The organism is Streptomyces sp. NBC_00354, from assembly GCF_036106915.1.
GTDB lineage: Bacteria > Actinomycetota > Actinomycetes > Streptomycetales > Streptomycetaceae > Streptomyces.
In genome coordinates this window covers 4,514,181-4,569,655 of the sequence record NZ_CP107983.1, presented here as the reverse complement: position 1 = coordinate 4,569,655, position 55,475 = coordinate 4,514,181, and the positions used below count along the sequence as shown (strand labels likewise).

At 71.0% G+C, this 55,475-nt stretch carries 54 protein-coding genes, 6 tRNA genes, 1 other RNA gene and 1 pseudogene (1 of these 62 only partly in view); 35 read left to right on the top strand and 27 right to left on the bottom strand.

Features of this window, described 5'->3' with window-relative positions:
- Positions 1-3,881, top strand: partial view of an ATP-dependent RNA helicase HrpA gene (hrpA, locus tag OHT74_RS20825; RefSeq protein WP_328621027.1) — the 3' portion only. The gene continues 64 nt to the left of window position 1, outside the view; only the last 3,881 of its 3,945 coding nucleotides appear in the window; the start codon falls outside the window, past its left edge; the stop codon is at positions 3,879-3,881.
- A gap of 69 nt (positions 3,882-3,950) precedes the next feature.
- Positions 3,951-4,024, top strand: a tRNA-Asp gene (locus OHT74_RS20820).
- Positions 4,025-4,569: 545 nt separating this feature from the next.
- Here OHT74_RS20820 and bldC read toward each other — a convergent pair.
- Together bldC and OHT74_RS20810 are read right to left on the bottom strand one after the other, a co-directional pair.
- Positions 4,570-4,776, bottom strand: a complete 207-nt coding sequence (gene bldC / locus OHT74_RS20815; RefSeq protein WP_003949541.1) for a developmental transcriptional regulator BldC — start codon at positions 4,774-4,776, stop codon at positions 4,570-4,572.
- Between the two features lie 558 nt (positions 4,777-5,334).
- On the bottom strand, positions 5,335-6,189 hold the full coding sequence (locus OHT74_RS20810) for a hypothetical protein (protein WP_266665881.1): 855 nt from the start codon (positions 6,187-6,189) through the stop codon (positions 5,335-5,337).
- Between the two features lie 193 nt (positions 6,190-6,382).
- Between OHT74_RS20810 and OHT74_RS20805 the strand changes: the two genes are divergently transcribed.
- Together OHT74_RS20805 and OHT74_RS20800 are read left to right on the top strand one after the other, a co-directional pair.
- Positions 6,383-7,510 (top strand): Leu/Phe/Val dehydrogenase, encoded by a 1,128-nt coding sequence (locus tag OHT74_RS20805; protein ID WP_266665880.1) that lies wholly within the window; start codon positions 6,383-6,385, stop codon positions 7,508-7,510.
- Positions 7,511-7,790: 280 nt separating this feature from the next.
- Positions 7,791-8,057, top strand: coding sequence for a DUF3073 domain-containing protein (locus OHT74_RS20800; protein WP_030292353.1), 267 nt, complete (start codon positions 7,791-7,793; stop codon positions 8,055-8,057).
- A 141-nt stretch (positions 8,058-8,198) separates the two neighbouring features.
- Here the strand turns inward: OHT74_RS20800 and purM are convergent, their stop codons facing one another.
- Positions 8,199-9,269: a phosphoribosylformylglycinamidine cyclo-ligase gene (gene purM / locus OHT74_RS20795; RefSeq protein ID WP_266665879.1), complete on the bottom strand. Its 1,071-nt coding sequence runs from the start codon at positions 9,267-9,269 to the stop codon at positions 8,199-8,201.
- A 104-nt stretch (positions 9,270-9,373) separates the two neighbouring features.
- Positions 9,374-10,891 (bottom strand): amidophosphoribosyltransferase, encoded by a 1,518-nt coding sequence (purF, locus tag OHT74_RS20790; RefSeq protein ID WP_266665878.1) that lies wholly within the window; start codon positions 10,889-10,891, stop codon positions 9,374-9,376.
- 148 nt (positions 10,892-11,039) lie between these two features.
- Between purF and OHT74_RS42155 the strand changes: the two genes are divergently transcribed.
- Both OHT74_RS42155 and OHT74_RS20785 read left to right on the top strand, forming a co-directional pair.
- On the top strand, positions 11,040-11,135 hold the full coding sequence (locus tag OHT74_RS42155; RefSeq protein ID WP_350325720.1) for a putative leader peptide: 96 nt from the start codon (positions 11,040-11,042) through the stop codon (positions 11,133-11,135).
- A gap of 115 nt (positions 11,136-11,250) precedes the next feature.
- Positions 11,251-12,672 carry a sulfatase family protein gene (locus tag OHT74_RS20785; protein WP_328621026.1) on the top strand — a complete coding sequence of 474 codons (1,422 nt, stop codon included), beginning with the start codon at positions 11,251-11,253 and terminating at the stop codon, positions 12,670-12,672.
- 52 nt (positions 12,673-12,724) lie between these two features.
- On the opposite strand, the gene OHT74_RS20780 is transcribed toward OHT74_RS20785, so the two are convergent.
- The 6 genes from OHT74_RS20780 to purS form a co-directional block, all read right to left on the bottom strand.
- The gene (locus tag OHT74_RS20780) at positions 12,725-13,531 is read right to left on the bottom strand and encodes an META domain-containing protein (protein ID WP_328621025.1); all 807 of its coding nucleotides are present in this window, start codon (positions 13,529-13,531) and stop codon (positions 12,725-12,727) included.
- Between the two features lie 38 nt (positions 13,532-13,569).
- Positions 13,570-14,352 (bottom strand): maleylpyruvate isomerase family mycothiol-dependent enzyme, encoded by a 783-nt coding sequence (locus OHT74_RS20775; protein WP_266665875.1) that lies wholly within the window; start codon positions 14,350-14,352, stop codon positions 13,570-13,572.
- Positions 14,333-15,505: a hypothetical protein gene (locus OHT74_RS20770; RefSeq protein WP_328621024.1), complete on the bottom strand. Its 1,173-nt coding sequence runs from the start codon at positions 15,503-15,505 to the stop codon at positions 14,333-14,335. Before OHT74_RS20770 ends, OHT74_RS20775 begins: the two co-directional genes overlap by 20 nt.
- A gap of 86 nt (positions 15,506-15,591) precedes the next feature.
- Positions 15,592-17,841, bottom strand: a complete 2,250-nt coding sequence (gene purL / locus OHT74_RS20765; RefSeq protein ID WP_266995602.1) for a phosphoribosylformylglycinamidine synthase subunit PurL — start codon at positions 17,839-17,841, stop codon at positions 15,592-15,594.
- A complete protein-coding gene (purQ, locus tag OHT74_RS20760) occupies positions 17,838-18,518 on the bottom strand; it encodes a phosphoribosylformylglycinamidine synthase subunit PurQ (RefSeq protein WP_328621023.1) in 681 nt (226 codons plus the stop codon). Before purQ ends, purL begins: the two co-directional genes overlap by 4 nt.
- Before the next feature lie 2 nt (positions 18,519-18,520).
- Positions 18,521-18,772 (bottom strand): phosphoribosylformylglycinamidine synthase subunit PurS, encoded by a 252-nt coding sequence (purS, locus tag OHT74_RS20755; RefSeq protein ID WP_266665871.1) that lies wholly within the window; start codon positions 18,770-18,772, stop codon positions 18,521-18,523.
- 346 nt (positions 18,773-19,118) lie between these two features.
- Here purS and OHT74_RS20750 point away from each other — a divergent pair, with 346 nt between their 5' ends.
- The 6 genes from OHT74_RS20750 (at position 19,119) to OHT74_RS20725 (ending at position 21,922) form a co-directional block, all read left to right on the top strand.
- Positions 19,119-19,436, top strand: coding sequence for a histone-like nucleoid-structuring protein Lsr2 (locus OHT74_RS20750; RefSeq protein WP_266665870.1), 318 nt, complete (start codon positions 19,119-19,121; stop codon positions 19,434-19,436).
- Positions 19,437-19,567: 131 nt separating this feature from the next.
- Positions 19,568-19,639: transfer RNA gene (locus OHT74_RS20745), tRNA-Gly, on the top strand.
- 80 nt (positions 19,640-19,719) lie between these two features.
- Positions 19,720-19,792, top strand: a tRNA-Gly gene (locus OHT74_RS20740).
- A 183-nt stretch (positions 19,793-19,975) separates the two neighbouring features.
- Positions 19,976-21,214: a sensor histidine kinase gene (locus OHT74_RS20735; protein WP_328621022.1), complete on the top strand. Its 1,239-nt coding sequence runs from the start codon at positions 19,976-19,978 to the stop codon at positions 21,212-21,214.
- Positions 21,211-21,822, top strand: a complete 612-nt coding sequence (locus tag OHT74_RS20730; RefSeq protein ID WP_328621021.1) for a response regulator transcription factor — start codon at positions 21,211-21,213, stop codon at positions 21,820-21,822. Before OHT74_RS20735 ends, OHT74_RS20730 begins: the two co-directional genes overlap by 4 nt.
- Positions 21,823-21,846: 24 nt before the next feature.
- Positions 21,847-21,922, top strand: a tRNA-Gly gene (locus OHT74_RS20725).
- Positions 21,923-22,031: 109 nt separating this feature from the next.
- On the opposite strand, the gene OHT74_RS20720 is transcribed toward OHT74_RS20725, so the two are convergent.
- From OHT74_RS20720 to ffs, 6 genes are all read right to left on the bottom strand, one after another.
- Positions 22,032-22,934: a phosphoribosylaminoimidazolesuccinocarboxamide synthase gene (locus OHT74_RS20720; RefSeq protein ID WP_266665868.1), complete on the bottom strand. Its 903-nt coding sequence runs from the start codon at positions 22,932-22,934 to the stop codon at positions 22,032-22,034.
- An 81-nt stretch (positions 22,935-23,015) separates the two neighbouring features.
- Complete coding sequence (locus OHT74_RS20715) at positions 23,016-24,494, bottom strand: N,N-dimethylformamidase beta subunit family domain-containing protein (protein ID WP_266665867.1); 1,479 nt, start codon at positions 24,492-24,494, stop codon at positions 23,016-23,018.
- Between the two features lie 220 nt (positions 24,495-24,714).
- Positions 24,715-26,319, bottom strand: a complete 1,605-nt coding sequence (locus tag OHT74_RS20710; RefSeq protein ID WP_328621020.1) for a hypothetical protein — start codon at positions 26,317-26,319, stop codon at positions 24,715-24,717.
- Positions 26,320-26,607: 288 nt separating this feature from the next.
- Positions 26,608-27,861, bottom strand: a complete 1,254-nt coding sequence (gene purD, locus OHT74_RS20705) for a phosphoribosylamine--glycine ligase (RefSeq protein ID WP_266665865.1) — start codon at positions 27,859-27,861, stop codon at positions 26,608-26,610.
- 60 nt (positions 27,862-27,921) lie between these two features.
- Positions 27,922-30,174 (bottom strand): DNA polymerase III subunit gamma and tau, encoded by a 2,253-nt coding sequence (locus OHT74_RS20700; RefSeq protein WP_328621019.1) that lies wholly within the window; start codon positions 30,172-30,174, stop codon positions 27,922-27,924.
- Positions 30,175-30,240: 66 nt separating this feature from the next.
- Positions 30,241-30,339, bottom strand: an RNA gene (gene ffs, locus OHT74_RS20695) — signal recognition particle sRNA small type.
- Between the two features lie 131 nt (positions 30,340-30,470).
- On the opposite strand from ffs, the gene OHT74_RS20690 reads away from it, so the two are divergent.
- The 3 genes from OHT74_RS20690 (at position 30,471) to OHT74_RS20680 (ending at position 31,558) form a co-directional block, all read left to right on the top strand.
- Positions 30,471-30,558: transfer RNA gene (locus OHT74_RS20690), tRNA-Ser, on the top strand.
- 365 nt (positions 30,559-30,923) lie between these two features.
- Positions 30,924-31,139, top strand: coding sequence for a type II toxin-antitoxin system VapB family antitoxin (locus tag OHT74_RS20685; protein WP_183066302.1), 216 nt, complete (start codon positions 30,924-30,926; stop codon positions 31,137-31,139).
- The gene (locus OHT74_RS20680) at positions 31,136-31,558 is read left to right on the top strand and encodes a PIN domain nuclease (protein WP_266665863.1); all 423 of its coding nucleotides are present in this window, start codon (positions 31,136-31,138) and stop codon (positions 31,556-31,558) included. Before OHT74_RS20685 ends, OHT74_RS20680 begins: the two co-directional genes overlap by 4 nt.
- A gap of 87 nt (positions 31,559-31,645) precedes the next feature.
- On the opposite strand, the gene OHT74_RS20675 is transcribed toward OHT74_RS20680, so the two are convergent.
- The gene (locus tag OHT74_RS20675; protein WP_328621018.1) at positions 31,646-32,158 is read right to left on the bottom strand and encodes a PadR family transcriptional regulator; all 513 of its coding nucleotides are present in this window, start codon (positions 32,156-32,158) and stop codon (positions 31,646-31,648) included.
- 91 nt (positions 32,159-32,249) lie between these two features.
- On the opposite strand from OHT74_RS20675, the gene OHT74_RS20670 reads away from it, so the two are divergent.
- Both OHT74_RS20670 and OHT74_RS20665 read left to right on the top strand, forming a co-directional pair.
- Complete coding sequence (locus OHT74_RS20670; RefSeq protein ID WP_266995626.1) at positions 32,250-32,804, top strand: hypothetical protein; 555 nt, start codon at positions 32,250-32,252, stop codon at positions 32,802-32,804.
- 32 nt (positions 32,805-32,836) lie between these two features.
- Positions 32,837-33,241 (top strand): TOBE domain-containing protein, encoded by a 405-nt coding sequence (locus tag OHT74_RS20665; protein ID WP_266665860.1) that lies wholly within the window; start codon positions 32,837-32,839, stop codon positions 33,239-33,241.
- Positions 33,242-33,260: 19 nt separating this feature from the next.
- On the opposite strand, the gene OHT74_RS20660 is transcribed toward OHT74_RS20665, so the two are convergent.
- Together OHT74_RS20660 and OHT74_RS20655 are read right to left on the bottom strand one after the other, a co-directional pair.
- Complete coding sequence (locus OHT74_RS20660; RefSeq protein ID WP_328623353.1) at positions 33,261-33,446, bottom strand: PucR family transcriptional regulator; 186 nt, start codon at positions 33,444-33,446, stop codon at positions 33,261-33,263.
- 988 nt (positions 33,447-34,434) lie between these two features.
- A pseudogene (locus OHT74_RS20655) lies at positions 34,435-34,737 on the bottom strand (PucR family transcriptional regulator ligand-binding domain-containing protein); the annotation flags it as partial.
- Between the two features lie 265 nt (positions 34,738-35,002).
- On the opposite strand from OHT74_RS20655, the gene OHT74_RS20650 reads away from it, so the two are divergent.
- The 3 genes from OHT74_RS20650 to OHT74_RS20640 all read left to right on the top strand — a co-directional run bounded on the left by OHT74_RS20650 (position 35,003) and on the right by OHT74_RS20640 (position 39,146).
- Complete coding sequence (locus tag OHT74_RS20650) at positions 35,003-35,830, top strand: FAD binding domain-containing protein (protein WP_328621017.1); 828 nt, start codon at positions 35,003-35,005, stop codon at positions 35,828-35,830.
- A complete protein-coding gene (locus OHT74_RS20645; RefSeq protein WP_328621016.1) occupies positions 35,827-38,619 on the top strand; it encodes a molybdopterin-dependent oxidoreductase in 2,793 nt (930 codons plus the stop codon). The genes OHT74_RS20650 and OHT74_RS20645 overlap by 4 nt, the downstream gene beginning before the upstream one ends.
- Positions 38,620-38,699: 80 nt before the next feature.
- Positions 38,700-39,146 (top strand): molybdopterin-dependent oxidoreductase, encoded by a 447-nt coding sequence (locus OHT74_RS20640; RefSeq protein WP_266665857.1) that lies wholly within the window; start codon positions 38,700-38,702, stop codon positions 39,144-39,146.
- Between the two features lie 20 nt (positions 39,147-39,166).
- Here OHT74_RS20640 and OHT74_RS20635 read toward each other — a convergent pair whose 3' ends face one another.
- Positions 39,167-39,586, bottom strand: coding sequence for a TOBE domain-containing protein (locus tag OHT74_RS20635; protein ID WP_266627800.1), 420 nt, complete (start codon positions 39,584-39,586; stop codon positions 39,167-39,169).
- Between the two features lie 151 nt (positions 39,587-39,737).
- Entirely contained in the window at positions 39,738-39,947 is a 210-nt protein-coding gene (locus tag OHT74_RS20630) for a DUF1059 domain-containing protein (RefSeq protein ID WP_443047450.1), read from the bottom strand.
- A gap of 235 nt (positions 39,948-40,182) precedes the next feature.
- Between OHT74_RS20630 and OHT74_RS20625 the strand changes: the two genes are divergently transcribed.
- Entirely contained in the window at positions 40,183-40,611 is a 429-nt protein-coding gene (locus OHT74_RS20625; RefSeq protein WP_328621015.1) for a hypothetical protein, read from the top strand.
- Here OHT74_RS20625 and OHT74_RS20620 read toward each other — a convergent pair.
- A complete protein-coding gene (locus tag OHT74_RS20620) occupies positions 40,598-40,849 on the bottom strand; it encodes a DUF397 domain-containing protein (RefSeq protein WP_328621014.1) in 252 nt (83 codons plus the stop codon). The genes OHT74_RS20625 and OHT74_RS20620 overlap by 14 nt on opposite strands.
- The gene (locus OHT74_RS20615) at positions 40,846-41,703 is read right to left on the bottom strand and encodes a Scr1 family TA system antitoxin-like transcriptional regulator (RefSeq protein ID WP_328621013.1); all 858 of its coding nucleotides are present in this window, start codon (positions 41,701-41,703) and stop codon (positions 40,846-40,848) included. The genes OHT74_RS20620 and OHT74_RS20615 overlap by 4 nt, the downstream gene beginning before the upstream one ends.
- 356 nt (positions 41,704-42,059) lie before the next feature.
- Here OHT74_RS20615 and OHT74_RS20610 point away from each other — a divergent pair, with 356 nt between their 5' ends.
- Positions 42,060-43,004: a helix-turn-helix domain-containing protein gene (locus tag OHT74_RS20610; RefSeq protein ID WP_328621012.1), complete on the top strand. Its 945-nt coding sequence runs from the start codon at positions 42,060-42,062 to the stop codon at positions 43,002-43,004.
- Positions 43,001-43,561 carry a Uma2 family endonuclease gene (locus OHT74_RS20605; protein WP_328621011.1) on the top strand — a complete coding sequence of 187 codons (561 nt, stop codon included), beginning with the start codon at positions 43,001-43,003 and terminating at the stop codon, positions 43,559-43,561. Before OHT74_RS20610 ends, OHT74_RS20605 begins: the two co-directional genes overlap by 4 nt.
- A 46-nt stretch (positions 43,562-43,607) precedes the next feature.
- On the opposite strand, the gene OHT74_RS20600 is transcribed toward OHT74_RS20605, so the two are convergent.
- Positions 43,608-44,426, bottom strand: coding sequence for a VOC family protein (locus tag OHT74_RS20600; RefSeq protein WP_328621010.1), 819 nt, complete (start codon positions 44,424-44,426; stop codon positions 43,608-43,610).
- Positions 44,427-44,546: 120 nt separating this feature from the next.
- Here OHT74_RS20600 and OHT74_RS20595 point away from each other — a divergent pair, with 120 nt between their 5' ends.
- Positions 44,547-45,143, top strand: a complete 597-nt coding sequence (locus OHT74_RS20595; RefSeq protein WP_266665849.1) for an HhH-GPD-type base excision DNA repair protein — start codon at positions 44,547-44,549, stop codon at positions 45,141-45,143.
- A 77-nt stretch (positions 45,144-45,220) separates the two neighbouring features.
- A complete protein-coding gene (locus tag OHT74_RS20590; RefSeq protein WP_199920403.1) occupies positions 45,221-45,706 on the top strand; it encodes a cupin domain-containing protein in 486 nt (161 codons plus the stop codon).
- Here the strand turns inward: OHT74_RS20590 and opcA are convergent.
- The gene (opcA, locus tag OHT74_RS20585; protein ID WP_266995647.1) at positions 45,655-46,587 is read right to left on the bottom strand and encodes a glucose-6-phosphate dehydrogenase assembly protein OpcA; all 933 of its coding nucleotides are present in this window, start codon (positions 46,585-46,587) and stop codon (positions 45,655-45,657) included. The genes OHT74_RS20590 and opcA overlap by 52 nt on opposite strands.
- 54 nt (positions 46,588-46,641) lie before the next feature.
- Positions 46,642-48,222, bottom strand: coding sequence for a helicase HerA-like domain-containing protein (locus tag OHT74_RS20580; protein WP_328621009.1), 1,581 nt, complete (start codon positions 48,220-48,222; stop codon positions 46,642-46,644).
- An 88-nt stretch (positions 48,223-48,310) separates the two neighbouring features.
- Here OHT74_RS20580 and OHT74_RS20575 point away from each other — a divergent pair, with 88 nt between their 5' ends.
- Both OHT74_RS20575 and OHT74_RS20570 read left to right on the top strand, forming a co-directional pair.
- Positions 48,311-48,610, top strand: coding sequence for a type II toxin-antitoxin system VapB family antitoxin (locus OHT74_RS20575; protein WP_030160221.1), 300 nt, complete (start codon positions 48,311-48,313; stop codon positions 48,608-48,610).
- Positions 48,611-48,784: 174 nt separating this feature from the next.
- Complete coding sequence (locus OHT74_RS20570) at positions 48,785-49,438, top strand: LytR C-terminal domain-containing protein (RefSeq protein ID WP_328621008.1); 654 nt, start codon at positions 48,785-48,787, stop codon at positions 49,436-49,438.
- Positions 49,439-49,537: 99 nt separating this feature from the next.
- Here the strand turns inward: OHT74_RS20570 and upp are convergent, their stop codons facing one another.
- Entirely contained in the window at positions 49,538-50,173 is a 636-nt protein-coding gene (gene upp, locus OHT74_RS20565) for a uracil phosphoribosyltransferase (protein ID WP_266665845.1), read from the bottom strand.
- A 218-nt stretch (positions 50,174-50,391) separates the two neighbouring features.
- Between upp and OHT74_RS20560 the strand changes: the two genes are divergently transcribed.
- The 8 genes from OHT74_RS20560 (at position 50,392) to OHT74_RS20525 (ending at position 55,446) form a co-directional block, all read left to right on the top strand.
- Positions 50,392-51,369 carry a universal stress protein gene (locus OHT74_RS20560; protein ID WP_328621007.1) on the top strand — a complete coding sequence of 326 codons (978 nt, stop codon included), beginning with the start codon at positions 50,392-50,394 and terminating at the stop codon, positions 51,367-51,369.
- Between the two features lie 117 nt (positions 51,370-51,486).
- Positions 51,487-51,681, top strand: a complete 195-nt coding sequence (locus tag OHT74_RS20555; RefSeq protein WP_266665843.1) for a hypothetical protein — start codon at positions 51,487-51,489, stop codon at positions 51,679-51,681.
- Positions 51,682-52,021: 340 nt separating this feature from the next.
- Positions 52,022-52,570 carry a tRNA adenosine deaminase-associated protein gene (locus OHT74_RS20550; RefSeq protein ID WP_266665842.1) on the top strand — a complete coding sequence of 183 codons (549 nt, stop codon included), beginning with the start codon at positions 52,022-52,024 and terminating at the stop codon, positions 52,568-52,570.
- Entirely contained in the window at positions 52,570-53,061 is a 492-nt protein-coding gene (gene tadA, locus OHT74_RS20545) for a tRNA adenosine(34) deaminase TadA (RefSeq protein WP_266665841.1), read from the top strand. Before OHT74_RS20550 ends, tadA begins: the two co-directional genes overlap by 1 nt.
- Before the next feature lie 57 nt (positions 53,062-53,118).
- Positions 53,119-53,203: transfer RNA gene (locus OHT74_RS20540), tRNA-Ser, on the top strand.
- A gap of 194 nt (positions 53,204-53,397) precedes the next feature.
- Complete coding sequence (locus OHT74_RS20535) at positions 53,398-53,682, top strand: hypothetical protein (protein WP_266665840.1); 285 nt, start codon at positions 53,398-53,400, stop codon at positions 53,680-53,682.
- A 390-nt stretch (positions 53,683-54,072) separates the two neighbouring features.
- Positions 54,073-54,234 (top strand): hypothetical protein, encoded by a 162-nt coding sequence (locus OHT74_RS20530; RefSeq protein WP_266665839.1) that lies wholly within the window; start codon positions 54,073-54,075, stop codon positions 54,232-54,234.
- A gap of 246 nt (positions 54,235-54,480) precedes the next feature.
- Positions 54,481-55,446, top strand: a complete 966-nt coding sequence (locus OHT74_RS20525) for an RNA polymerase sigma factor SigF (RefSeq protein WP_328621006.1) — start codon at positions 54,481-54,483, stop codon at positions 55,444-55,446.
- Positions 55,447-55,475: the final 29 nt, after the last annotated feature.

The window sequence follows — 55,475 nt, the reverse complement described above, 5'->3', positions numbered from 1 at the left end:
GCCTCGGCCGCCGCCTTGAAGGCGCCCGCCGCATCCGCAAGCCCGAGGCCAAGCAGGCCGTGCTCGACGAGATCGCCGCGGAGGCCGAGAAGGCCGCCGCGCGACTGGCCGGCCGTGCCTCGCGGATGCCGGAGGTCACGTATCCCGAGAACCTGCCCGTCAGCCAGAAGAAGGACGAGATCGCCGAGGCGATACGCGACCACCAGGTCGTGATCGTCGCCGGTGAGACCGGTTCCGGCAAGACCACGCAGATCCCCAAGATCTGCATGGAGCTGGGCCGCGGCGTCCGGGGCATGATCGGGCACACCCAGCCCCGCCGGATCGCCGCCCGCACCGTCGCGGAGCGCATCGCCGAGGAGCTGAAGTCCGAGATCGGCCAGACCGTCGGCTGGAAGGTCCGGTTCACCGACCAGGTGGACCAGGACGCGACCTTCGTGAAGCTGATGACCGACGGCATTCTGCTCGCCGAGATCCAGACGGACCGCGAGCTGCGCGCGTACGACACGATCATCATCGACGAGGCCCACGAGCGGTCCCTCAACATCGACTTCCTGCTGGGCTACCTCTCCCAGCTGCTGCCGAAGCGCCCCGACCTCAAGGTCGTGATCACCTCGGCGACCATCGACCCGGAGCGCTTCTCCCGCCACTTCGGCAAGGCCCCGATCGTCGAGGTCAGCGGCCGTACGTACCCGGTCGAGGTGCGCTACCGCCCGCTACTGGAGGAGGACGATGAGGACGCAGCGGAGAGCGACCGCGACCAGATCACCGCGATCTGCGAGGCCGTCGACGAGCTCCAGTCCGAGGGCCCCGGCGACGTCCTGGTCTTCCTCTCCGGCGAGCGCGAGATCCGCGACACGGCGGACGCGCTGAACAAGCGGAACCTGCGCTTCACAGAGGTGCTCCCGCTCTACGCCCGCCTCTCGCACGCCGAGCAGCACCGCGTCTTCCAGCAGCACACGGGGCGCAGGATCGTTCTCGCGACCAACGTCGCCGAGACCTCACTCACCGTCCCCGGCATCAAGTACGTGATCGACCCGGGCAACGCCCGGATCTCCCGCTACAGCCACCGCACCAAGGTCCAGCGCCTGCCCATCGAGCGGATCTCCCAGGCCAGCGCCAACCAGCGCAAGGGCCGCTGCGGCCGTACCAGCGACGGCATCTGCATCCGGCTCTACTCCGAGACCGACTTCGACGCCCGTCCCGAGTTCACGGACGCCGAGATCCTGCGCACGAACCTGGCCTCCGTCATCCTCCAGATGACCGCGGCCGGCCTCGGTGAGATCGAGAAGTTCCCCTTCATCGACCCGCCGGACCACCGCAACATCCGCGACGGCGTCCAGCTGCTCCAGGAGCTCGGGGCCCTGGACCCGTCCGAGAAGGATCCGTCGAGGCGGCTCACGCAGATGGGCCGGCAGCTCTCCCAGCTGCCCGTGGACCCGCGCCTGGCCCGCATGGTCGTCGAGGCCGACAAGAACAACTGCGTCCGCGAGGTCATGGTCATCGCGGCGGCCCTGTCCATCCAGGACCCGCGTGAGCGCCCCTCGGACAAGCAGACGCAGGCCGACCAGAACCACGCCCGCTTCAAGGACGAGACGAGCGACTTCCTCTCGTTCCTGAACATGTGGCGCTACCTCCGCGAGCAGCAGAAGGAGCGCGGCTCGTCCTCGTTCCGCCGGATGTGCAAGCAGGAGTACCTGAACTTCCTGCGGATCCGCGAGTGGCAGGACATCTACTCGCAGCTGCGTACGGTCGCCAAGGGCATGGGCATCCACGTCAACGAGGCCGACGCCCCCGAGACGAGCGTGCACATCTCGCTGCTGGCCGGCCTGCTCTCGCACATCGGCCTCAAGGACACCGACAAGAACGAGTACCTGGGCGCCCGCTCCGCCAAGTTCGCGATCTTCCCGGGCTCGGCGCTCTTCAAGAAGCAGCCGAAGTTCCTCATGTCCGCCGAGCTGGTGGAGACCTCGCGGCTGTGGGCCCGGGTCAACGCCAAGGTGGAGCCCGAGTGGGTCGAGCCGCTGGCCCAGCACCTGATCAAGCGCACCTACAGCGAGCCGCACTGGGAGAAGGACCAGGCGGCCGTCATGGCGTACGAGAAGGTCACGCTGTACGGCGTACCGATCGTCGCCCAGCGGAAGATCAACTACGGCCGGATCGACGCCGAGGTCTCGCGCGAGCTGTTCATCCGCAACGCGCTGGTCGAGGGCGACTGGCGGACCCACCACAAGTTCTACGCCGACAACCGCAAGCTCCTCACCGAGGTCGAGGAGCTCGAGAACCGGGCGCGGCGCCGCGACATCGTGGTCGACGACGAGACCCTCTTCGACTTCTACGACCAGCGGATCCCCGAGCACGTGGTCTCCGGGGCGCACTTCGACTCCTGGTGGAAGCACAAGCGGCGCGAGGAGCCCGAACTCCTCGACTTCGAGCGCGAGATGCTGCTCACGGAGAAGGCGGCCGGGGTCACCAAGGCCGACTACCCGGACTCCTGGCGACAGGGGCAGCTCACGTTCCGGGTGACCTACCAGTTCGAGCCCGGCGCGGACGCGGACGGCGTCACCGTCCACATCCCGCTCCACGTGCTGAACCAGGTCACCGACGAGGGCTTCGACTGGCAGATCCCGGGCCTGCGGGCCGAGGTCGTCACCGAGCTGATCCGGTCCCTCCCGAAGCCGATCCGCCGGCACTACGTGCCTGCGCCGAACTTCGCGACCCGCTTCCTGGACACGGCCGTGCCTCTGCAGGAGCCGCTGCCGGTCACCCTGGCGCGCGAGCTCCAGCGGATGGTCGGGGTCCCGGTCTCCGCCGAGGACTTCGACCTCTCCCGGATCCCGGACCACCTGAAGATCACCTTCCGGATCATCGACGAGCGCCGCAAGAACCTCGCCGAGGACAAGGACCTGGAGGCCCTGCGGCTGAAGCTGAAGCCGAAGGCCCGTCAGGCCCTCTCCAAGGCCGCCGCGGCCACCGCCGAGCGGGCGGGCGGGGAGTCGCTGGAGCGCACCGGTCTGACCGACTGGACGATCGGCACGCTGACCAAGGTCTTCGAGACCCGGCGGGCGGGCCAGCCGGTGAAGGCGTACCCGGCGCTGGTGGACGAGGGCACGAGCGTGTCCGTACGGCTCTTCGACACGGAGGCCGAGCAGCAGCAGGCGATGTGGCTGGGCACCCGGCGGCTCATCCTGCTGAACATCCCGGTGAACCCGGCGAAGTTCGCCTCGGACCACCTGACCAACCAGCAGAAGCTGGCCCTGTCCCGCAATCCGCACGGCTCCATCCAGGCGCTGTTCGACGACTGCGCGACCGCGGCGACCGACAAGCTGATCGCCGACCACGGCGGCCCGGCCTGGGACGAGGCGGGCTTCCGCACGCTCTACGAGGCCGTACGCGCCGACCTGGTGGACACGACCGTGCGGACGGTGGGCCAGGTACAGCAGGTGCTGGCCGCCTGGCAGGCCTGTGAGCGCCGCCTGAAGGCCGTGAACAGCCTCGCCCTGGTGGCGAACGTGCAGGACGTGAAGAGGCAGCTGGCGGCCCTCGTGCCGGCGGGCTTCGTGACGCTCACGGGCCTGCGGCGGCTTGCGGACCTGATGCGCTACCTGGTGGCCGTCGACCGGCGGCTCCAGCAGATGCCGACGGGCGCCCAGCGCGACACCACGCGCATGGAGAAGGTCCACGAGATGCAGGACGAGTACGCGTGGCTGCTGGAGCAGCTGCCGAAGGGCCGGCCGGTGCCCTCCGCGGTCACCGACATCCGCTGGATGATCGAGGAACTCCGGGTCAGCTACTTCGCGCACGCGCTCGGGACGGCGTACCCGGTCTCCGACAAGCGGATCGTGAAGGCGGTGGACGCGGCGGCCCCGGGCCCTGCCCGCTGACCGGGTTCGACTGCACCCCCTGAGCTGGGGTACAGTCTGATTCGCAGCCGCCCAACGGCCGCAAATCAAGGACCTGTGGAGCAGTTGGTTAGCTCGCCACCCTGTCAAGGTGGAGGTCGCGGGTTCAAGTCCCGTCAGGTTCGCAACACCATCAGGGCCCGTATCCCCAGGGATACGGGCCCTGATGCGTTGTCCGCACTCTGCGCCCCACCCATCGCCCCACCCGCCGCCCCTCCGTGCTCCCTTGAGAGCCCTCAGCGGCCGCCCAGGGGCCCGTCGGAGAGTCCTGGGGGTCCACCCCGGACCCGTCGGGGCATCCGCCGCGAAAATCCCCCATCCGCATGAGGCGCTCTGCGACGCACGTCCCCTTACGGGTGCATTGCGGGTTGTACAAGAGTGACAGCCTGTGACGGGAGTCACCACATGAGTTTTTGAGACTCGCACATTTATCGCACCCATACGCGTGCTCGATTTAATATGTGCAATGGCACCCACCCCGCCGGCGCCCCGCACCAGCCCGATTCTCCCCGTCCCCGGACATAAAAAAGATCGCGCTGGACCCGGCGGAGTCCAGCGCGATCGAACGCCAAGAACCTGTTGGGGCAGGTCCGAGCGTTTGAAGCCATGTGGGTTTCATCGGATTGGGGGACCCGATTCAAGCCCGGTAAAACGGGGTGTTTGCGCGACCTCAGGCCTCGCTGCGCTGCTGCGGAATTCCCGCGAGCAGTGCGCGAACCTCGGCCTCGCGGTATCGGCGGTGTCCACCCAGGGTGCGGATGGACGTGAGCTTGCCAGCCTTGGCCCAGCGGGTGACCGTCTTCGGGTCCACGCGGAACATCGTGGCAACCTCAGCCGGGGTCAGCAGCGGCTCGGCATCAGGGGTGCGAGCGGTCATGAGCGGCCTCCTCGGGAGAACCGAACCATCTCGGTTCTTTCCTCTAAATTCTGCACCTTGGCCCGCGTTGCCCGAAATGGACATACGCGGGCCGAGTCGGTTATAGGACGAACGGCTTGTCCTCGGCACTACAACTACACCATCCGTCCAGCCTCGACGGCCAAACCGATGGAATTGCCCTCCGAGGTGTTCATCAGCGGCGGAAGCCGATGGACCATCCCATAACGGACAGTCACCCCACTGTGACGATCAGTCACAGAGCGATCAGGAGTCGTCAGGACCCCCCGTAGAGTGCAATGCCGAGCATTCCGCCCTTAGTTGGGCGGAAGGAACCCTCCCCGGACTCCTTGTCCTATTTTGGCACGAGGGTAGGGGAAGGGCGCAAGGGTGTAGTTAGTGCGGTCCGTCACGCTTGGGCCAATGGCCCGTATCGGGACGTAGGTCCTGGAAATAAGACCTGAATGTGGTGATCAAGCCTCCGATCAGCCACTTGTGGCTGATCGGCCGATACGCACGGTACGCGAAGCCCTCGCTGCCGCCCTCCACGGCCGCCGCCGGTCAGTTCGCGAACAGTCTTTCCCGGACCTCCCGCCAGCGCTCCGCCAGCTCCTCGTACGCCTCCGCGGCCCCGGCCTCGTCCCCGGCCCGCAGCGCCGCGATCCCCACCGCCACGTCCCGGGCCGAGCGGTCGGCGCGCAGCCGGTCCGCCGGCAGCGCGTGCACCAGGCCCCCGTAATCCAGCTCGACCATGGAGCGCGGGTGGAACTCCTCCAGCCAGCTGCCGACCTCCACCAGCCCGTCCGCGAGCCCCCCGTACCCGTCGGCCTCCCGCAGCGTCCGCAGTCCCCGCGCGAGCCGCCGCCGGGCCTGCACCATCGGCGTCCGGTAGCGCATCAGCTCGCCCGGCAGGTACTCCCGCTCGTCGTCGGCCACCAGCACGAACCAGCGCACCGGCACCTGCCACACCGCGGTACGGATCCAGGGGCGCGCATCCGGATTCCGCTCGCGCCAGCGCTCGTACTCCTCGGCCGCCCGCCGCCTCGCCACCGGCGGGAGCGCCGCGTCCAGCACCGGGAGCGGGAACTGCTCGACCAGCTCCTGGAGCGCCAGCCAGCCGCGCAGTCTGGTCCGCCACGGGCAGACCAGCAGCACCCCGTCCACCTCCGCCGTGAACGCGTCCGCGCTCTCGTGCGCCGGCACCCCGACCACCGGGACCCGGACCAAGTCGGACAGGGAGCGGCGCAGTTCGTCCTGGGCGGTCGGGACCACCCCGCGCCGGGCGTACGAGGCCCAGTGCGTGCGCTCCGGCTCCGCGAAAGCCGTCAGGGGCTCGTAGACGCGCAGGTAGGAGGCGTACGGGACGGTCGGCGCCGAGCGCGCCGAGGGCAGCCTGGGGTCGGGGGTTTCGCTCACGCTCTCGTACTCCCCCGGACCGCCCGGCGATACTCCGCCGGGCGTCCGTCGGACCTCCAGGGCCGGCCGCCCATACTCCGGGAGTGTTTCGATCTCTGGACAGGTCGACTGCATACGCCCTGCAGGTCTTACGCTGCTCCCAGCGCGCCCTCCCCCACCCGCAGGGCGGGCGTCATTCCGCCGCATCTCTTCCATGGGAGTCACCACCGTGACCGAAATGACCGACGGCGTCCTGCACACCCTGTTCCGTTCGGAACAGGGCGGCCACGAGCAAGTCGTGCTGTGCCAGGACCGAGCCTCCGGCCTGAAGGCCGTCATCGCGATCCACTCCACCGCCCTGGGCCCGGCCCTCGGCGGTACGCGCTTCCACGCGTACGCCTCCGACGAGGAGGCCGTCATGGACGCGCTGAACCTCTCGCGCGGCATGTCCTACAAGAACGCCATGGCCGGTCTCGACCTCGGCGGCGGCAAGGCCGTGATCATCGGGGACCCGGACATCCTGAAGTCCGAGGAACTGCTGCTGGCCTACGGCCGGTTCGTGGAGTCCCTCGGCGGCCGCTACGTGACGGCGTGCGACGTCGGCACGTACGTGGCGGACATGGACATCGTGGCCCGCGAGACCCGCTGGGCGACCGGCCGCTCCCCCGAGAACGGCGGCGCCGGCGACTCCTCGGTCCTCACCGCGTTCGGTGTCTTCCAGGGCATGCGGGCCAGCGCCCAGCACCTGTGGGGCGACCCGACGCTGCGCGGCCGCAAGGTCGCCGTGGCCGGCGTCGGCAAGGTCGGCCACTACCTGGTCGAGCACCTCCTGGAGGACGGCGCCGAGGTCGTGATCACGGACGTCCGCGAGGAGTCGGTGCGCCGGATCCTCGACAAGCACCCGCAGGTCACCGCCGTGGCCGACACCAACGCCCTGATCCGCACCGAGGGTCTGGACATCTACGCCCCCTGCGCACTCGGCGGGGCGCTGAACGACGAGTCGGTACCCGCCCTGACCGCCAAGGTCGTGTGCGGCGCCGCGAACAACCAGCTCGCCCACCCGGGTGTGGAGAAGGACCTCGCGGACCGCGGGATCCTCTACGCGCCCGACTACGTGGTGAACGCGGGCGGGGTCATCCAGGTCGCCGACGAGCTGCACGGCTTCGACTTCGACCGCTGCAAGGTCAAGGCCGCGAAGATCTTCGACACCACCCTGGCCATATTTGCTCGCGCGAAGACGGACGGGATCCCGCCGGCCGCGGCGGCCGACCGGATCGCCGAGCAGCGGATGGCGGACGCCCGCGCCGCGAAGGCTGCGAAGGGCTCGGCCCCGGCTCTGTAGGGACCTGACGTGCGCCCGCCGGGGTTGCGGCGAGACGGAACTCACTGCACTTCGGCGGGTCGCCCGCCAGGAAAGGGTTAAAATCGCAGCTGACCAGCGAGGACGGGGCGCCTCATTGGTCCTGCACCGGGGCACGTCATGCGGGCGGCGTACCGTATGGCCGCGGAAGCAGGTACCGTTAAAGCCCTACGGACGGTCTCTCCACGGAGAGCCCGCTCCGAACCATGAACGCGTGTCAGACTCTGGGGCCGTCGAGCCCCGTCACCGAGGGGGTCGAGCCATGGGGCGCGGCCGGGCCAAGGCCAAGCAGACAAAGGTCGCCCGCCAGCTGAAGTACAACAGCGGCGGGACTGACCTCTCGCGTCTGGCCAATGAGCTGGGCGCATCGCCGACGGAACCGCTGCTGCCTGTCAGCGAGCCGGTCGAAGTCGATGACGATCTGGACGACGACGACCCGTACGCCAAGTACGCGGATCTGTACAACAGCGATGATGACGACGACGAGGACGAAGAGTCCGGCCCGTCGGCACAGCGCCGCGGCGCTTGACGCTCTCACGCGTCTCTTTTGCGTCTGCACCATGCAGGTGGCGGCCAGTCAGTGACTGACCCCGGCTGAGCAACACAAGAACCCGGTCCAGGGCCTCGCCCCGGACCGGGTTTCAGTGTTGGCCGTCGCCGTCGCGGCTGTTCAGCTCGCGTACGCGCCGGTCAGGGTCGCACCCTCGGTGTGTGCACCGCGGTCGAGGATCTCTCCCGCGACCCAGGCGTCCACGCCGCGGTCGGCCAGCGCGGTCAGCGCCACGTCCACCGACTCCTGCGGGACCACGGCCATCATGCCGACGCCCATGTTCAGGGTCTTCTCCAGCTCCAGCTGCTCGACCTGCCCGGCCTTGCCGACCAGGTCGAAGATCGCGCCCGGGGCCCAGGTCGAACGGTCGACCGTGGCGTGCAGGTGATCCGGGATGACCCGGGCCAGGTTCGCCGCGAGACCGCCGCCGGTGATGTGCGAGTACGCGTGGACCTCGGCCGTACGGGTGAGGGCCATGCAGTCCAGCGAGTAGATCTTGGTCGGCTCCAGGAGCTCCTCGCCGAGGGTCCGGCCGAGCTCCTCGACGTGCTGCTCGAGCGACATCTTGGCGCGGTCGAAGAGGACGTGCCGGACGAGCGAGTACCCGTTCGAGTGAAGGCCGGAGGACGCCATGGCGATGACGGCGTCACCCGTACGGATGCGATCCGCGCCGAGCAGGCGGTCGTACTCGACGACACCGGTGCCGGCGCCCGCCACGTCGAAGTCGTCCGGGCCCAGCAGACCCGGGTGCTCGGCGGTCTCGCCGCCCACCAGGGCGCAGCCGGCGAGGACACAGCCCTCGGCGATGCCCTTGACGATCGCCGCGACACGCTCCGGGTGGACCTTGCCCACGCAGATGTAGTCGGTCATGAAGAGCGGCTCGGCGCCGCAGACGACGATGTCGTCCATGACCATCGCGACGAGGTCGTGGCCGATGGTGTCGTACACGCCCAGCTGGCGGGCGATGTCCACCTTCGTGCCGACCCCGTCGGTCGCGGAGGCCAGCAGCGGGCGCTCGTAGCGCTTGAGGGCGGAGGCGTCGAAGAGGCCGGCGAAACCGCCGAGGCCGCCGAGGACCTCGGGGCGCTGCGTCTTCTTCACCCACTCCTTCATCAGCTCGACGGCGCGGTCTCCCGCTTCGATGTCCACGCCTGCGGCTGCGTAGCTGGCACCGGTGGTCTTCTCTGTCATGACAGGGAGAGCTTTCGTGTCGTTACTGCTTGTGGTGCCGGGCCCTGGGAGAAGCTTGAAAGGCAGGGCCCGGCGCAGGTGGAGCAGGGTTGCGGGCCGCGGCGCTACGGGCGGCGGAGCGCGTCGGCGGCGTCCGTGCCGCCGGCCAGCTCGGACTCCAGGAGCTGCTTGCCCAGGAGCTGCGGGTCGGGCAGCTCCATGGGGTACTCGCCGTCGAAGCAGGCACGGCAGAGGTTCGGCTTCTGGATGGTGGTCGCCTCGACCATCGCGTCGAGCGAGATGTACGAGAGCGAGTCCGCGCCGAGCGACGTGGCGATCTCGTCGACCGTCATTCCGTTGGCGATCAGCTCGGCCCGGGTGGCGAAGTCGATGCCGAAGAAGCACGGCCACTTCACCGGCGGTGAGGAGATCCGGATGTGGACCTCCGCCGCGCCGGCCTCGCGGAGCATCTTGACCAGGGCGCGCTGGGTGTTGCCGCGGACGATCGAGTCGTCGACGACCACCAGGCGCTTGCCCCGGATGACTTCCTTGAGGGGATTGAGCTTCAGGCGGATGCCGAGCTGGCGGATCGTCTGCGAGGGCTGGATGAAGGTCCGGCCCACGTAGGCGTTCTTGACCAGGCCGGAGCCGTACGGGATCCCGCTGGCCTCGGCGTATCCGACGGCGGCGGGCGTGCCCGATTCCGGCGTCGGTATCACCAGGTCGGCGTCGACCGGGGCTTCCTTGGCCAGGCGCCGGCCCATCTCGACACGCGAGAGGTAGACGTTCCGGCCGGCGATGTCGGTGTCCGGGCGCGCCAGGTAGACGTACTCGAAGACACAGCCCTTGGGCTTTGCTTCCGCGAAGCGGGAGGTGCGCAGGCCGTTCTCGTCGATCGCGATGAGCTCGCCCGGCTCGACCTCGCGGACGAAGCTGGCGCCGCAGATGTCGAGGGCGGCGGTCTCACTCGCGACCACCCAGCCGCGCTCCAGGCGGCCGAGGACCAGCGGGCGGATGCCCTGCGGGTCACGGGCGGTGTAGAGGGTTCCCTCGTCCATGAACACGAGCGAGAACGCACCCTTGACCTTCGGGAGGACCTTGGTGGCCGACTCCTCGATCGTCAGGGGCTTGCCGTCGTCGTCCGTCTGGCCGGCCAGCAGGGCGGTGACCAGGTCGGTGTCATTGGTGGCCGCCACCTGGGTGGCACGGCCGTCCTGACGGGGGAGGTCGGCGACCATCTCGGCAAGCTCGGCGGTGTTCACCAGGTTGCCGTTGTGACCCAGGGCAATGGAGCCGTGGGCGGTCGCACGGAAAGTGGGCTGAGCGTTCTCCCAGACGGAGGCTCCGGTGGTCGAGTAGCGGGCGTGACCGACCGCGATATGACCCTGGAGCGAGCCGAGAGAGGTTTCGTCGAAGACCTGGGAGACTAGGCCCATGTCCTTGAAGACGAGGATCTGGGAACCGTTGCTCACAGCGATTCCCGCGGACTCTTGTCCACGGTGCTGTAGCGCATACAGTCCGAAGTAGGTGAGCTTGGCGACCTCTTCACCCGGAGCCCAGACACCGAAGACGCCGCAAGCGTCCTGGGGGCCCTTTTCGCCGGGGAGCAGGTCGTGGTTGAGTCGTCCATCACCACGAGGCACGCTTCCGAGTGTAGGCGAGATCGACCACTGGTCCGAATTGGGGACGCCCGGGAAATGTCACAGCACAGAGGGTGACCGGACGGCTCCGTCTCGGCATTCGGATCACCTTGTTGACATCTACGAGGGCATTCGTACAGGCTCTCGGCCCATGCAGCCTCTCGGTGACCGTTCCGTCACCCTCGTCGAGCGCCGCCACGTAGACCTGGTCCGTGTCGCGAGCGCCATCTGTCGCTGTTCCGCGTAGCCGCAACTCTCCTTTTCCTTTTCTTTTTTCCGCTCCGGCCGCCCCTGCCCCGCCGTGCCGCGCGCCGTCCTGCGCGCCCGCCTGGCCGGGTGGCCGAGCCTGCCCTGGAGTACTTGTGTCTTCGTACGACAACAACCTGTCCCGGCGTGCCTTCGGCAGCGCCGTCGGCGTGACCGCGGCCGCTGCGGCCGTGGGGCTGGGCGCCGCCCCGGCCCAGGCGGCTCAGGCGGCCGCCGGGCCGCAGGAGCGGGAGTTCCGCGCCGCCCGCGGCCGGCATTCCCGGCGGCCCAACATCCTGTTCATCCTGGGCGACGACCTCGGCTGGGCCGACCTGTCCTCGTACGGCTCCCCGCACATCAAGACCCCGAACCTGGACCGGCTGGCCCGCCAGGGCGTCCGCTTCACCGATGCCTATTCCGGCTCCGCCACCTGCTCACCGACGCGGTTCAGCCTGTACACGGGCCGCTACCCGGGCCGTGTGGAGGGCGGGCTCGCCGAGCCCATCGCCGACAAGAGCGTCGGCCTGGAGCCCACCCACCCGACGCTGGCCTCGCTGCTGCGCGACGCGGGTTACGCGACCGCGCTGATCGGCAAATGGCACTGCGGCTACCTGCCCGACCACAGTCCGACCAAGTCGGGCTGGGACGAGTTCTTCGGCAACTTCGGCGGGGCCCTGGAGTACTACTCCAAGCTGGGCCTCGGCGGCGAGTACGACCTCTACGAAGGCGACGCCACCTACAAGGACCTGCGCTACTACACGCGGATCATCACCGAGCGGGCCGCCGAGTACGTCTCCCGCGACCACGGCGGCAGGCCGTGGCTGCTCAACCTCAACTTCACCACCCCGCACTGGCCGTGGATCGCCGACGGGGACACCGAGGCGAGCGCCGAGGTCGAGCGCCGGATCAAGGCGGGCGACGCCCGGGCGCTGTGGCACCAGGACGGCGGCTCCGTCGAGAAGTACCGGCAGATGGTCGAGGACCTGGACCGCTCGGTCGGCGAGGTGCTGAGGGCGCTCGAGCGCTCGGGGCAGGCGAACGACACCCTGATCGTCTTCTCCAGCGACAACGGCGGCGAGCGGTTCTCGTACAACTGGCCGCTCTCCGGCAACAAGGCCTCCCTCCAGGAGGGCGGGATCCGGGTGCCGAACATCGTGCGCTGGCCGGCCCGGATCGACGGCGGCCAGGTCAGCCGGGTCCCGGTCTTCACCCCCGACTGGACGGCGACCCTGCTGGAACTGGCCGGTACCCGGCCGCACCCGGCCTACCTGCCGGACGGGGCCAGCCTGGCCGGGTACCTGCTGCGCGGCGAGAGGATCGCCGAGCGGAACCTGTTCTGGCGGGTGCGCGGCGAGCGGGCCCTGCGGCGGGGGGACTGGAAGTACTACCGCGGCAAGACGGGCAAGGACCAGCTGTTCAACCTGGCCGGGGACATCCGCGAACAGGCCGACAAGGCGGCCCTGGAGCCGGCCCGGCTCGCGGAGCTGCGCGCGGCCTGGGAGAAGACGGACGCAGGTCTGCTGCCCTACCCGGCCTGACGTCCCGGGCGGCGGGTGCGGCGGGTCGTTCCGCTCGTTCCGCTCATTCCGCTCATTCCGCGGCCGAGGCAGCCGTCGCGGTCAGGCCCTTGCCGTCGGGCGCGGTGAGGGTGAGGGTCCGGCCCTCGATGTTCCAGGTGAGCGGGGAGGCGGCGAAGAGCTCGGTCAGCGTCCGCTCGACCTCGCCGACCGGGCCCTCGCAGGCCATCCGGGTCGTGGTCAGCGGCCCAAAGGTGAGCTGGGCGCCGTCGCCGGTGGCCTGGGCGCTGAACCGGTTGCAGCCGAGGCTGCCGCTCGCGGCGAGGTCGGCGGTCAGCAGGAACCGTGCCTTGCCCGCGGCCTCGGCGGGCAGCGGGGACACGCTGTCGCCGCTGATCAGGGACTCGACGGTCCACTCGGTGGCCGTGAGGGGGGCATCCGGGACCGGGGGCTTCGTGCTCATCGCGATCGTGCTCCCGTCAGCGGTCTTCAGCGTGAGCCGGTCGGGCCCCCGGTCGATGCTCAGCCGGCCCTTGAAGAGTTTGGCGAACTCCTTCTCGAACTCGCTGTTCGCGCAGGACGTGAGGGTCGTGGGGCCGGGGGTGACCGTCACCGCGGAGGTGCCGGCGAAGGCGACCGCCGCCTTGAAGCCGTTGCAGCCGTAGTTGCCCGTGGCCTCCTTCTCCGCGAGGTCCAGGCGGGCGCTGTCGGGCGCGTGCAGGGTGCGGCCGCCGGTGGTCAGGGACTCGACGGCCCAGGAACCCTTGGGGTCCGGAAGCACGCGGGTCCCGCCCTCCCCGCCCTGGCTGCAGGCGGTGAGGACGAGCGCGAGGGCCGATGCGACGGCCAGGCCGGTGGGGACGTTCCGATGGGTACCCATGGTCCTGGGACGGGCGGGTCCGGCGGGCGGTTCCACCCTCACCGCATCACCGGCAGCAGCGCCGCCAGGTCGGCCCGCTCTCCGCTGGCCCTGACCTGCGCGCCCTCGACCGCCGCGGCCCAGTCCGTACGCCCGGTGGCCAGCCGGATCCAGGTCAGCGGGTCCGTCTCGACCACGTTCGGCGGGGTGCCGCGGGTGTGGCGGGGCCCTTCGATGCACTGGACCACCGCGAACGGCGGGATCCGTACCTCCACCGAGGCGCCCGGGGCCCTGAGCGCGAGGGCGTCGGCGAGCAGCCGGGTGCAGGCGGCCAGGGCCTGCCGCTCGATCGGGATGTCCACCCCGGCGGCCCGGGCCAGGTCGTCGGTGTGGACGACCAGTTCCACGGTCCGGGTGACGAGGAAGTCGGCCAGGGTCATGTCCCCGACCCACAGGTCGAGCACCCGGCTGCCGGGGTTCGCGGCCAGCGCCTCGGCCATGCGGGCGCCGGCCCGCTCGTACAGCTCGGGCAGCGAGGCGCCCTCGAGGGTCTCCTTGGCCGCCTCGGCGATCTTCCCGGCGAGGGAAGCGGTGACGGAGGGCCATTCGACGGCCGTCAGTTCCGGTACGGCGGCCGGGGGCCGGGCCAGTCCGCTCGCGAGCGAGTCCGCGATCCACGCGATGTGCGCGGCGAGATCGGCGACGGTCCAGTCGCCGAGGCCGCTGGGCCGCGCGAGCTGCTCGTCGTCCAACCCCCGTACGGCGTCGGCCACATGCCCGAACTGCGCGGTGACTGCCGTACGGACCCTGGCGGCGTCGTACTTACGGATCTTGGGTGCCATGGGGGGAGTCTGCCCGATCGGTCGCCGCCGCCGCAGCCGGCTTCCACGGCTTCAGACGGTGGAGGCGGACCGGCAGCAGCGCGGCGGCGGTGAGCTCTGAGGCGATCGTGCTGCTGCCGGACAGTTCGGCGTGGACGCCGTACTCGAGCAGCACCTCGGCTCCCTCGCAGGGCACGCCGTACAGGATCGCCTCGTAGGGCTCACGGGTGTCGTCGATGCCGTGGTGCTCGGCGCGCAGCCGGCTCTCCGGCCCACCCAGCAGGATCCGGCCGCCCCGGAACCGGACGCGGTGGGTGTCCTCGAACCGGTTGCGGAAGCCGATCAGGGGCGGGGCCGTGGTCGTCCGGGCGTCCGCGACCAGCCAGGTGTACCCGGAGGCCCGACGGCGGACACCGACGCGCAGCACCGGCTGCGGTCCGTCGTGCAGCCGCCGGCTGGCGCGCCGTGCGGTGAGGCCGCGCCCGAGCAGCGGGGGCCCGGGGATGAGCAGCAGCAGGGACAGCATCTGCTGGTTGACGGCGTCGTACGGGGCCGCTGCGCTCGCCCCGAGGTCCGCCACGAGGGCCCAGGCCAGGGAGGCGACGCCGGTGCAGGTGAGCAGCCCGCCGAAGAGGATCGGCCACCGGCCCCGGTGGCGGTGGCCGTCCGGGAGGTGCGCCGGGATCGGGCTGCGGGCGTCCCCGGCCGCTTCGAGGAACAGGGCGCGCTGCCGGCGCCGGGAGCGCAGGCGCAGCACGGCCCCGGTGAACGTCCAGGCGCAGACGGCGATGACCAGCCAGCATCCGGCCCGGCCGGCGCCGGTGACGGGGGGCGGTCCGTACAACCGGACTGCCATGTCCAGGGCGATCACGGGAGCGGACACGGCGGTGGCGGCCGGCAGGTAGCGGTACCAGGCGGGGAGCGCGAGGAACAGGATCGCGGAGTGGTAGCCGACCCAGTCGGTGCCGGACGACGCAGCGGTCTCCGGATCGTCGGAGCCGACCAGGGAGAACCCGTAGAAGACCAGCGGCACCAGGAGCCAGCACACGACGGTGGGTGCGAAGACCAGGGGGACGCGTGCGTCACGCCAGCGCCGGGCCGCGTCGACCGTCCAGGGCCGGGCGCCACCTTGGGGCAGGGCCGCGTCGGGCAGGTTCTTGACCATGTCGTTCACGGCGCCAGTATGCGGAAGTGCCCTCGCAGGTCAGAAGGCCTGCGAGGGCACGGAATCACTACAACCGCCGGGCGGTGCGGGCGAGATCAGGCCAGCAGGGCCGGGATCGTCGCCTCGTGGGCGGTACGCAGTTCCGCGAGCGGGATCGTGAACTCGCCCTGGATCTCGATCTCCTCGCCGTCCACCACGCCGATGCGGGTGGCGGGCAGGCCCCGCGCACCGCACATGTCGGTGAAGCGGAGCTCCTCGCTGCGCGGGACGGCCACGATGGCCCGGCCCGCGGACTCGGAGAACAGGAAGGTGAACGCGTCCAGACCCTCCGGCACCACGACCCGCGCACCGTTGCCGCCGCGCAGGCAGGACTCGGTGAGCGCCTGGATCACGCCGCCGTCGGACAGGTCGTGCGCCGCGTCGACCATGCCGTCGCGGGACGCCGAGATCAGGATCTCGCCGAGCAGCTTCTCGCGGCCCAGGTCCACCTTGGGCGGCATGCCGCCGAGGTGGTCGTGGACGACCTGGGACCAGGCCGAGCCGCCGAACTCCTCGGCCGTGTCGCCCAGCAGGTACAGCAGCTGGCCGGCCTCCGCGAACGCCATCGGCGTACGGCGGTTGACGTCGTCGATCACGCCGAGGACCGCCACGACCGGGGTCGGGTGGATCGCGACGTCACCGGTCTGGTTGTACAGCGAGACGTTGCCGCCGGTCACCGGGGTGCCCAGCTCCAGGCAGCCGTCCGCGAGACCGCGGGTGGCCTCGGCGAACTGCCACATGACGCCCGGGTCCTCGGGGGAGCCGAAGTTCAGGCAGTCGGAGATGGCGAGCGGCTTGGCACCGGTCGCGGCGACGTTGCGGTACGCCTCCGCCAGCGCGAGCTGCGCGCCCGTGTACGGGTCGAGCTTCGCGAAGCGGCCGTTGCCGTCGGTCGCCATGGCCACGCCGAGGTTGGACTCCTCGTCGATGCGGACCATGCCGGCGTCCTCGGGCTGCGAGAGCACCGTGTTGCCCTGCACGAAGCGGTCGTACTGGTCGGTGACCCACGACTTCGAGGCCTGGTTCGGGGACGAGACCAGCGCCAGGACCTGCGCGCGGAGCTCTTCCGAGGTCTGCGGGCGGGGCAGCTTGCCCGCGTCGTCGGCCTGGAGGGCGTCCTGCCACTCGGGGCGGGCGTAGGGCCGGTTGTACACCGGGCCCTCGTGCGCGACGGTGCCCGGGGGCACGTCCACGATCTGCTCGCCGTGCCAGAAGATCTCCAGGCGCTCACCGTCGGTCACCTCACCGATGACGGTGGCGATGACGTCCCACTTCTCGCAGATCTCCATGAAGCGGTCGACGTACTGCGGCTCGACGATCGCGCACATGCGTTCCTGCGACTCGCTCATGAGGATTTCCTCGGGCGAGAGCGTCGCGTCGCGCAGCGGGACGGTGTCGAGCTCGACGCGCATGCCGCCGCTGCCGGCGGAGGCCAGCTCGGACGTGGCGCAGGAGAGCCCGGCGCCGCCGAGGTCCTGGATGCCCGCGACCAGCTTCTCCTTGAAGATCTCCAGGGTGCACTCGATGAGGAGCTTCTCCTGGAAGGGGTCGCCGACCTGGACGGCGGGGCGCTTGGTCGGCTTCGTGTCGTCGAAGGTCTCGGACGCGAGGACCGAGACGCCGCCGATGCCGTCGCCGCCCGTGCGGGCGCCGTAGAGGATGACCTTGTTGCCGGGGCCGGAGGCCTTGGCGAGGTGGATGTCCTCGTGCTTCATCACGCCGATGCAGCCGGCGTTGACCAGCGGGTTGCCCTGGTAGCAGGCGTCGAAGACGACCTCGCCGCCGATGTTCGGCAGGCCGAGGCAGTTGCCGTAGCCGCCGATGCCCGCGACCACGCCCGGCAGGACGCGCTTGGTGTCGGGGTGGTCGGCCGCACCGAAGCGCAGCGGGTCGACGACCGCGACCGGGCGGGCGCCCATGGCGAGGATGTCGCGGACGATGCCGCCGATGCCGGTGGCCGCGCCCTGGTAGGGCTCGATGTACGACGGGTGGTTGTGCGACTCGACCTTGAAGGTGACCGCGTAGCCCTGGCCGACGTCGACGACGCCGGCGTTCTCGCCGATGCCGACGAGCATGGCGTCGTTCTGGGGGACCTTCTCGCCGAACTGCTTCAGGTGGACCTTGCTGCTCTTGTACGAGCAGTGCTCGGACCACATGACGGAGTACATGGCGAGCTCGGCGCCCGTGGGGCGGCGGCCGAGGATCTCCCGGATGCGCGCGTACTCGTCCTCCTTGAGGCCGAGTTCCTTCCAGGGCTGGGAGGCGTCCGGGGTTTCGGTGGCGTTCTTGACCGTGTCGAGGCTCATGCGGAGACCAGCTTCTTCAGGACCGACGTGAAGAACGGGAGGCCGTCGGTGCGGCCCGTCCCGATCAGCGGCTCCACCGCGTGCTCGGGGTGCGGCATGAGGCCGACGACGTTGCCCGCGGCGTTGGTGATGCCGGCGATGTCGCGGAGCGACCCGTTCGGGTTCATGTCGACGTAGCGGAAGGCCACGCGGCCTTCGGCCTCGAGCTCGTCGAGCACACGCTCGTCGGCGACGTACCGGCCGTCCATGTTCTTGAGCGGTACGGAGATCTCCTGGCCGGCGGTGTAGTCGCCGGTCCACGCGGTCTCCGCGTTCTCCACCCGCAGCTTCTGGTCGCGGCAGATGAAGTGCAGGTGGTTGTTCCGGAGCATCGCCCCCGGCAGCAGGTGGGCCTCGGTGAGGATCTGGAAGCCGTTGCAGATGCCCAGGACGGGCATGCCGCCCTTGGCCTGCGCGATGATGGTCTCCATCACCGGCGAGAACCGGGAGATGGCTCCGGCGCGCAGGTAGTCCCCGTAGGAGAAGCCGCCCGCGAGGACGACCGCGTCGACCTGGTGCAGGTCCTTGTCGCGGTGCCACAGCGAGACGGGCTCGGCCCCGGCGAGGCGGACGGCGCGCAGCGAGTCACGGTCGTCGAGCGTTCCGGGGAACGTGACGACTCCGATGCGAGTGGTCACCGTCAGGCCTCGACCTTCACGGTGAAGTCTTCGATGACGGTGTTGGCGAGGAACGTTTCGGCCATCTTGTGGATGTGGTCGAGGGCGGCCTGGTCGACCGGTCCCTCCACCTCGAGCTCGAAGCGCTTCCCCTGGCGGACGTCGGCGATCCCCTCGAAGCCAAGGCGCGGCAGTGCACGCTGCACCGCCTGGCCCTGAGGGTCGAGGATCTCCGGCTTGAGCATGACGTCGACTACGACGCGTGCCACTGGCACTCCCGATGGGTGGTTGGTGCGAAGGCGGTTCCCTCAGCGTACCCGTCCGAAATTTCTACGCGGGTAGATATCCTTCGGCCGTGATCGTCCGCCCGTTTCGGCTTCACCAACGCTTCGCAAAATCCACCGGAAAACCACGTGCCCGGGATTGCGGCAGGACACGCGGAGACAATTAACTGGGCTTCGCAATGCAATGGGAATCGCGGTACAAAGGATTCCACCGGGTCGGTGACTTTTTTCGCCTCTCGACCCGGGGCGGAAAGTTGCATTGCTCCGAAACATCCACACAGGCGACATCACCGCACGTCCAACGCGTAGGTGGTGTCGCGCGAAGGGACCGATATCCGTGGCGCAGCGCGTAGTAGTCACGATCTCCGACGACATCGACGGCGGAGAAGCGGCGGAAACGGTCACGTTCGGCCTGGACGGTAAGTCGTACGAGATCGACCTCAATCTGGCCAACGCAAAGAAACTGCGGAAGAGCCTCGAGCCCTTCGTGGCCGCCGGCCGCCGCCAGGCCCGCTCCGGGAAGGCGTACAAGCACACCTCACTGGCCCCGGATCCGGCGGTCGTACGCGCCTGGGCCCGGTCCAACGACCTCGACGTGCCGCCGCGCGGCCGCATCCCGAAGCGGGTCTACGCGGCGTACAACGAGGCCCACTGAGGCCGGCGGGGCCCAGCGGGGCCCGCTAACGAGGCCCGGAGGGGGCCGATTTGCCATCCACCCCCTCCGGTCCGCTAGTGTGTGGATCACGCCGAGGGGCCAGACCGCAAGGTCAAAGCCCCGAAGGTCGTGCGGGTGTAGTTCAGTAGCAGAACATCCTCCTTCCAGGAGGAAGGCGCAGTGTGCGATCCCTGTCACCCGCTCTGCACGCTTTACCGACCACGGTTGTGGATCAGGTAGAGTGATGCACGCATCGCAGCGACATTCGTGTTGCCGCAAGCATGCGGACGTAGCTCAGTTGGTAGAGCACCACCTTGCCAAGGTGGATGTCGCGCGTTCGAGTCGCGTCGTCCGCTCAGCGTACAAAGGCCCTGATCATTGATCAGGGCCTTTGTCGTATGCCTTGCGTGCAATCGGCTTGTGCTGACAAATGTCATCGGGGGAGATGACGGCGCGCACTGATGCCGCCCGCGGGCCGCCGCGAGGCTGGAGTCGTGCACGGCCGGCGACCGCCGGAGCGTGATCGGGGGACTGGGACTGTGTCGAAGCTGACCGGATGGTGGAAGAACCGCAGCAGTGCGGGGAAGGTCGAGCTGTACACACGCTGCTCGTTCCACTTCTTCGTACTGATCGAGATCATGTCGTTCGGATTGCCCCTGGTCGGCTCGGCGGCGATGCGGACGTCCTCGCGTCCCGTGGCCGCCGCGTTCTTCCCGGCACTGTGCGCGCACTCCGTGCTGGTCGCGTTCCTCTCCTCCAGGGCACTGGACTGGCTGGTCGGGCGCCGGGCGCGGCCGGTGCGGCTCGCGGTGGCCACGGCGGTCCTGACGGCCGCCGCGTGCCTCGCCGCCCTCGTCCTGCGCAAGACCGGGCACATCGACGCATCGGCGGCCCCGTCCCTGGTGATCGGCATGAGCTGCTTCGCCACGGGATCGTTGGTGCTGTGCCTGAAGAGGGTCCGGCGCATGTGGTGCGTCGCCCCGGCCGCGACGGCCGGCACGGCCGTCGTGATGGTCGCCCTCGGCCTGCCCCCGGGCGAGGTCGCCGGCTACGCGGTCGGAGTCCTGCTGAGCGGCCTGTTCATGAGCCTGGCCTACGGGTTCTCGGGGTGGCTGCTGAACACCGTCCACGAGCTCGAGCGGGCCCGGGAGCTCCAGGCGCAGCTCGCCGTCGCCGAGGAGCGGCTGCGCTTCGGGCGGGACCTGCACGATGTGATGGGCCGCAATCTGGCGGTGATCGCGCTCAAGAGCGAGCTGGCGGTCCAGCTGGCCCGCCGCGAACGCCCGGAGGCCGTGGACCAGATGATCGAGGTCCAGCGGATCGCCCGGGAGTCGCAGCGCGAGGTACGGGACGTCGTACGCGGCTACCGCGAGGCGGATCTGACGGCGGAGCTGGAGGGTGCCCGCGGGGTGCTCAGCGCGGCCGGGATGGACTGCCGCGTCGAGATCGAGTCCGGCCGTGCGTTGCGCCCCGAGGTGCAGTCGGCGCTGGGCTGGGTGGTCCGGGAGGCCACCACGAACGTCCTGCGGCACGGGGACGCCCGCAGCTGTGTGATCCGGCTGACGGCGCCCGACGAGGGCGCCCTGACGCTGGTGGTGGAGAACGACGGCGCCCCCGAGGCGCCGGCCGGACCGCCGGGCTCCGGGCTCGCGGGGCTGCGGGAGCGGCTCGCGGTGCTGGACGGCACCTTGGAGGCGGGCCCGGTCGACGGAGGCCGGTTCCGGCTGCGGGCGCGGATACCGGGCGGACAACTGCGAGGACTGGAGGTGCGGGCATGAGCCCCGTACGCGTGCTGCTGGCCGACGACGAGCACCTGATCCGCGGCGCGCTCGCCGCGCTGCTGGCCCTGGAGGACGATCTGCTGGTCGTCGCGGAGGCGGCCTCGGGGCCGGAGGCCCTCGCGATGGCGCGCGCCCACCGGCCGGACGTGGCGGTGCTCGACCTGCAGATGCCGGGGGCGGACGGTGTGAGCGTGGCCACATCTCTGCGGGCCGAACTCCCCGACTGCAAGACCATGATCGTGACGAGCCACGGGCGGCCCGGGCACCTGAAGCGGGCCCTCGCGGCAGGGGTGCGGGCCTTCGCGCCGAAGACCGTGTCGGCGCAGCGGCTGGCCGAGCTGATCCGGACCGTGCACGCCGGAGGGCGTTATGTGGACCCGGAGTTGGCGGCCGACGCGATCAGCGCGGGGGACTCCCCGCTGACCGCACGCGAGGCCGAGGTGCTGGAACTCGCGGGGGACGGGGCGCCGGTCGCGGAGATCGCGGAGCGGGCCTCGCTGTCGCAGGGGACCGTGCGGAACTACCTGTCGTCGGCGGCCACGAAGCTCGGCGCGGAGAACCGGCACACGGCAGTGCGTCTCGCACGCGAGCGAGGTTGGGTATAGTAGTTCTCGCGTTACGGCGCACCTGCGGACATAGCTCAGTTGGTAGAGCACCACCTTGCCAAGGTGGATGTCGCGCGTTCGAGTCGCGTTGTCCGCTCCATCGAAGAAGCCCCCGGCCATCTGGCCGGGGGCTTCTTCGTGTTCCGGGCCCAAGCACAGGCCCAGGCCCGGCGTCCAGGCCCGGCGTCCCGGGCCTGGAACCGCCGGCCTCAGGCCCAGGTGAGCCCGGTGAGCCGCTCGTACGCCTCGATGTACTTGGCGCTGGTCTGTTCGACGACCTCCTGCGGGAGGGCCGGCGGCGGGAGTTCGCCCTTCCGGTCCCAGCCGGACGCCGGGGAGGACAGCCAGTTGCGGACGAACTGCTTGTCGAAGGAAGCCTGCGTGCGGCCCGGCTCCCACTGGTCGGCCGGCCAGAAGCGGGAGGAGTCCGGGGTCAGCACCTCGTCGCCGGCGACGAGGGTGCCGTCCGCGTCGAAGCCGAACTCGAACTTGGTGTCGGCCAGGATGATCCCGCGCTCGCGGGCGATGTCCCGGGCCCGGCCGTACACGGCGAGGGTGGTCTGGCGCAGCAGCGCCGCCGTCTCGGCGCCGGTGGTGCGCGCGACCTCCTCGTACGAGACGTTCTCGTCGTGCTCGCCGACCTCGGCCTTGGCGGCCGGGGTGAAGATCGGGGCGGGCAGCTCGGAGCCGTCCACGAGCCCCTCGGGGAGGGCGAGTCCGCAGACCGTACGGGTCTGCTCGTACTCGGCGAGGCCGGAGCCGGTGAGGTAGCCGCGGGCCACGCACTCGACCGGGACCATCCGCAGGTTCTTGCAGATCAGGGTGCGGCCGGCCCAGTCGGCGGGGGCGCCTTCGGGCAGCTCGGTGCCGATCACGTGGTTCGGGACGAGGTCCGCGAGCTGGTCGAACCACCAGAGGGAGAGCTGGGTCAGGACGCGGCCCTTGTCCGGGATCTCGGTGGGAAGCACCCAGTCGTACGCGGACATCCGGTCGCTGGCGACCATGACGAGGTTGCCGTCGCCGTCGCGGTAGAGGTCGCGCACCTTGCCGGTGTGGAGGTGGACGAGGCCGGGCACCTGAACCGGCTCGGGCTTTTCGACGAATCCGGACACGGGGTCTCCCTGTGGTTCTGTACGAGCGCAGCCCCATTCTCCCGTACCTGTCCGCGAACAGGGACAACGGGTCCGGGTCGGTCAGTCCCGCTTGCAGATCCGGTCGAGGAGGTTGGCGGTGGCCCGCTGGATCCGTTCGTCGACATGGCCGGGGCGGTCGAGGGCCGGAGACCAGGCGAACGTGCCGGACGCGAAGACCAGCGCGCCGCTCGGGGCCCGGTACAGGGAGGTCTCCTGGTGGCGCTTCGCGCCCTCGCTGTCGAGGTACGGGGAGTGCGCGAGCAGGATCCGGTCCTGGTGCTCGGGGAGCTGGGTGCGAGGGAAGTACCGGTCGGCCTCGCCGGCGACGAGGCCGGGGAGCTCGTCGTTCTCGGCGGCGCCGGTGGAGTCCCAGAGCCAGTGCGTGGCATTGCGCACGATCAGGGGCGCGGGCTCGGGGACCCGCCCTGCGTACTGGATGCCGAGCAGCTGCTGCTCAGGGCGGTCGATCTCGCGCCAGAGGCCGGGGCGGCCGGGGCCGCGGCGTTTTCGGCAGGTGAGCAGCCGGTCCTCGACCCCGGAGGGGGAGGGGCCCAGCTCGACCTGCCAGTACATGGTGTTGGCGGAGAGGAAGACGAGCGAGGTGCCGTGGTCGCGGGCGCGCTCGACGGTACGGCGCATGGGGCCCGACCAGTACTCGTCGTGGCCGGGGAAGACCAGGCCGCGGTAGCGGGCGGGGTCGACACGGCCGGCGTGCAGATCGCGGGTGTCGGCGTAGGCGACGTCGTAGCCGTAGCGCTCGGCCCAGCGGATGAAGTCGTAGGCGTGACCCACGTGCAGGGGCAGGCCGGCGCCGGCGTAGGGCCGGTCGAAGGAGACGGTGACGGCCGCGTCCCGCTCGCCGAGCAGCCGGCCCTCGTCGTCCCAGGCGTGGTAGAGGCTCGCGCCGGTCCGCCCGTCCTCGGGGTAGAGGTTGTAGGCCTGCCAGGTGATGTCGGGCAGCAGCAGGAGCAGATCGGCGGGGTGGTCGTCGCGGACGGTGAAGGGGATGTGGGACCGGTACCCGTCGGCGGTGGTGAGCACGGCGACGTACGCGCCGACGCTCCAGTAGGAGGGGACCTGGAGCCGCCAGGAGAGCCACCAGTGGTGGCAGGAGACGGTCCGGTCGGCGGTGAGCGGGGCCGGCTGGACGATGCCCGAGAGCCGGGGGCTGGTGGTGATCTTGGAGGCGCCGTCGCCGCCGTAGTGGCCGATGCGGTAGACGTCGACGGAGAACTGCTGGGGCGGGTCCACGGTGATGTGGAAGTCGATGGCCTCGCCGGGCGCGACGGCCCCGGTGGAGGCGAACCCCTTGATCTGCCGGTGCACGTCGTCGGCGGTCCGCGGGCCGCCGTTGCTGCGGGCGCGGGGGTTCTGGCCGGGAGCCAGGGCCGGGTCCACGTACCAGGGCACGACCTGCCCGGTGTCGTCGAAGTACAGCTCGCTGCCCCGGAACCACGGCAGCGGCCCCTGGCCGAAGGGATCGGTCACCGCGTGCGCGAGCGCCCCTGATTCCCATCGCCGGATCTGGTCCGCACCCATACCCGCTCCCCTCCCTCGCTCCCCCGAACGGTCTCTGCTTCACGCCGATGCGGCGCGGTTTCAGAACATCGAACCGCGACCGGTCCCAGCACATCACATAACGCACTCATTCCGTCACCGTTCGCCACATCCGGAGCCACGTAGTACCGGGAGCCCGGTCCCGGGCCGGGCGAACGCCACCCCGCGGCCGCGGGCGAGGGGGTGGGTGGCGCGGGCGGGGTCACACCAGGCGGACCGGCTTTTCCGGGCGGACGCCGAGGGCGGCGAGCCAGTCGCGCAGGGGTTCCGCGTCGCCGTCCTCCACCAGGGTCAGCACCCGGGGGGCCAGGTCCGCGCGGCGTTCGCCGCCGACCAGGAGGACGGGGCCGTCCAGCCAGTCCAGGCCGGGCGCGGCATCGGCGGAGTCCACGGCCGCCGCGCACACCATCGCCGTCACGTGGTCGGCGAGCAGGTCCCGCCCGCTGCGGGGCGGCTGGAGCGGGAACAGCGGCACGGCATCCGCCCCGCGCGCCACCCCGGCACCCGCACCGGCGCCCGCGGAACGTTCCTCCCCGGCCAGGTCACCGCTGAGGAGCCCGGCCAGCGCCTCCCCGGCGGCGCCTTCGCTGGCCCCGTTCGCGAGATAGCCCAGCACCCGGTCCAGCGTCGGCCCCGGCCCGGCGGGTACGGAGAGGGCGTCCAGCGCCGTATGCAGCCGGGTGGCCTCGGCGCGCCATTTGCGGTCCACGACCTCCTCCGGATACGCCGCCCAGTCCACCGGCGACCAGTCCGGACCGGCCTCGGCCGGACCGCCGTGGAAGAGCCGCGCGGCCAGCAGCGAAGTCGCCTCGTCGACCACCCCCGGCCGCTCCAGCAGATCGCACGCGGGCCGCTCGCCCAGCCTCGAGGTGAACCCCTCGGCCAGCCGGTCCCGCCGGGACAGCTCGGTCAGCGCGGAGACGACCCCTGCGTCGAGGTGCGCCGGCCAGCGGCCCATCCGCCATGCGGGCAGCGCGACCCGGGTCAGCAGCCGGTCCCAGCCCGCGTAGGCGAGGCCGACCTGCTCCTGGGCGACGATGCGCAGCCCGTAATCCACACCCTGTGCACGGTCCGAGGCTGCGGCGGCCACCCCGCGCTCCATCTCGGCGGCATCCGCCTGGCACAGCCGCAGCAGCAGCCGGGCCGGCCTGCCGATCCAGCCGAGGCCGGGCCGGCTGCCCACGTCCACGGCGGCATCGAGTCCGCGGATGAACCCACGGGCGTCGGCTATGTCCGGATGCGCGGAAGGGCCCGTACCGGCGACGACCGGCGCCAGGACCGCGCGCAGCTCGGCAACCCGCATCCACCACAGGAACGGCGAGCCGATCACCAGCACGGGAGCCGCACCCGGCTCCGACTCACGGCCGCCGGATATGCCGCCGCGGCGGTGCGCCGCATGCGCGCGGTCCTCCAGCCAGCTGTCGCAGTCCGGCGTCAGGGCTATCGCGGAGGGCGCGGGCACCTCCATCCGGTCGGCCAGATCCCGCACCAGCCGGTAGAGGTCGGGCGCGGCGGTCTCCGGCAGCGGCACCGTCGGCGTCACGGCCGGGCTCGCCCGCAGCACCACGGCGGCGAACACCCCGCCGACGAGCAGCACCAGCACCGCGACCACGCACACGACGAGAGTCACCAGGGGCCAGGGATCCCCGGCCAGCCGGCCCGTCGTCCGGGCGCTCAGCAGCACCACCGCGAGGGCGGCGGGCAGTACCCCGACGGCCATGGCCCGGCTGCGCACGCGCAGCACGGCCAGGGCCCGGGAGCGCGCGGACGGCGCGCCCACTTCCTCGATCGAACCGGTTCCGGACACGGCCGGACCTCACCCCCTCTGCCCTGCGGCGGTTTCGCTCACTCCCCCACTGTGACACCCGCCACTGACATCGCAATGCCGGTGGGCCAAGTGCCGGAATGCTTGCGCTGCACCCTAGTTGGGGACCGTTCGACAGTCAGCCGGACCGGGTGACCATCACCCGATGGAATGGCTTTGGGTAAAGGTGGGTGCGTTCGAACGCGGCCGGATGCACTCGCACGCGAACACGCGCGCGGGCCCGGGCGCACCGAGGTGCGCACCGGGCCCGCGTCGCGACTGCCCCGCTGCTCAGCGGCCTTCGGCCGCCTTGGCGGCAATGTCCGTACGGTGCTGGGAGCCGTCCAGCCGGATCCGCGCGACGGCCTTATACGCCTTCTCGCGGGCCTGTGCCAGATCGGAACCGGTCGCCGTCACCGACAGCACGCGGCCGCCCGCGCTGACGACGGCTTCGCCCTCGCGCCGGGTCCCGGCGTGCAGGACGTACGCGTCGGGACCGTCCTCGGCGGCCACCTCGGCCAGGCCCTCGATCGGGTCCCCGGTACGCGGGGTCTCCGGGTAGTTGTGGGAGGCGATGACCACAGTGACGGCCGCGTCCTCGCGCCAGCGCAGCGGCGGCTCGGCGTCCAGCGTGCCGTTCGCGGCGTTCAGCAGCACGCTCGCGAGCGGGGTGTGCAGCCGGGCCAGGACCACCTGGGTCTCGGGGTCGCCGAAGCGGGCGTTGAACTCGATGACGCGGACGCCGCGCGAGGTGATCGCGAGGCCTGCGTACAGCAGCCCGGAGAACGGAGTGCCGCGGCGGCGCAGCTCGTCCACGGTCGGCTGGAGGACGGTCTCCATGACCTCGTCGACCAGCTTCGGGTCGGCCCAGGGCAGTGGCGAGTACGCGCCCATGCCGCCGGTGTTGGGGCCCTCGTCGCCGTCGAGCGCGCGCTTGAAGTCCTGCGCGGGCTGGAGCGGCAGCACGGTGACGCCGTCGGTGATGGCGAAGAGGGAGACCTCGGGGCCGTCGAGGTACTCCTCGATGACGACGCGGTCGCAGCCGAGCGCGTGCGCGCGGGCGGCGGCCAGGTCGTCGGTGACCACGACGCCCTTGCCGGCGGCGAGGCCGTCGTCCTTGACGACGTACGGGGCGCCGAAGGCGTCGAGGGCCGCGTCCACCTCTTCGGGGGTGGTGCACACGTAGCTGCGCGCGGTCGGGACGCCGGCCGCGGCCATCACGTCCTTGGCGAACGCCTTGGAGCCCTCCAGCTGCGCCGCTTCCGCGGACGGGCCGAAGACGGGGATGCCGGCGGCGCGGACGGCGTCGGAGACGCCGGCGACCAGGGGCGCCTCCGGGCCGACGACGACCAGGCCGGCGCCGAGCTCGGTGGCGAGGCGGGCCACGGCCGCGCCGTCGAGGGCGTCGACCGGGCGCAGCTCCGCCACCTCGGCGATGCCGGCATTGCCGGGAGCGCAGTACAGCGCGTTGACGTCGGGGTCGAGGGACAGAGAGCGGCACAGGGCATGTTCGCGGGCGCCGCCGCCGATGACGAGGACCTTCACGCCATGCAGCCTAGCCCGCGTGGCGGGATGTCTTTCGTGCGGCCACCCAATGAGACGGCCCTACTCGTTCGTGTATTCCTCTATGACGGTGGCTCCGAGCTCGCGCACGATGAGGTCGTGTCCGGTCAGGGCGCTCTCGACGAGGTCGGGGTCGTCCTCCTCCGGTACGTCGTCCTCGGGCGCGACCGGCGGGGGCGCCTGCTGTACGGGAGGCTGCGGCGCGGAACCGCCCTGCTGGGGCTGCTGCTGCGGCTGGTACGGCTGCTGCGCGGCGGGAGCCTGCTGCGTCGGGGCCGCAGGCGGCGGGCTGTAGGCGGGCGCGGCCGGGGCAGAGTACGAGGACGGGGCCGGCTGGCCACCTCCCCCTCCCACCACGGCGTCGATCTTCCAGTTGACCTGGAACTGCTCGGCCAGGACGGCCTTGAGCACGTCCTCGCTGCCGCTGCTCGCGAAGTTGTCGCGGGCTCCGACGTTGGGGAAGCCGAGCTGCAGGGTCGTCCCGTCGAAGCCGGTGACCTGGGCGTTCTGGCTGAGCAGGATCCAGGTGAAGCGGCGGCGGTTCTTGACGGCCTCGAGGACGCCGGGCCACATCGCCTGGACCTGCCCGGCGCCGGCGGCCATGCCGGGCGACGGGGCGGCGGCCGGGGCGGGCGGGGGCGCCGGGGCGGCCGGAGCCGGGGCGGCGGCCGCGGGCTGGCCCGAGCCGGGCGCGGCGGCGCTGGGCCAGGCACCGGCGGCGGGGGCGGGGGCGGGGGCGGCCGGAGCCGGGGCGGAAGCAGCCGGAGCCGGGGCGGAAGCGGCGGCTCCGGGCCAGGCGCCGGGGGCACCGCCACCGGGCTGCGCGGCCCCGGGCCAGGCGCCGGGCGCGGGGGCCGAAGCGGCGGGGGCCTGCACGGGAGCGGGAGCCGGAGCGGGCGGCTGCACCGCAGCAGGGGCCGGCGCCTGGACCGGAGCCGGGGCCGGCGCGGCAGGGGCCTCCGGCTCGGGAGCCCGTACGGCGGCAGCGGCGGCCCGCGCGGCGGCGACGCCCCCGCCGGGCCCGGCCGGGGCCATGGCATGCGCCTCGGGCCCGGGCACGTAGCCCATGGCGGGCCCGCCGGCCGGGGCGGCGGCCATCCCGGGCATCCCGGGCATCCCGGCGGCGCCGGGGGTGAACCCGCTGCGCTCCAGCCGGTCGAGCCTGGCCTGGAAGGACCGTTCGTCGTCGAAGGCGGCGGGCAGCAGCACCCGGGCGCAGATCAGCTCGAGCTGGAGCCGCGGCGAGGTCGCGCCGCGCATCTCGGTGAGCCCGGTGTTGACCAGGTCGGCGGCGCGGCTCAGCTCGGCGGCCCCGAACACGGACGCCTGGGCCTGCATCCGCTCGACGACATCGGCGGGGGCGTCGATGAGCCCCTTCTCCCCGGCGTCGGGCACGGCGGCCAGGATCACCAGGTCCCGCAGCCGCTCCAGCAGGTCGGCGACGAAGCGGCGCGGGTCGTTGCCGCCCTCGACCACCCGGTCGACGACCTCGAAGGCGGCCGCCCCGTCCCCGGCGGCGAAGGCGTCGACGACGGAGTCGAGCAGCGATCCGTCGGTGTACCCGAGCAGGGAGGTGGCCATGGCATACGTCACACCGTCGTCGGCGGCGCCGGCGAGCAGCTGGTCCATGACGGACATCGAGTCACGCACGGACCCGGCGCCGGCCCGTACGACGAGCGGCAGCACGCCGTCCTCGACCTTGGCCCCCTCGCGCCCGCAGACCTCGCCGAGGTAGTCCCGCAGCGTGCCGGGCGGCACGAGCCGGAACGGATAGTGGTGCGTCCGGGACCGGATGGTCCCGATGACCTTCTCCGGCTCGGTGGTGGCAAAAATGAACTTGAGGTGCTCCGGCGGCTCCTCGACCACCTTCAGCAGGGCGTTGAAGCCCGCCGAGGTGACCATGTGGGCCTCGTCGATGATGTAGATCTTGTAGCGGCTGGAGGCGGGCCCGAAGAAGGCCTTCTCCCGCAGGTCACGGGCGTCGTCCACACCACCGTGCGAGGCGGCGTCGATCTCGATGACGTCGATCGACCCCGGCCCGTTGCGCGCCAGGTCCTGGCAGGACTGGCACACCCCGCAGGGCTCGGGAGTGGGACCCTGCTCACAGTTCAGGCACCGGGCCAGAATCCGCGCGCTGGTGGTCTTGCCACAGCCTCGGGGCCCGCTGAACAGGTACGCGTGATTGACCCGGTTGTTCCGCAGGGCCTGCATCAGGGGGACAGTGACATGCTCCTGCCCGATGACCTCGGCGAACGACTCGGGGCGGTAGCGGCGGTACAGCGCAAGGGACGACACGTCTACGAGGTTATCCGGGCCCGCCGACAAAGACGCCCCGCCGGCGGTCCTGCCGACCGTCCCGGAACGCAAAGCGCCCCCCACGCACCCGCCAGAGCCCACTTACCCTTGCTGCCTTCCGGCCCTGGGGGAGTTGGGTGAGATAGCGCCACGTGAGGGGCTGGGCCCCACCCTAGCCGATGAAAGCCCCCGGAATCGACCCGCTCCCGCCCCGGACCCCGACCGGATCCCCGCCCGGATCCCCTGCGGACGATCACGTTCGCGAGCACCCCTCAACGTCTTGTATTGTTTGCGGCGGAGGATTCGCCTAGTGGCCTAGGGCGCACGCTTGGAAAGCGTGTTGGGGGCAACCCCTCACGAGTTCGAATCTCGTATCCTCCGCCAGTGCCTCACCGGGCACTTGAAGGCCCCGACCGGGAAACCGGCCGGGGCCTTCTGCGTTCTACTGGGGCAGGGGCCCGGCGGCGATGGCGCGGCCAAGCTCGGTCTGCGCCGGCTCGCGCCGACTGTTCTGGTCAGTCACAGCTCACTCGACGCAACCCTCGCAGCGCTCCGCGCCGAGGGCCACGCCCCCGTCGCCGAAACGGCCGGGGGAACCGTACGCATCGAGAAGGTCCGGCCCCAGCGGGCGGCCAGTCCTGCTCTCCCGGATCCACAGCGTCATGCCCGGGTAGCACCCGGCGGCCCGACAGCCATGATGAACCTTGCGAGATATACTTGGTTCGACAATTGATATCCAGGAGGTGCGCATGAGTCGGACCGTCATCGATCTGGACGACGAGCTGGTCGCCGACGTGGCGAAAGCCCTGGGGACGAGCACCAAGAAGGAAACCGTCAACACCGCCCTGCGCGAGGTTCTGGAGAACCGACGCCGCGCCCTGGCGCTCACCCGGCTCCGGGCCGCGGCCGACGAGGGCGCTTTCGACCTGGAGCTGTTCGAGAACAAGAGGAACTACCGGCGGTGAACGCGGCGCAGTTCCTGATCGACACCAGCGCGCTCGCGCGCTTCATGCGCGGGGATGCGGAGCAGTACGGCTGGGACCAAGCGGCAGCCGCCGGTCTCATCGCCACCTGCCCCATCACCGAGCTGGAGTTCTTCTACAGCGCCCGGTCGGCAGCCGACCGGGCGCGCGGCATCGAGGACATACGGCTGATCTTCGGCTGGGTTCCCGTCGACGACCGCTCCTACGACCGGGCCTGGCAGGTTCAGGAAGCCCTCACCAAGCAGGGGAAGCACCGCAGCGCCGGAGCAGTGGATCTCATCGTCGCCGCAACAGCCGAGCTGCAGGGTCTCACCCTCCTGCACCGCGACCACGACTTCGAGTGCATCGCCGCCGTGACCGGGCAGCCCCTCCAGTGGTACGGCCCGGAGGCCGGCAAGTAGGACCCGTGGTTGCAGTTCTGGTTGCATCCGCCTCCGTCCGGGCCCGTTCGGACTGCGGCATCTGAGCCACTGCGCCGCGAATCATCGCTACCGGATCTGGGCGGCCGCCCACTCGGCCCACTCGCGGCGCATGGCGTTGAAGCGCAGGCCGTACTCCAGGGCGATCTTGCCGTGGACCGAGAGGGGGTCGTCGCCCCAGTCGATGGACTCGTCCAGCCGGCGCAGGGCCTCGTACTCCTGCTCGGACAGCTCCATCAGCTCGGTGAGATAGCCCCGCGCCTGCTCGGGCGTGAGCACGCCGAGGAAGAAGACCCTGAGCAGGATGTCGCTGCGGGTGTTGCGCTGCGGCTTGGTCTCGGTCAGCCAGTGACGCAGTTCGGCCAGTCCCTCGTCGGTGAGGGTGTACTCCTTGCGCCCGCGCGGACCTTCCGCCGAGACGCCGATCATCCCGGCGTCGGCGAGCTTGGACAGCTCTGTGTACATCTGGCTCTGGGTGGCGGGCCAGACGTTGGCCAGCGAGGTTTCGAAGCGCTTGAGCAGGTCGTATCCGCTGGCCGGGCGCTCTGACAGGAGTCCGAGAAGGGCGTGTCGAAGGCTCATGCCCCTCACCATACCTTCCATCCTTGACATGTCAGTAGTAGAACATCTACTTTCGACATGTCAGAACAGGAATATCAGCTGGGGGTTTCCGATGTCGTACGTACGCACCTTCCTCCCGTGGATCGTCTTCGCGGTGCTCCCGTCCGGCCAGTGGCAGTGGGCCGCGCTCGCCGGTCTCGTCGCAGCGGTGGCGGTGACCGTCCAGCAGCGCCGGGCCGGGGCCGGCTTCGACGCGCTGATCATCGAGATCGGCTCCGCGGTCTTCTTCGCGGCCCTGACGGTCATCGCGTTCGCCGACCCGCACTCGGGCGTGCACGACTACTCGGCGGCCCTCTCCTCGGCCACGCTGGCCCTCATCGCCGGGGTCTCGCTGCTCGTGGGCAAGCCCTTCACCCTGGGCATCGCCAAGCGCAGCACGCCCCGCGAGGTCTGGGGCCTGCGGCCGTTCATCCGGACCAACGTCGTCATCACCGCCGTGTGGACCGCGGCCTTCACCGTCACGGCTGCCGCCCTCGCGGCCCTCGCCCACGCCGGCCACGGCCACTCGATGTCCGCCACGCTCGTCCAGGCCGCCGGGTTCGTCGTCCCGATGCTCTTCACCGTCCGCTACGTCGCCGCCGTGCAGGCCAAGACCGGCGCTCGATGAACACCGCTGCAGGCCGCAGGTAGGGTGCGGGCGTGCCGTTGTACTCGATCGGGCAGGCTGCGGGCCTGCTGGGCGTGAGCGCCGAAACCGTCCGCCGCTGGGCCGACGGCGGGCGGCTGCCCGCCCGCCGCGCGCCCGACGGGGCGCGCGCCGTCGACGGCGTGGCGCTGGCCGCCTTCGCCAAGGAGCGGGCCGGGGTGCCGCAGCCTCAGCCGCCGGCGGGCAACGGCAAGGCCACGTCCGTACGGAACTCCTTCGCCGGGATCGTCACCGCGGTGCGGGTCGACGACGTGGCGGCCCAGGTGGAGATCCAGTCGGGCCCGCACCGGGTGGTGTCCGTGGTGACGCGGGAGTCGGTCGAGGAGCTCGGGATCGCCGTCGGGGTGAGCGTCACCGCGCGGGTGAAGTCCACCGAGGTGTACGTCGATCTGCCATGAGCCCGCGAGCCTTGCACCGTCAGCCGCAGCGCAGCGCCGCGTAGAGGTCCAGCTTGTGGTCCAGGCGGGACAGGTCGCGGCCCGTCAGGGACTCCACCCGTTCGATCCGGTAGTGCACCGTGTTCACGTGCAGGTGCAGCGCCTCCGCCGTGCGCGTCCAGGAGCAGTTGTTGGCCAGGAAGACTTCCAGGGTCTCGCGCAGCATCCCGTCCCCGAGTGCCCCGAGCGTCCGTGCCGCGTAGACCGCCCGGACCTCTTCCGGAACCCCGGACAACAGGGTGGCCAGGGTGTCCAGTTGCTCCACCGCGCGAACCGGAGTGGCCTCGTCCGTCGCCGTCAGGGCGAAGCGGGCCTGGCATCGACGCGCGTAGTCCCTCGGCTCCCGAAGCCCGCGCACCCGCGCCGAGCCTGAGGTCCGTGTCCGGGCCGCCGCACGCCTGGAGCAGCGGCCAGACCGAGCGGAGCCGGCCCGGGACGTCGACCGCCGCGTCCTGGTCTTCGTACAGGACCGCGACCGAGCGCCCCACCGCGTACGGGACGTCCTCCAGGTGGGCCAGCGCCTCGGCCAGGGCGTCGCCGTCCGTCGCCGCGAGCACCCGGTACGCGCCCCCCGCCGGGAGGCCCGTCGGGAGGCCTGCCGGGAGGCCTGCCGCGGCCAGCGCCTCCTCCAGCGCGCCCGGGTCCGCGGCCGTCCCCTCCGCGTCGAGGAGTGCGGCCAGCTCCCGGCCCGCCGCGCGCACCGTGCCGGTGCGGCGCGCCTGGCCGTCGCGGTACTGGGCGAAGATCTCGGCGATCTCGTGGAGCACGCGCGGGGGCGCCGCGTCCGCGTCCGGCATGTGCAACTGCCAGGCGTCGTACGGGGTGCTCTCGGACTCGATGCGCAGCGAGAGCCCCTCGCGTATCGCGCCGGCCCGCTGGGCCGGGATCGCGGGTGCGGAGGGGGTGCGGGCCACGGTACGGCCGCTGGCGGTCATCAGATGGCAGGCGACCTTGCCCAGGTGGGCACAGGCCCGGTCCAGCAGCTCGGCCGGTCCGGCCCCGCCTTCGAGGAGGCGGCTGAGCTCGCTGCGCACGTTCTCGGGAAGCGCGAAGAGCCGGGTCGGACGGCGGCTCAGGTCGCCCCACTGGCGCAGGTAGACCGCCTCGGTGACCGCCCGGAAGCTGGTCTGCGCGGGCACGGCCACGAGCGGTACGCGGTAGGCGCGACAGGAGGCCACCAGCTCGTCGGGGACCCGGCCGTGGGTCTCCTCGCCGGCGAGGAGGGCGGTGACCCCGGCCTCGGCGAGCGCGGAGACGAATCGATCCGCCTTGGCCAGGTCGCCGTCGGCCCACCACACCAGACCGCTGAGCACGAGTTCCCCGGGACCCAGGAAGCGGCGCGGGTCCTCCAGGTCGGTGGCGGTGACCCCGCTGACCTCCTGGCCGAGAAGGGCGTCCTCGCCCCAGAGCAGGGTGAGGCCGAGGTTGTCGGACTGAAGCAGGTCGAGGACGTGCATGGCGGGGACTCCTTGCGGTGGGTGGCAGCCCGCATCGGCCACATTCGCCAGGCGAATACGAGAAACACCATCGTAAATGCAAGGGCAAGTGCCTGGTTAGCCTCTTGGTCGATCATCCAGGGCGAACCGCCCGGAGTCCACCCGTTTCCGTGTCCGGCAACAGTCGTCCCGGCCCCGCCCCCGTTGCTTCACTGACTGGAAACGCACGGTATCCCCGGGGCAGCCGCATGTCCCCGCGTCAGGCCAGAGAGGCTGGTGGCTCACCTTGGACCTCAACACGGTGCTCGCCGTGCGCGACGCACGCCGCCGCGAACCCTGGCGCCCCGGCGACGCCTGGCTCGGCGGCGGCACCTACCTCTTCTCCGAGCCCCAGCCCCACATCCGCCGCCTGGTCGACCTCTCCCGGATGGGCTGGCCGCCCCTGTCCTGGCAGCCCGACGGCTCCCTCGACATCGCCGCCACCTGCACCATCACCGAGCTGTCCCGGTTCGGCCGGACCCTGCCGGCCACCGCCGCCCCGCTCATCGAGCAGTGCTGCCGCGCCTTCCTCGCCTCGTTCAAGATCTGGAACATGGCCACCGTCGGCGGCAACCTCTGCAACGGCCTCCCCGCCGGCCCGATGATCTCCCTCACCGCCGGACTCGACGGCACCGTCTCCCTCCGGGGTCAGGACGGCAGCACCCGCCGCATGCCCGTCGCCGACTTCATCCGCGGCGCCGGCCTCAAGGACCTGCGCGACGGCGAGCTGCTGCGCTCGGTCCGGCTGCCCGCCCGCTCGCTGGAGTGCCGTACGGCCTTCCGGCAGGCCTCGCTCTACGGGCTCGGGCGCTCCGGAGCCCTGGTCATCGGCACGTCCGACCCCCAGGACGGCTCCTTCGCCCTCACCGTCACCGCCGCCACGACCCGCCCCTTCCGCTTCTGGTTCGCGCTGCCGCCGACCGCTGCCGAGCTGCGCGAGGCGATCGACGACACCATCCGGGGCGACGAGTGGTTCGACGACATCCACGGCCTGCCCGACTGGCGGCGGCACATGGGCCTGCGCCTGGCCGAAGAGATCCGCCGCGAACTCACGCTGGAGGAGGTTTCCCGATGAGCTACGAGATCGAGATCAACGAGCAGCGTTTCGAGGACGAGCCGCGGGCCGGCCAGTGCCTGCGCACGTACCTGCGCGAGCGCGGCTGGTTCGGCGTGAAGAAGGGCTGCGACCAGGGCGACTGCGGGGCATGCACCGTCCACGTCGACGGGCAGCCGGTGCACAGCTGCCTCTACCCGGCGGTCCGCGCCGAGGGCCGCTCCGTCACCACCGTCGAGGGCCTGGCCAAGCCCGGAGGGGAGCTCCACCCGGCGCAGCAGCAGTTCCTCGACGCCCAGGGCTTCCAGTGCGGTTTCTGCACGGCCGGGTTCCTGATGACCACCTCCGCGCTCCAGGCGGAGCAGGGCACCGCCCACGACGACGGCAAGCTCGACGACCTCCCGCGCGCCTTCAAGGGCAACATCTGCCGCTGTACGGGCTACCGCGCCATCGAGGACGCGGTGCGCGGGGTGAAGCACACCGAGTCCCCCGAGGCGGGGCAGGCCGTCGGCAAGTCCCTGGGCGCCCCCGCCGGCCCCCTCGTCGTCACCGGCACCGCCCGCTACACGTTCGACGTCGAGGTGCCCGGCCTGCTCCACATGAAGCTGCTGCGCTCCCCGCACCCGCACGCCCGCATCGTCGACATCGACACCCGGGACGCCCTCCAGGTCCCGGGCGTGCACGCCGTCTTCACCCACCACGACGCCCCCGACCGGCTGTACTCGTCCGCCCGCCACGAGCACCCCACCGAGGACCCGATGGACACCCGGGTCCTGGACGACGTGGTCCGGTTCGTCGGCCAGCGCGTGGCGGCCGTAGTCGCCGACAGCGAGCAGGCCGCCGAGGAGGGCTGCCGCCGCGTGGTCGTCACGTACGAGGAGCTCCCGTACGTGATCGACCCGGAGGAGGCCATGCTGCCGGGCGCCCCCGTCATCCACCCCAAGGGCCCCGAATCGGGGATCTTCCGTGCCGAGAACAACGTGTGCGGCGAGGTCCACAACACCCTCGGCGACATGGAGAAGGGGTACGCGGAGGCGGACGTCGTCTACGAGGAGACTTATCTGACCCAGCGCGTGCAGCACGCCAGCCTGGAGACCCACGGCAGCGTCGCGTACTTCGAACCCAAGGAGGAGGGCGACGGCGAGCGCATCACCGTCCGCTCCTCCACCCAGGCGCCGTTCCTGACCCGGCGGGCGCTGTGCGCCCTCTACGACCTCGGTGAGGACGAGGTCCGCGTCGTCGCGGGCCGCGTGGGCGGCGGGTTCGGTGGCAAGCAGGAGATGCTCACCGAGGACATCGTGGTCCTCGCCGCCCTGAAGCTGCGGCGCCCGGTGAAACTCGAATTCACCCGGGCCGAGCAGTTCTACGGTGCCACCACCCGCCACCCCTTCAAGATCACCATCAAGATCGGCGCCAAGGCCGACGGCACCCTCACCGCACTGCGCATCCGCGTGCTCTCCAACACCGGCGCCTACGGCAACCACGGCCCGGCGGTGATGTTCCACAGCGTCGGCGAGTCCTTCGCCGTCTACAAGGCGCCGAACAAGGAGGTGGAGGCGTACTCGGTCTACACCAACGGCGTACCGGCCGGCGCCTTCCGCGGCTACGGTCTCGGCCAGGTCCTCTTCGCCCTCGAATCGGTGATGGACGAGCTCGCCATCCGGCTCGGCATGGACCCGCTCGTACTGCGCGAGAAGAACGTCATCGGCGCCGGCGACCCCATGGTGACCCCGATCGGCCACGAGGAGGACCTGTTCATCGCCTCGTACGGGATGAAGCAGTGCATGGACGTGGTCCGGGGGGCCATCGCCGAGGACCGCAGCCACGAGGACGTCCCCGAGGGCTGGCTCACCGGCACGGGATCGGCCGTCGCCATGATCGCGACCGGCCCGCCCGGCGGCCACTTCGCCGACGCCCGGGTCAGCCTGCTGCGCGACGGTACGTACGACATCGCGGTCGGCACGGCGGAGTTCGGCAACGGCACGACCACCGTCCACAAGCAGATCACCGCGGGCGCGCTGAACACCACGGTCGACCGGATCAGGGTCCGCCAGTCGGACACGGACGTGGTCCGCCACGACACCGGCGCCTTCGGCTCGGCCGGCACGGTGGTGGCGGGCAAGGCGGTGATGCTCGCGGCGGGCTCCCTCGCGGAGCGCCTCCGGACCTTCGCGGCCCGGCACACGGGCGTGGCCCGGCACCTGTGCAAGCTCGAGGCGGAGGCCTTCGACTGCGCGGGCCGGATCGTCACGCTCAAGGAGCTGTACGAGGCTGCGTACGACAAGGGCAAGCTCGACGAGCTCGCGGCGGACGGCCACTGGGGCGGCTCCCCCCGCTCGGTGGCCTTCAAAGCCCAGTGGTTCCGCCTCGCGGTGGACCCGGACACGGGCGAGATGAAGATCCTGCGCAGCGTGCACGCGGCGGACGCGGGCAAGGTCATGAACCCGATGCAGTGCCGCGGCCAGGTGGAGGGCGGCGTGGCCCAGGCACTGGGCGCGACGCTGTTCGAGACCGTACGGGTGGACGAGCGCGGCGAGGTGACCACGGCGGCGTTCCGCCGCTACCGGCTCCCGCAGTACGCGGACGTCCCGCGTACGGAGGTCCACTTCATGGAGACCTCGGACGCGATCGGCCCGCTGGGCGCCAAGTCAATGAGCGAGAGCCCGTTCAACCCGGTGGCCCCGGCGTTCGCGAACGCCCTGCGGGACGCGACCGGGGTGCGGTTCACGGAGATGCCGGTGACACGCGACATCGTCTGGCGGAAGGTGAACCAGAGGTTGCAGGACCTGCAAGGGCAGAATGCACGATGAAGCCACATTTGCGGGTTGTATCAAGCCATCAACCTTGCAGATGAGGTTCCGGAATGACGGGCCCCGGGCATCATCCACACATGGCCAAACTCATGCTGCACGGAGATCTGGACCACCCGGCGACGCTGAGCGTCGCGGACCTGCGGGACTGGGTACAGCACCGGGCCGCGGTCACCTTCGACTGCGCGACGAACGGTCCGCAGCACCATGTGTTCGAAGGCGCGCTGCTGCGCGACGTGGTCGCGGACGCCGGGCCGTCCTTCGACGTGCGCCGGCGCAAGGACCGAAGCCGCTTCCTGCTGGCGGTCAGCGGCGGGGACGGGCACCACAGCGTCCTGTCCTGGGCCGAGCTCGACGCGGACTTCGGCGACAGCCCGGTGCTGCTGGCCACCCGCCTCGACGGGGAGGACCTCGACGAGGCGGGCGCGCAGCTGGTGGTGCCGTCGGACCGGTGCGGGGCGCGCTACATCAGCGCGGTCACGCACGTGTGGTTCGGCGCGCTGTCGCCACCGAACCTCGGGCTGTGAGGGCAGGCTCAGGCGGTCGCTCAGGCGGTCGCGAGCGAGATCTCGGTGGACTTGATCAGCGCGACGACGGACGAGCCGGCGGCCAGGCCGAGGGCCTCGACGGCGTCCTTGGTGATGGCGGCGGTCAGCCCGCCACCGTTCACGTCCACCTTGACGGAGGCCATGGCGCCCCCGGTGGCGACGTCGGAGACGGTGCCGGCCAGCTGGTTGCGGATGCTGATGCCGTCGACGGCGGCGGTGGCCAGCGCCACCTCGGTGGCCTTGACGAGCGCCTTGACCGCGGAGCCCTCGGCGATGCCGAGGTCCTTGACGGCGTCGGCGGTGATGGCGGCGGTGATGTCCTGACCGCCCTCCAGACGGACCTTGACCGTGGCCATGGCCTCGCCGGTGGTGACGGCGGTGACGGTACCGGCGATCTGGTTGCGGATGCTCAGGCTCATGGGGTGCTCAACCTCTTGGGTAGTGGCCTCGTACGATCCGGAAGAACCGCACAAGATCGACCGTAAGCACCCCTGCCTTGCCCTGCATCCGACCCTTCGCATCCACCAGCCGGAGCCACCCGAGCGGCTCGCCTCTGCGGTTGTCGTGTGTTCAGGCGTGCTGGGGCACCTCGGGCTTCAGCATGCCGCGCAGTGCGTCGCGGAACTCCGTGGTGTCCTCTTCGCCGTGCACGGCGACGGCGTGCTGGACGGCCGCCCCCATGACTTCGTCTTCCTCACCCGTGATGGTCAGGGTGCACCCGATGTCGCTGGGGTACTCCCTGCAGTCCATGACCTTGCGCATGACGTACCTCCGTTCCACTCCCCACCATCCTCCGCCTGCCCCAGGAGCGAAAGCCGGGCCCACGGGGAAGAGGGGAGGGGAGGGGATGCGCCCAAGCCGCCAGGTACGGTCAGGGCCGGGGACCACCAGGGGGACGGGCCGGATGCGACGAATCGCGGAAAGAAAACACTCGACACGGGCATGTCGTACGGGGCGTCTCGTCACGGCTGTCTTCGCGTCGCTGCTGGCGCTGTCCGTGGGGTGTTCGAACATCATGGAGCTCCCCTACACGCCGGAGCGGATGGATCCCGACCCGGCGCGCGCGAAGACGAGGGAGGTCTCCGCCCGCCTGCTGGAGATGGCCGGGGTCAAGGGCAAGGTCACCGAGCCCCGCATAGGCATGAGCTTCATGGTCTGCGACGAATACGGCCAAGACCTGTACGCCCTACACCACCGCTGGTCGGTGGGCGGCATGACCAGTGACCAGTACGACGCCGGCATGCAGAACCTGCGGAAGGCACTGGGCGAGAACGGCTGGAAGATCAGTAAGGACAGCCCCGACGAGATCCAGGCCACGAACGAGACCGAACACTTCTTCGTGGAGGTCATCTCCCACACCGCGACGTTGGAGCCGACGCTCGACTTCTCCGTCAGCTCCCGCTGCTACCGCGCGGCCTCCCACGCCGCCGTCAACGAGGGCTGACGTCGCGCGCGTACGAGACGAAGCCGGCCCAGGCCTGGGGCGCGAGCGCCAGCTGGGGCCCGTCGAGGACCTTGGAATCCCGGACGCGAACGGCTTCTGGGTAGGCCGCCACCTCGACGCAGGAGTCACCCTCGGACCCACTGCTGTAGCTGCTCTTGACCCACGCCACTTCGACGCAGTCGTTGATGTCACTGCTACTGCTGTAGCTGCTCTTGGACCAGGCCAACTCGTGGATCATGTCTCTCCCAGCAAATGCTCGACAAAGGCCCGCGACTCCCGTGGCGGGAGAGCCTGGGCCCGGATCATTCCATACCGCAGCTCAAGGATCCGGAACCGCTTGGCGTCAGACACGGGCCGCCCGTAGAACGCGCCTTCAGAGCGCCCTACCGCCGAGCCGTCCCCGAACTTCAGCATTTCGATCCCGCCATCCATCCCTGCGTGAACCTCACAGTCCATCGGCATCACCTGAAACGCAAGGTTCCGCAACTGGACTACCTCCAGCAGGTGTTCGAGCTGCTGCCGCCACACCATTGTGCCCCCAATGCGACGGCGCAGTGTGGCCTCTTCCTGGACGAAACTGAGCGCCGGAGCCGGATCGCGGTCGAAGATCGACCGGCGTGCCATGCGTGCCGCCAGGAACCGTTCAACCTCGGCTCGCGAGTACGCCGGTTGCCGCATCTCGAACATGGCGCGCGCCCACTCCGGGGTCTGGAGCAAGCCATGAACGGCATGAACGCTGTACACGCCGATCTCGACTGCCTTCTCCTCCATTTTTGCGAGGTCTCGGACCTTCTTCGGATACCGGACCCGTACGAGGTCCTCCACCATGGCCCGGATCAGGCCGCCGGCCTTCAGCGCGTCGTCCACCTTGTCCAAGTACTCCGGCTTGGCGATCCGCTTGCCGCCCTCGACCTTGTAGATCAGGGCCTCGCCGTACTGGATCGCCGCCGCCAGGTCGCCGACCCGCATCCCCAATGCCTCGCGCCGCGCCCGCATCTGCCGGCCGAGCGCAGCGACCACCGCCGCACCCTGCTCGTCCTCGGGGTCCACGGCCCAGCTGTGTTCTTCCGTACCGTCACTGTCCACGCCCATGCGCACCCACCTCCTCAACGCGCCTTACCCGTCACTCACGTTGAGGCAGTCTCGACAGCTTTGGACAAAGTCGTGGACATGCGTGCGGGCCGCACGCGCCGCCGGGTCGCGATGGGGCGCGACCCGGCGCGTCACGACGCTTTTCTTTGGAAGAACCAAGAGAAAGAACTCCTGCCCTGCCCCTCCAGCCTCCCCGGAGCGCCGCTCACTCACACGGGTGAACCGGCCCAACTCGGCTGGATTTCAGGCGGGTTGCCTGGCATATGCTCGCCGCGACAACTCCAGACACAGGACGGCCCCCGCCGGGACTCGCAATCCCGACGAGGGCCTGACCACGAGAAGGAATCATCTTCCCGATGGCTTTCCAGCACTCTAACGCGCCCTCGCGCGCCACGTACGGCGTTCAACACGCCAACGTCCGGCAGACCCGCAATTTCACGGTCGTGAGCAACGACCTGATCCGGCACCCGCACTTGTCGATGAACGCGCGGGCTCTCGCCTCCTACATCCAGTCGGTGCCCCGTGGTACCCCGGTCGGCATCAAAGCCCTGGCCAAGGAGCTCCCGCTCGGGGAGAACTCGATCGGCAAGGCGCTGGGCGAGCTGGAGGCGTACGGGTACCTGAGGCGGCTCCAGGAGAAGCTCCCGGACGGGCGGATCGTCACCCGTACGGTCTTCTGCAACGCCCCGAAGGCCGTCACCCCCGAGCCCTCCCCGGCCCTCACGGCCCCGAAGCCAGAGCCCGAGCCGGAGCCCGAACTCGAACCCGAGCCAGAGCCCGAACCAGCACCCCGACTGGAGCCGGAGCCAAGGCCTGAACCAGCGCCCCGACCCGAGTCGGAGCCAGGGGCTGGACCGACGCCCGGCCCCGCACCGGATCCGGAGCCCGGCCCGGAGCCCCCGAAACCACATGTGGCCCTCCCGGCGCCCCGCAACCCCGACAACCCGCCCCGCCGACAGCTGGCCGAGGAACTCCTCGCGGAACTCCGCCGGGCCGACCCCCGGCTGCTCCTCGGCGCCCGGGACGTCCAACGCCTCGCAGGCGGCGTTGAGGCCTGGCTGGAACGCGGAGCCACCCACCACGCGGTGACCAGCGCCCTCACCGCGAACCTCCCGGACCGCCCCCGCAGCCCGGCGGGCCTGATCGCCCACCGCCTGGCGGCCCAGCTCCCGCCCCTCCTGGCACCACCGGCCCGCAGAGAGCCCTTCGTCGCGCCGGACCCCTTCCAGACCTGCGAGAAATGCGACCGCGCCTTCCGCGCCCCAACCCCCGGCACCTGCAAAGGCTGTGCCCCCACATGACCACCCTGCGCTACCAGGCGATGCGGGATGCCGTTCAGTCACTGGACGACACCGTTCCGGGCAAGTTCGAGATCACCAGGGAAGGCGTCGTCCACGACATGAGGGCGCCCAGCAGCCCCCACGAGCTGACGGCGGCCCGGGTCAGCCGCCGTCTGGAGAAACTCATGCCGGATGGACTGCTCGCCCACACCGGAGCCCCGGACGTCGAGGACGAGTCCCAGGGCATCCTGCGGCTGCCGGACATCATGCTGATCGCCGAAGCGGACATGGAAGGCCAGGGTTCCTTCGACCCTCGCACCCTCATCGCCGCCGTCGAGATCGTCTCCCGCTCCAACCCGGACAACGACTGGGTCGGAAAGATGCGGGACTACCCGCTGCTCGGCGTCCCCGTGTACGCGGTCTTCGACCCGCGCACCGGGACGGGCGCCGTCCTGTCGGACATCCACCAGACCCCCGCGGGGCCGCGCTACGCGACGCGCAAGGACTTCGTGTACGGCGAGGACGTCACCATCGCCGAATGGACCGTCTCCACCGAGGGCCTGCCGCTCTACGCCTAGGGCAGGCGGGGCCGCCCGGCCGGGGGCCCCGCCCGGAGGGGGACGGCTACGCGTCCGACATCTTCGGCATCTCGCCCGTCGTCTTCGACATGTCGATCACCGCGAACGCCGCGCCCTGCTGGTCCGTCAGCGCCGCGAAGCGGCCGAACGGGCTGTCCATCGGGCCGAAGTGGAGCTTGCCGCCGTGCTTCTTCGCCTTCGCCACGGCCTCGTCGCAGTCCGGGACCCCGAAGTAGACCTGGATGTACGGGGGCATGTGCGCCGGGAAGTCGTCGCCCATCTTCATCCGGCCGAGGACCGGGTTCTCCTTGCCGCCGACGCTGTAGATCTTGAAGTCCATCCCCGCCATCTCGGGGTCGTCGCCCGGCTCCATCTTCTGGGCGCCGAGCGGGAAGACCTTCGGAAGGAACCCGTCCACCTTGTCCGGGTCACGGGTGAAGAACTCCGCCCAGGCGTACGCGCCCGGCTCCCCGATCTTCTCGAACCCCTTGTGCTCGCCCGGCTGCCAGACGCCGAAGACCGCGCCGCTCGGCTCCTTCGCGATCGCCATCGTGCCGAACGTGCCGACCTGCATCGGCTCCATCATCAGCTCGCCGCCGGCCGCCTTGATCTTCTCGGCGGTGGCCGCCGCGTCGGGCGAGGCGAAGTACAGACACCACTGCGACGGCGCCTCGCCGCCCGGCATCGGCGGGACGACGGCCGCTACGGCCTTGCCGTCGGAGTAAGCCTGCGTGTAGTTGCCGTACTCGCTGGAGGCTTCACCGAAGGTCCATCCGAGCACGTCGGAGTAGAAGGTCTTGGCGCCCTCCACGTCCTTGAACATCGCGTCCACCCAGCACGGAGCGCCTTCCGGGAACTCAGCCATGATCGATCGACTCCTGTGTCGTCGTTTTGTGTGTCGCGGGTCGCGTTGTGCGCGGTTCTCACGCTAGGGCTCCGGTGCGGCGACCGCGCGGGGAACGCGGCCACGCGGGAGGCTGGATCCATGGACATCACGATGCGGCTGGCCCAGCAGCCGGAGGCCGACGCGCTCCTCGGCCGCAGCCCGCTCGCCGCGCTCGTCGGCATGCTGCTGGACCAGCAGGTGCCGATGGAGTGGGCGTTCTCGGGGCCGTACACGATCGCCACACGGATGGGGGCGGACGATCTGGACGCCCATGCCATCGCCGCCCAGGACCCCGAGGCCTTCGCCGCGCTGCTCTCCGAGAAGCCGGCCGTGCACCGCTACCCGGGGTCGATGGCGAAGCGGGTGCAGCAGTTGTGCGCGTACCTCGTGGAGCATTACGACGGGGACGCGGAGGCGATCTGGCGCGGCGTGGGCACCGGGGACGAGCTGCTGAAGCGGCTCAAGGAGCTGCCCGGGTTCGGCGAGCAGAAGGCCCAGATCTTCCTGGCCCTGCTCGGCAAGCAGCTGGGCGTGCGCCCCAAGGGCTGGCGCGAGGCGGCCGGCGGCTACGGCCGGGCGAACGTCTACCGCTCGGCGGCCGACATCACCGGGCCGGAGTCCCTGGCGAAGGTGCGGGCGCACAAGCAGGAGATGAAGGCCGCCGCCAAAGCCGCCAAGGCCGCAACGGGCGACTGACTGACCAGAATTGACCGGGAATTCCTGGCGCCAATTGGCCCCTGTCACCGGTCAAACTGCCAGGTAGATTCATGATCATGACGAACGAGAAGAACGAGATCCTGACCCGCGCCGCCACCGCCGAGACCATCACCGACGGCCCCGGCAGCGTGATCACCCTGCTCACCGACACCGCCGAGCTCACCTGCAACACCGCCACCTTCGACGAGGGCGCGGCCGGCGCCCCCGTCCACTTCCACACCAAGGCGACCGAGTTCTTCCACGTCACCGCCGGCCGGCTCGACGTACTCGTCGGCGACGAGGTCAAGACCCTCACCGCCGGGGACTTCCTGTCCGTCCCGGCGGGCGTGAAGCACGCCTTCGCGCCCTCCCCGGGGCACACGGCGAGCGTGTTCGTCGGCTTCACGCCCGGCATGGGCCGCTTCGACTACTACCGGCTCCTCGGCCGGGTCCGCGCGGGCGAGGCCACCGTCCAGGACATCATCGACAGCCAGCCCACATACGACAACCACTACGCGGAGAGCGACGCCTGGGCCGGCCGCCTGCGCAGCGCCGACGCGTAGACCTCGTCCGCGTCGAGGCGCCGCAGCTCCTCCGCGATCAGCTCGGCCTTGCTGCGGATCTTCAGGGCCACCTTGCGGTCGGGGCTGCCCGGCAGGATCAGCGTGGCCAGCGCCCCGTCGGGGCGGTTCACCGTGATCTCCCCCGCCGTGCTGTCCAGGCGGACCCGTGTGATCACCGGTCCGTCCGTGGTGACCCGCTCCACCGGCACCCCCAGCCGGTCCTCGAGCCAGCGGGCCAGCAGCTCGGCGCTCGGGTTGTCGGCCTCGCTCTCCACCGCCCCGCCCGTCACCGGCAGCGGCTTCTGGTCCATCGCGGCGGCCAGCAGCGCCCGCCACGGCGTCAGCCGGGTCCACGCGAGATCGGTGTCCCCCGGGGCGTACGAGGCACCCCGCCGGTCCAGTACCGCGACCGGGTCGGCGGCGGCCTCCGCGTCGGTGATCCGGCGCTGCGCCAGCGCGCCCAGCGGGTCCCGCGCCGGGTCGGCGGGGGCATCGCCCGGCCACCACGCCACCACCGGCGCGTCCGGCACCAGCAGCGGCAGGACCACCGAACCCGCCTGCTCGGTGAGTGCCCCGTGCAGGCGCAGCAGCACGATCTCCCCGGTCCCGGCGTCCGAGCCGACCCGCAGCTCGGCGTCCAGCCGGGTCTGGCGCAGCTTCTGCGGGCCGCGCGAGGTACGCTTGATCACCGCGATGATGCGGCACGGGTGTTCGCGCGAGGCCTCCGAGGCCGCGCGGACGGCGTCGTACGCGTTCTCCTCGTCGGTGGCTATGACGAGCGTCAGCACCAGGCCCATCGTGGGGCTGCCGATGGCCCGGCGGGCCTCGAGCAGGGCCCGGTCGATCTTGCTGGACGTGGTGTCGGTGAGTTCGGTCCGCATGGGGCGAAGTCTGTCAGCGACGACACCCCCGGCGGCACCCCGGCGGCGGATCCGTCACTTGCGCCGCTTCGCCGTCCCGAAGATCGACCGTGAGATCTCCCGCCCCAGCTGGGTCCCGATCGAGCGGGCCAGTGAGCGGAACAGCCCGCTCCCCGCCACCTGCTGGGCCAGCGAGGGATCCGGCTTCGGTGCACTGCGCGCCGACTTCGCGGCCTCCTTGGCCTGCTTCTCGGCCTCCGCCCCGGCCGCGGCCGCCTCCGCCGCCGCCTCGGCCGCAGCCTGCTCGGCGCTGATCTTCTCGTACGCCGACTCGCGGTCGACCGGCTCCGCGTAACGCGCGTGGAGGGGCGAGGACTTCACCGCCGCGTCCAGGGCCGCCGCGTCGATCGGGCCCATCAGCGACTGCGGGGCGCGCAGCCGGGTCGCCGCCACCGGGGTCGGGGCGCCCTTCTCGCTGAGTACGGTGATCACCGCCTCGCCCGTCCCGAGCTGGGTCAGCAGCTCCTCCAGGTCGTACGGGGAGTTGGGGAAGGTCTTCACGGTGGCCTTCAGCGCCTTCGCGTCGTCCGGGGTGAAGGCGCGCAGCGCGTGCTGGACCCGGTTGCCGAGCTGCGCGAGGACGTCCGACGGCACGTCCTTGGGGGTCTGCGTCACGAAGAAGATGCCGATGCCCTTCGAGCGGATCAGCCGCACGGTCTGGGTGATGGACTCCAGGAAGGCCTTGGAGGCGCCGCTGAACAGCAGGTGCGCCTCGTCGAAGAAGAAGACGAGCTTGGGCCGTTCCAGGTCGCCGACTTCGGGCAGATCCGTATAGAGGTCGGCCAGCAGCCACATCAGGAACGTGGAGAAGAGCTGCGGCTTGTCCTGGACCGCCGGGAGTTCCAGTACGGAGACCAGCCCGCGCCCGTCGGCGGCCGTCCGCAGGAATTCGCCGGTGTCGAATTCCGGCTCGCCGAAGAACTCCGCGGCGCCCTGCTGCTCGAACGCGGTCAGGGCGCGCAGGATGACCCCGGCCGTCACCGTGGACAGCCCGCCGATGCCCTTGAGCTCGGCTTTCCCCTGGTCGGAGACGAGGAAGGCGACGACGGCCCGCAGGTCCTTGAGGTCGATCAGCTCCAGTCCCTTGGCGTCGGCGTAGTGGAAGATCAGGCCGAGCGACTGCTCCTGGGTCTGGTTGAGCTGGAGCACCTTCGACATCAGCACCGGGCCGAAACTCGTCACGGTGGCCCGGAGCGGAATGCCGGGCCCGATCCCGCCGAGCGAATAGAACTCGCTGGGGAATCCGGTGGCCTCCCACTCCTGGGCGACTTCCTTCGCCCGTTCCGCGACTTTCTCGTTGGCCGTGCCGGGGGCCGAAATCCCGGAGACGTCCCCCTTGATGTCGGCGAGGAACACCGGGACGCCGCCCGCCGACAGCTGCTCGGCGATGAGTTGCAGGGTCTTCGTCTTGCCGGTGCCCGTGGCGCCCGCGACCAGGCCGTGGCGGTTGAGCATCGACAGCGGGATGCGGATCTGCCGGTCCGGCAGGCAGGTGCCGTCCCAGAGCAGGGCACCCAGTTCGAGCGCGGGTCCGGTGAGGGCGTACCCGGCGGCGATCTGGTCGGCCGGGGACGCGTGGTCGGTGCTCTCGCTCATACATCACTCCCGAAATAGCCCTGTCTGCCACTTTTGCACCGGCATAGCGAGGCTGCGCCCGCAGGCACCGGCCCGGTAGGCTTTCCGTGTGATCTTCAAGCGCATCGGAAACGGGCGGCCGTACCCCGACCACGGCAGGGAAACCACCCGGCAGTGGGCGGATGTCGCCCCGCGCCCGGTCCGGCTCGACCAGTTGGTGACGACCAAGGGACAGCTGGACCTCGAGACGCTGCTGGCCGAGGACTCGACGTTCTACGGGGACCTCTTCGCCCACGTCGTGAAGTGGCAGGGCGACCTGTACCTGGAGGACGGTCTGCACCGCGCCGTGCGCGCGGCCCTGCAGCAGCGCCAGGTGCTGCACGCCCGCGTCCTCGAAATGGACTACTAGGCCGGGAGCGCCCGGGACACGCCGCCCGGGACACGCCGCCGGGGCCGGGCCTGCCGGGGCGAGGCCCGAGGGCTGCACGTTCCGGTTCGCGCAAATTGCGCCTTTCGGGTCGGTCTTGCCCTATCAACAGATCATTTGGTGGGCATCGGCAGCGGGCGGTATTACGCTGCGCCCATGAGCATGCTCACTCCCCCCGGCATGGGCGGAAAGTACCGCGTCACGGGAGCGGCTTACCCCCGCATGAGCCGACCCCGGCGGCGCCGGCGGATCGTCCTCACCGTGCTCGGAGCAGTCCTCGGTCTCGCCCTGCTGGGCTACGGAACCCTGCAGCTCATGAACGTGTTCCGCGGCGGGAGCGGCAAGTCCGTCGCGGCGGGCAAGGACTGCGCGACCCCGAAGCCCAGGGCCGGCGCCGCGGCGGCCGCCAGCCCCGCGGCCGCCAAGCCGGCCGTACCGCTGCCCCAGCCCGGCCAGATCACGGTCAACGTCTACAACGCGACCCCGCGCGCGGGGCTCGCCAAGGCGGTCGCCGACGAGCTGAAGAAACGCGGCTTCACCGTCGCCAACGTCGGCAACGCCCCTGCCGACTTCGACAAGAAGGTCCCCGGAACGGGGATACTGCTCGGCTCGCCCAAGACCGACAAGGCGGCCTTCTCCGTACTGGGCACGCAGCTCGAGGGCGATACGCAGCAGACCGATGCCCGCGAGGGCGCCGACATCGACCTGATCCTCGGCGACGCCTTCAAGGAGCTCAGCCCGAAGGAGACGGCGGACAAGGAGCTGTACCTGCTGGCCAACCCCCAGCCCGCGCCCGCCAAGACCTGCTGACCCGCTGACCCCCGACGCGAACAGCCGGCCGCCGAGAAGGCGGCCGGCTGTCGGCGGTACGGGTACGGGTACGGGACCCGTCGGCGGTCGGTCCGGGTCCTACTCGGCCGAGCCGTACATGCGGTCGCCCGCGTCGCCCAGGCCCGGCACGATGTAGCCGTGCTCGTTGAGCCGCTCGTCCACCGCGGCCGTCACGACCGTCACCGGCGTGCCCGCGAGGTCGCGCTCCATGACCTCGACGCCCTCGGGCGCGGCCAGCAGCACCACGGCGGTGACGTCGTCGGCGCCGCGCTTGATCAGTTCCTGGATCGCCGCGACGAGCGTGCCGCCGGTGGCGAGCATCGGGTCGACGACGTAGACCTGCCGCCCGGAGAGGTCCTCCGGCATGCGCGTCGCGTACGTGGAGGCCTCCAGGGTCTCCTCGTTGCGGACCATGCCCATGAAGCCCACCTCGGCCGTCGGCAGCAGCCGCATCATGCCGTCCAGCATGCCGAGACCGGCGCGCAGGATCGGCACGACGAGCGGGCGCGGGTGCGAGAGCTTCACGCCGGTGGTCGGGCCGACCGGCGTGATGATGTCGGCCTGCTCGGTGCGCACGTCGCGGGTGGCCTCGTACGCGAGGAGGGTCACCAGCTCGTCGGCGAGCCGACGGAAGGTGGGGGAGTCGGTGCGCTTGTCGCGCAGGGTGGTCAGTTTGTGCGCCACCAAGGGGTGATCGACGACCTGCAAACGCACAACATCCTCCAAGGCTCAGCTGCCGGGTTTCGACCTGCGACCTGCAAAAACGGCCGCACTTTTTCGCGACCCACGGTCAAAAGGCTACGCGGTGTGCGCACCCCTGTGCGTCCGAACCGGCGGACGTGCCTGCGGGCGCGCCTGCGGGCGGGCCTGCGGGCGGGCCTGCGGGCGGGCCTGCGGATGCGACCCGCCCGGACGCCCAGCACGCTGGACTGATGAGCAACGCACCGGTGGTCGCGGCGGTCGACGGATCCGATCACAGCCTCCTGGCGCTGGAATGGGCCCGGACCGCGGCGCTCCGCCACCGCACCGGCCTCGTCGTCGCGCACGTGCTGCCCGACACCGCCCAGCTGTACGCGGCGCGCCGCTCCTCCCTCGCCGACGCCTCGCAGCCGGAGAAGTTCGCCGACCCCGTCGGGGAGCGGGTACGGGCCATCCTGGCCGCGGCCCCCGAACTGCCGGACGAGGTGCGGTACGACGCGCTCGAGGGCTCCGTGCCCGAGGCCCTGCGGGTGGCCGGGGAGAGCGCCCTGATGCTGGTGATGGGCTCCCGGGGCCGCGGCGGCTTCGCGGCCCTGCTGCTCGGCTCGAACAGCCGCGCCCTGGCCTCGTCGGCGGCCTGCCCGGTGGTGGTGGTCCCGCACGCGGCGCGGAGTGCGCCGGCCGAGCCGTCCGAGCCGTCCGACGCGTCCGCCGGCTCCGACGCGTCCGCCGGTTCCGCCGGGCGGGTGGTGCTCGGCCTGCACGCAGCGGAGACCGCGGACGACGTACTGGCCTTCGCCTTCGCGGAAGCGGCCGCACGGGGGACCACCGTCCAGGTGGTCTCGGCGTACGCGATCCCGCCGGCGCCGACGCTGGTGATGGACAGCCCCTTCCAGGTGATCCCGCCGGAGGGGCTGGCCGACGACGGGGACGCCGTACCGGCGGAGCGGGAGATGCTGCGCTCCCAGACGGCACGGCTGGTGCCGTTCCGGGCCAGGTGGCCGCAGGTACGGGTGGAGCAGGCGGCGGTCCCGGGCGACCCGGCGGAGCGCCTGGTGACGGCCTCCCGGGCGGCGGCCCTGGTGGTGGTGGGCCGCCACCACCCGCGGCGCAGCGTCGGGCACCTGCTGATCGGCTCGGTGGCCCACGCGGTGCTCCACCACGCGCACGGCCCGGTGGCGGTGGTCCCCACCCTGTCGGACGACTCGTAACCCTTCTGAGCTGCGACGGGGTGGCATCAATCGGCCCGTCCGGGGGAAGGTGGGGTGCGGGGGGTCTGCTTCGCGCCGGCGGAGGAGGACGACCGGATCAGCCTGGGGTGGTGGCCGATGCCCGACACACAGCCGAGCCGGGAGAACGACGCGCCGCAGCCGCCGGAGACGGCGGCGCAGCGCAGAGCGCGCCGCGCGCAGTTCCTGCGCGACCTGATGGAGGCGCGGGCCCTGCGCGACCGCGTACAGCCCCGCCGCGCCCGCGCGGCCCGCATGCGCCAGCAGATGCGCATGCGCACCTTCCGCTGGTGACCAAACCCGGCCCCGCCGGCAAATCCAGCCCCGCCGGCGTTTGAGGCGCGGGGGTTCGGGGGCCGAGCCCCCGACAACGGCGCCGCGCCGAGGAGGCAGGCAGGATCCCGGGCGGGCCCGCAAGGCCGTCTGACCGCGCCCTGGCACCCCCCGTACAACCCGCGGAGCGCACGGCACGGCACGACGCAAGCGCGGAAGACCTCTCGCAAAGCCGCCGTTTCTGCCACGATGCCGATTGGGCGGGGCACGAAACGGCGAGCAGGACGGCCGTTCCAACCCTTCCCACCTCCGGCCGGGGGGACCTCCAACCGGCACGCCTATGACCAGTGGGAGAGTCACGGTGTATTTCGCCGCACTGCTCGCGCGCACCGAAGACGGGTGGGAAGCGAGCGACATGGAACTCGACGACGTCGAGTCCCTCAGTGATCTGATCGATCTCGCCCGTGCCGCCGCTGTCGACGACGACACGGTGGTCGCCCTCATCGAACAGGAGGATGCCTGGTTCGGCGTCGTCCGCGTGGACGGCGAGGAGGACCCGCGGTACTTCGTCTCGAACGCCTCCGCGGCCTCCCGCAGCTCCTACGGCTCGATGCTGACCGACGAGCTGCTGGGCAGCGACGAGGAGGACGACGAACTCGACGAACTGGACCTGGACGGCACCGAGGACGGCGAGGAGGACACGATCGCCGCGTTCGCCGGCGCCGACGACGACGGGGACGAGGAGGACTCGCCCGGCGCGGAACCGGTACCGGCCGGCCCGCTCGGCGACCCCCGGCTCCTGGACGACCTCGGCGTCAGCCACAAACAACTGATGACCCTCGACGGGGACGCCCTCTCGGAAATCGCCGATTCCCTCGGCGCCACCGAGGTGCTGGAGGCCGTCCGCTAGTGATCACCACGCACCACCCCCTGCACGGCCCCGATCCCGTACGGGACCCGTGGCGGGACTCCATGCGCCTGGCGCTCCAAGAGGCCGCCCGGGCGGTGCCGGCCGGCGACGTGCCGGTCGGCGCCGTCGTGCTGGGCCCGGACGGGAAGCTCCTCGCCACTGGGTACAACGAGCGCGAGGCCACCGGCGACCCCACGGCGCACGCCGAAGTGCTGGCGCTGCGCCGGGCGGCCGCCCGGCTCGGGGAATGGCGGCTTCCGGGGTGCACCCTCGTGGTGACCCTGGAGCCGTGCGTGATGTGTGCGGGCGCGCTCGTGCAGTCACGGGTTGCCCGGGTCGTCTACGGCGCCGACGACGAGAAGGCGGGAGCCGCGGGGTCGCTCTGGGACCTCGTACGGGACCGCAGGCTCAACCACCGTCCGGAAGTGGTCCGCGGCGTGCTCGCCGAGGAATGCGCGCGGCAGCTCAAGGACTTCTTCCGCGACCTCTGAGGCGGTCCGGGGACACCGATTTCATTTGATGCGGATCCGTAGGCTAGGATCCATCTCGGTAGTGTGTCCGAGTGGCCGAAGGAGCTCGCCTCGAAAGCGAGTATGGGGCAACCCATCGGGGGTTCAAATCCCTCCACTACCGCTTCGACCGAAAGCCCCGCCCCGCAAGGGACGGGGCTTTCGGCGTGTCCGGCCACTGTCGGCATCCCTTGACGCGTCTCGACACGCCCCGGCACACCTCGGCGCGTCCCGGCGCGCCCGGCGCCCTCGGCGCGCCGACGCGTCTTTACGGATGACGGCCGCGTGACCGGGCGCCCGCTCGGCCGTTGTCACGGCATGACCAAGACCCAGCGCATGCTCGCCGCCTTCGCCCTCGCGGGGGCCGCCGCGGGCCTCGCCGCACCGGCCGCCTCCGCCGCCCCCATGGCCCCGATCGCCCTCCCGGACCTGCCGCAGGCGGCCCCGGGCATGCCGGAGGGGGCCACTCCCCGCTCCGTCGAGGAGATCGGCTCGAAGCTCGAGCTGGCCAAGCTCAACCAGCTGACGGACGCGCCGAACCAGCTGTGGCCCGTGGTCGCCCCCGTCGAGCCCGTCCTGGGCCTGCTCGGCGGCATCCAATAACCGGAGCGGCAGCCGGTACGGGACCCGTCCGCCCCTGCCCGTACGTCGAAGGCCCCGACCGGGGTCGGGGCCTTCGACGTACGGGCGGGGGAAGCGGCATCGGGGGGACAAGCCACTTCCCCCGACGAGGACGGAACCTGCCGGTCCGCGCCGCAGTCAGGGGGAAGCTTGCGGCTCGGACCCCGCAGTGAGGTCCTGTCCCTCACCCACCGGTTTCCTGCCAGAACCGGTGGGCTCGCCTTCAATACTGCGCCACCCGCAACCGCCCGCCCGGCGGCAAAGGACCCGGACCGCCGGGCCATTGGTCCATAAAGGCCTGGTGAGTGTCCGAACCCGTCCGGATAGACTCACCCGACTGCGCAGGACCGGTTGGGGAGGCCGACACCGCTCATGGACACCAAGAAGATGATCACGGGTGGGCTCGTCATATTCGCGCTCTTCGTGATCATCACCCAGCCGGTAAAGGCGGCCGACATCGTGAAAATAGGCTTCCAAGGCATTTCGGACGCGGCCCACGGCATCGGCGCGTTCATGACCGAATTGGTGCGCTGAACCCGTACGCTGACGCGGCTTCCGGACTGACCGGCCCCCCACTCCGACGGGTGGGGGGCTTTTGCATTCCCGCGCCCCCGTGATGACCTCACCCAAAACACCCCATTATGCCCAACTTGCCCTCAACACGGTGATATACGGTGCTTGCACACAGTGCACATGTCTTGTGATGCTATGACCGCTTTTGACGGATGAGTTGATACATGAAGGGGTGGCGTGACCGTGCCGGCCAGTACTGCGCCTCAGGTGCCACCCCAGCAGGACCCCCAGCACGGCCCGGAGCGCGAAGCGACGCACGGCCCGCAGGGCGCCCCGCACGCCCCACAAGCTCCTCAAGCCCCACAGTGCGCCCCTCAGCACGACACCGCGCGCGCCGCCCAGCCGGACTCCCAGGTTCCGGCCCAGCAGGACCCCCCGGAGGCGCCGCCGGCGGCCCCGAGACCGCAGAGCCGGGGCGCGGACACCCGGGCCCTCACCCAGGTCCTGTTCGGGCAGCTGAAGGGCCTTCAGCCCGGCACGAGCGAGCACCACCGGGTGCGCGGGGCCCTCATCGAGGCGAACCTTCCGCTCGTCCGGTACGCGGCCGCTCGCTTCCGCAGCCGCAACGAGCCGATGGAGGACGTGGTCCAGGTCGGCACGATCGGCCTCATCAACGCGATCGACCGGTTCGACCCCGACCGCGGGGTGCAGTTCCCGACCTTCGCGATGCCGACCGTCGTGGGCGAGATCAAGCGGTACTTCCGCGACAACGTCCGCACCGTCCACGTGCCGCGCCGGCTCCACGAGCTGTGGGTCCAGGTGAACGCCGCCACCGAGGACCTCACCACCCTGCACGGGCGCACTCCGACCACGCCCGAGATCGCCGAGCGGCTGCGGATCACCGAGGACGAGGTGCTGTCCTGCATCGAGGCCGGGCGCAGCTACCACGCCACCTCGCTCGAGGCCGCCCAGGAGGGCGACGGGCTGCCGGGCCTGCTGGACCGCCTCGGCTACGAGGACCCCGAGCTGGCCGGGGTCGAGCACCGCGACCTCGTACGGCACCTGCTCGTACAGCTGCCCGAGCGTGAACAAAGGATCCTGCTGCTGCGGTACTACAACAATCTGACGCAGTCGCAGATCAGCGCCGAGCTCGGGGTGTCGCAGATGCACGTGTCCCGGCTGCTCGCCCGCAGCTTCGCCCGGCTCCGATCCGCAAACAGGATCGAGGCGTAGCTGGAACGGGTGGAGATCGCTCCCCCGTT

Bases quoted from the DNA above. Each gene is read 5' to 3' on its own strand.
- OHT74_RS20660 (WP_328623353.1), bottom strand. From the start codon at position 33,446: ATGCTGCGCGAGACCCTGGAAGTCTTCCTGGCCAACAACTGCTCCTGG.
- OHT74_RS20620 (WP_328621014.1), bottom strand. From the start codon at position 40,849: ATGATCCACGAGTTGGCCTGGTCCAAGAGCAGCTACAGCAGTAGCAGT.
- OHT74_RS20730 (WP_328621021.1), top strand. From the start codon at position 21,211: ATGAGCCCCGTACGCGTGCTGCTGGCCGACGACGAGCACCTGATCCGC.
- OHT74_RS20530 (WP_266665839.1), top strand. From the start codon at position 54,073: ATGGACACCAAGAAGATGATCACGGGTGGGCTCGTCATATTCGCGCTC.
- OHT74_RS20600 (WP_328621010.1), bottom strand. From the start codon at position 44,426: ATGGCTGAGTTCCCGGAAGGCGCTCCGTGCTGGGTGGACGCGATGTTC.
- purM (WP_266665879.1), bottom strand. From the start codon at position 9,269: ATGACAGAGAAGACCACCGGTGCCAGCTACGCAGCCGCAGGCGTGGAC.
- OHT74_RS20610 (WP_328621012.1), top strand. From the start codon at position 42,060: ATGGCTTTCCAGCACTCTAACGCGCCCTCGCGCGCCACGTACGGCGTT.
- OHT74_RS42155 (WP_350325720.1), top strand. From the start codon at position 11,040: ATGCAGCCTCTCGGTGACCGTTCCGTCACCCTCGTCGAGCGCCGCCAC.
- OHT74_RS20625 (WP_328621015.1), top strand. From the start codon at position 40,183: ATGGAGCTCCCCTACACGCCGGAGCGGATGGATCCCGACCCGGCGCGC.
- bldC (WP_003949541.1), bottom strand. From the start codon at position 4,776: ATGACCGCTCGCACCCCTGATGCCGAGCCGCTGCTGACCCCGGCTGAG.
- purL (WP_266995602.1), bottom strand. From the start codon at position 17,841: ATGAGCCTCGACACGGTCAAGAACGCCACCGAAACCCCGGACGCCTCC.
- OHT74_RS20800 (WP_030292353.1), top strand. From the start codon at position 7,791: ATGGGGCGCGGCCGGGCCAAGGCCAAGCAGACAAAGGTCGCCCGCCAG.
- OHT74_RS20780 (WP_328621025.1), bottom strand. From the start codon at position 13,531: ATGGGTACCCATCGGAACGTCCCCACCGGCCTGGCCGTCGCATCGGCC.
- OHT74_RS20580 (WP_328621009.1), bottom strand. From the start codon at position 48,222: ATGAGCGAGAGCACCGACCACGCGTCCCCGGCCGACCAGATCGCCGCC.
- OHT74_RS20605 (WP_328621011.1), top strand. From the start codon at position 43,001: ATGACCACCCTGCGCTACCAGGCGATGCGGGATGCCGTTCAGTCACTG.
- OHT74_RS20560 (WP_328621007.1), top strand. From the start codon at position 50,392: ATGAGCAACGCACCGGTGGTCGCGGCGGTCGACGGATCCGATCACAGC.
- OHT74_RS20635 (WP_266627800.1), bottom strand. From the start codon at position 39,586: ATGAGCCTGAGCATCCGCAACCAGATCGCCGGTACCGTCACCGCCGTC.
- OHT74_RS20570 (WP_328621008.1), top strand. From the start codon at position 48,785: ATGAGCATGCTCACTCCCCCCGGCATGGGCGGAAAGTACCGCGTCACG.
- OHT74_RS20645 (WP_328621016.1), top strand. From the start codon at position 35,827: ATGAGCTACGAGATCGAGATCAACGAGCAGCGTTTCGAGGACGAGCCG.
- OHT74_RS20595 (WP_266665849.1), top strand. From the start codon at position 44,547: ATGGACATCACGATGCGGCTGGCCCAGCAGCCGGAGGCCGACGCGCTC.
- OHT74_RS20775 (WP_266665875.1), bottom strand. From the start codon at position 14,352: ATGGCACCCAAGATCCGTAAGTACGACGCCGCCAGGGTCCGTACGGCA.
- OHT74_RS20535 (WP_266665840.1), top strand. From the start codon at position 53,398: ATGACCAAGACCCAGCGCATGCTCGCCGCCTTCGCCCTCGCGGGGGCC.
- OHT74_RS20675 (WP_328621018.1), bottom strand. From the start codon at position 32,158: ATGAGCCTTCGACACGCCCTTCTCGGACTCCTGTCAGAGCGCCCGGCC.
- OHT74_RS20670 (WP_266995626.1), top strand. From the start codon at position 32,250: ATGTCGTACGTACGCACCTTCCTCCCGTGGATCGTCTTCGCGGTGCTC.
- OHT74_RS20715 (WP_266665867.1), bottom strand. From the start codon at position 24,494: ATGGGTGCGGACCAGATCCGGCGATGGGAATCAGGGGCGCTCGCGCAC.
- opcA (WP_266995647.1), bottom strand. From the start codon at position 46,587: ATGCGGACCGAACTCACCGACACCACGTCCAGCAAGATCGACCGGGCC.
- OHT74_RS20590 (WP_199920403.1), top strand. From the start codon at position 45,221: ATGACGAACGAGAAGAACGAGATCCTGACCCGCGCCGCCACCGCCGAG.
- OHT74_RS20805 (WP_266665880.1), top strand. From the start codon at position 6,383: ATGGGAGTCACCACCGTGACCGAAATGACCGACGGCGTCCTGCACACC.
- OHT74_RS20640 (WP_266665857.1), top strand. From the start codon at position 38,700: ATGGCCAAACTCATGCTGCACGGAGATCTGGACCACCCGGCGACGCTG.
- OHT74_RS20685 (WP_183066302.1), top strand. From the start codon at position 30,924: ATGAGTCGGACCGTCATCGATCTGGACGACGAGCTGGTCGCCGACGTG.
- OHT74_RS20615 (WP_328621013.1), bottom strand. From the start codon at position 41,703: ATGGGCGTGGACAGTGACGGTACGGAAGAACACAGCTGGGCCGTGGAC.
- OHT74_RS20555 (WP_266665843.1), top strand. From the start codon at position 51,487: ATGCCCGACACACAGCCGAGCCGGGAGAACGACGCGCCGCAGCCGCCG.